General features: G+C 66.2%; 75 protein-coding genes, 2 tRNA genes and 1 pseudogene (1 of these 78 running past the window's edge). 69 read left to right on the top strand and 9 right to left on the bottom strand.

Annotated elements, in window-relative coordinates; genetic code table 11:
* Window positions 1–135: 135 nt before the first annotated feature.
* The 4 genes from dnaA (at window position 136) to SROT_RS00020 (ending at window position 5,002) form a co-directional block, all read left to right on the top strand.
* Window positions 136–1,593, top strand: coding sequence for a chromosomal replication initiator protein DnaA (gene dnaA, locus SROT_RS00005; RefSeq protein WP_041406758.1), 1,458 nt, complete (start codon window positions 136–138; stop codon window positions 1,591–1,593).
* Window positions 1,594–2,094: 501 nt separating this feature from the next.
* Window positions 2,095–3,288 (top strand): DNA polymerase III subunit beta, encoded by a 1,194-nt coding sequence (dnaN, locus tag SROT_RS00010; RefSeq protein WP_013136951.1) that lies wholly within the window; start codon window positions 2,095–2,097, stop codon window positions 3,286–3,288.
* Between the two features lie 3 nt (window positions 3,289–3,291).
* Window positions 3,292–4,497, top strand: a complete 1,206-nt coding sequence (recF, locus tag SROT_RS00015) for a DNA replication/repair protein RecF (RefSeq protein WP_013136952.1) — start codon at window positions 3,292–3,294, stop codon at window positions 4,495–4,497.
* Complete coding sequence (locus SROT_RS00020) at window positions 4,490–5,002, top strand: DciA family protein (protein ID WP_013136953.1); 513 nt, start codon at window positions 4,490–4,492, stop codon at window positions 5,000–5,002. The genes recF and SROT_RS00020 overlap by 8 nt, the downstream gene beginning before the upstream one ends.
* A 227-nt stretch (window positions 5,003–5,229) precedes the next feature.
* Here SROT_RS00020 and SROT_RS00025 read toward each other — a convergent pair whose 3' ends face one another.
* From SROT_RS00025 to SROT_RS00045, 5 genes are all read right to left on the bottom strand, one after another.
* Window positions 5,230–5,589 (bottom strand): glyoxalase superfamily protein, encoded by a 360-nt coding sequence (locus SROT_RS00025; RefSeq protein WP_148223281.1) that lies wholly within the window; start codon window positions 5,587–5,589, stop codon window positions 5,230–5,232.
* Window positions 5,590–5,877: 288 nt separating this feature from the next.
* Window positions 5,878–5,951: transfer RNA gene (locus SROT_RS00030), tRNA-Asp, on the bottom strand.
* Window positions 5,952–5,992: 41 nt separating this feature from the next.
* A tRNA-Glu gene (locus SROT_RS00035) sits at window positions 5,993–6,065 on the bottom strand.
* Window positions 6,066–6,164: 99 nt separating this feature from the next.
* Window positions 6,165–6,767, bottom strand: coding sequence for a YqgE/AlgH family protein (locus SROT_RS00040; RefSeq protein WP_013136955.1), 603 nt, complete (start codon window positions 6,765–6,767; stop codon window positions 6,165–6,167).
* 81 nt (window positions 6,768–6,848) lie between these two features.
* On the bottom strand, window positions 6,849–8,390 hold the full coding sequence (locus tag SROT_RS00045; protein WP_013136956.1) for a CCA tRNA nucleotidyltransferase: 1,542 nt from the start codon (window positions 8,388–8,390) through the stop codon (window positions 6,849–6,851).
* Between the two features lie 8 nt (window positions 8,391–8,398).
* Here SROT_RS00045 and SROT_RS00050 point away from each other — a divergent pair, with 8 nt between their 5' ends.
* The 15 genes from SROT_RS00050 (at window position 8,399) to SROT_RS00120 (ending at window position 24,880) form a co-directional block, all read left to right on the top strand.
* Window positions 8,399–9,016 carry an NUDIX hydrolase gene (locus SROT_RS00050; protein ID WP_013136957.1) on the top strand — a complete coding sequence of 206 codons (618 nt, stop codon included), beginning with the start codon at window positions 8,399–8,401 and terminating at the stop codon, window positions 9,014–9,016.
* On the top strand, window positions 9,013–11,331 hold the full coding sequence (locus tag SROT_RS00055; RefSeq protein WP_013136958.1) for a DUF6049 family protein: 2,319 nt from the start codon (window positions 9,013–9,015) through the stop codon (window positions 11,329–11,331). The genes SROT_RS00050 and SROT_RS00055 overlap by 4 nt, the downstream gene beginning before the upstream one ends.
* The gene (murJ, locus tag SROT_RS00060; protein WP_041406762.1) at window positions 11,321–12,988 is read left to right on the top strand and encodes a murein biosynthesis integral membrane protein MurJ; all 1,668 of its coding nucleotides are present in this window, start codon (window positions 11,321–11,323) and stop codon (window positions 12,986–12,988) included. The genes SROT_RS00055 and murJ overlap by 11 nt, the downstream gene beginning before the upstream one ends.
* A gap of 138 nt (window positions 12,989–13,126) precedes the next feature.
* The gene (locus SROT_RS00065) at window positions 13,127–14,701 is read left to right on the top strand and encodes a protein kinase family protein (protein ID WP_013136960.1); all 1,575 of its coding nucleotides are present in this window, start codon (window positions 13,127–13,129) and stop codon (window positions 14,699–14,701) included.
* Window positions 14,702–14,725: 24 nt separating this feature from the next.
* Complete coding sequence (gene sigM / locus SROT_RS00070; protein WP_013136961.1) at window positions 14,726–15,334, top strand: RNA polymerase sigma factor SigM; 609 nt, start codon at window positions 14,726–14,728, stop codon at window positions 15,332–15,334.
* A gap of 202 nt (window positions 15,335–15,536) precedes the next feature.
* Window positions 15,537–16,361 (top strand): hypothetical protein, encoded by an 825-nt coding sequence (locus SROT_RS00075; protein WP_013136962.1) that lies wholly within the window; start codon window positions 15,537–15,539, stop codon window positions 16,359–16,361.
* Window positions 16,362–16,557: 196 nt separating this feature from the next.
* Window positions 16,558–17,529 (top strand): thioredoxin-disulfide reductase, encoded by a 972-nt coding sequence (gene trxB / locus SROT_RS00080; RefSeq protein ID WP_013136963.1) that lies wholly within the window; start codon window positions 16,558–16,560, stop codon window positions 17,527–17,529.
* Window positions 17,530–17,583: 54 nt separating this feature from the next.
* Window positions 17,584–17,913, top strand: coding sequence for a thioredoxin (gene trxA, locus SROT_RS00085; RefSeq protein WP_013136964.1), 330 nt, complete (start codon window positions 17,584–17,586; stop codon window positions 17,911–17,913).
* 218 nt (window positions 17,914–18,131) lie between these two features.
* Window positions 18,132–19,340 (top strand): N-acetylmuramoyl-L-alanine amidase, encoded by a 1,209-nt coding sequence (locus SROT_RS00090; RefSeq protein WP_013136965.1) that lies wholly within the window; start codon window positions 18,132–18,134, stop codon window positions 19,338–19,340.
* Between the two features lie 115 nt (window positions 19,341–19,455).
* A complete protein-coding gene (locus SROT_RS00095; RefSeq protein WP_013136966.1) occupies window positions 19,456–20,775 on the top strand; it encodes an NAD(P)/FAD-dependent oxidoreductase in 1,320 nt (439 codons plus the stop codon).
* Window positions 20,769–21,470 carry a DUF1365 domain-containing protein gene (locus tag SROT_RS00100; protein WP_013136967.1) on the top strand — a complete coding sequence of 234 codons (702 nt, stop codon included), beginning with the start codon at window positions 20,769–20,771 and terminating at the stop codon, window positions 21,468–21,470. The genes SROT_RS00095 and SROT_RS00100 overlap by 7 nt, the downstream gene beginning before the upstream one ends.
* Window positions 21,467–22,753, top strand: a complete 1,287-nt coding sequence (locus tag SROT_RS00105) for a class I SAM-dependent methyltransferase (protein ID WP_013136968.1) — start codon at window positions 21,467–21,469, stop codon at window positions 22,751–22,753. Before SROT_RS00100 ends, SROT_RS00105 begins: the two co-directional genes overlap by 4 nt.
* The gene (locus SROT_RS00110; protein WP_013136969.1) at window positions 22,750–23,544 is read left to right on the top strand and encodes a DUF1295 domain-containing protein; all 795 of its coding nucleotides are present in this window, start codon (window positions 22,750–22,752) and stop codon (window positions 23,542–23,544) included. The genes SROT_RS00105 and SROT_RS00110 overlap by 4 nt, the downstream gene beginning before the upstream one ends.
* The gene (sigK, locus tag SROT_RS00115; protein WP_013136970.1) at window positions 23,526–24,173 is read left to right on the top strand and encodes an ECF RNA polymerase sigma factor SigK; all 648 of its coding nucleotides are present in this window, start codon (window positions 23,526–23,528) and stop codon (window positions 24,171–24,173) included. Before SROT_RS00110 ends, sigK begins: the two co-directional genes overlap by 19 nt.
* Window positions 24,170–24,880 carry an anti-sigma factor gene (locus tag SROT_RS00120; RefSeq protein WP_013136971.1) on the top strand — a complete coding sequence of 237 codons (711 nt, stop codon included), beginning with the start codon at window positions 24,170–24,172 and terminating at the stop codon, window positions 24,878–24,880. The genes sigK and SROT_RS00120 overlap by 4 nt, the downstream gene beginning before the upstream one ends.
* A gap of 24 nt (window positions 24,881–24,904) precedes the next feature.
* Here SROT_RS00120 and SROT_RS00125 read toward each other — a convergent pair whose 3' ends face one another.
* Entirely contained in the window at window positions 24,905–25,657 is a 753-nt protein-coding gene (locus SROT_RS00125; protein ID WP_013136972.1) for a DUF2334 domain-containing protein, read from the bottom strand.
* A gap of 218 nt (window positions 25,658–25,875) precedes the next feature.
* Window positions 25,876–26,169 (bottom strand): helix-turn-helix domain-containing protein, encoded by a 294-nt coding sequence (locus tag SROT_RS15870; RefSeq protein ID WP_013136973.1) that lies wholly within the window; start codon window positions 26,167–26,169, stop codon window positions 25,876–25,878.
* Window positions 26,170–26,292: 123 nt separating this feature from the next.
* Between SROT_RS15870 and SROT_RS00135 the strand changes: the two genes are divergently transcribed.
* Complete coding sequence (locus SROT_RS00135) at window positions 26,293–26,502, top strand: helix-turn-helix domain-containing protein (RefSeq protein WP_013136974.1); 210 nt, start codon at window positions 26,293–26,295, stop codon at window positions 26,500–26,502.
* A gap of 19 nt (window positions 26,503–26,521) precedes the next feature.
* Here SROT_RS00135 and SROT_RS00140 read toward each other — a convergent pair whose 3' ends face one another.
* A complete protein-coding gene (locus SROT_RS00140) occupies window positions 26,522–26,812 on the bottom strand; it encodes a hypothetical protein (protein WP_013136975.1) in 291 nt (96 codons plus the stop codon).
* 146 nt (window positions 26,813–26,958) lie between these two features.
* On the opposite strand from SROT_RS00140, the gene SROT_RS00145 reads away from it, so the two are divergent.
* The 32 genes and pseudogenes from SROT_RS00145 (at window position 26,959) to SROT_RS16640 (ending at window position 42,371) form a co-directional block, all read left to right on the top strand.
* The gene (locus SROT_RS00145; RefSeq protein WP_013136976.1) at window positions 26,959–27,198 is read left to right on the top strand and encodes a hypothetical protein; all 240 of its coding nucleotides are present in this window, start codon (window positions 26,959–26,961) and stop codon (window positions 27,196–27,198) included.
* An 8-nt stretch (window positions 27,199–27,206) separates the two neighbouring features.
* Complete coding sequence (locus tag SROT_RS00150) at window positions 27,207–27,479, top strand: hypothetical protein (protein ID WP_041406763.1); 273 nt, start codon at window positions 27,207–27,209, stop codon at window positions 27,477–27,479.
* Window positions 27,479–28,375: a ParB N-terminal domain-containing protein gene (locus tag SROT_RS15400; protein ID WP_013136978.1), complete on the top strand. Its 897-nt coding sequence runs from the start codon at window positions 27,479–27,481 to the stop codon at window positions 28,373–28,375. Before SROT_RS00150 ends, SROT_RS15400 begins: the two co-directional genes overlap by 1 nt.
* A complete protein-coding gene (locus SROT_RS00160; RefSeq protein ID WP_013136979.1) occupies window positions 28,372–28,920 on the top strand; it encodes a hypothetical protein in 549 nt (182 codons plus the stop codon). The genes SROT_RS15400 and SROT_RS00160 overlap by 4 nt, the downstream gene beginning before the upstream one ends.
* Window positions 28,917–29,114 carry a hypothetical protein gene (locus SROT_RS00165; protein ID WP_013136980.1) on the top strand — a complete coding sequence of 66 codons (198 nt, stop codon included), beginning with the start codon at window positions 28,917–28,919 and terminating at the stop codon, window positions 29,112–29,114. Before SROT_RS00160 ends, SROT_RS00165 begins: the two co-directional genes overlap by 4 nt.
* The gene (locus SROT_RS00170) at window positions 29,111–29,863 is read left to right on the top strand and encodes a PD-(D/E)XK nuclease family protein (protein WP_013136981.1); all 753 of its coding nucleotides are present in this window, start codon (window positions 29,111–29,113) and stop codon (window positions 29,861–29,863) included. Before SROT_RS00165 ends, SROT_RS00170 begins: the two co-directional genes overlap by 4 nt.
* Window positions 29,860–30,516, top strand: a complete 657-nt coding sequence (locus SROT_RS00175) for a hypothetical protein (protein ID WP_013136982.1) — start codon at window positions 29,860–29,862, stop codon at window positions 30,514–30,516. Before SROT_RS00170 ends, SROT_RS00175 begins: the two co-directional genes overlap by 4 nt.
* Window positions 30,516–30,884 (top strand): annotated as a pseudogene (locus SROT_RS00180) (single-stranded DNA-binding protein); the annotation flags it as partial. The gene SROT_RS00175 and the pseudogene SROT_RS00180, both read left to right, overlap by 1 nt.
* Before the next feature lie 38 nt (window positions 30,885–30,922).
* The gene (locus SROT_RS00185) at window positions 30,923–31,276 is read left to right on the top strand and encodes a hypothetical protein (RefSeq protein ID WP_013136984.1); all 354 of its coding nucleotides are present in this window, start codon (window positions 30,923–30,925) and stop codon (window positions 31,274–31,276) included.
* 3 nt (window positions 31,277–31,279) lie between these two features.
* Complete coding sequence (locus SROT_RS16635) at window positions 31,280–31,432, top strand: hypothetical protein (protein ID WP_013136985.1); 153 nt, start codon at window positions 31,280–31,282, stop codon at window positions 31,430–31,432.
* Between the two features lie 113 nt (window positions 31,433–31,545).
* Entirely contained in the window at window positions 31,546–31,845 is a 300-nt protein-coding gene (locus SROT_RS00190) for a hypothetical protein (RefSeq protein ID WP_148223282.1), read from the top strand.
* Window positions 31,842–32,357 (top strand): hypothetical protein, encoded by a 516-nt coding sequence (locus tag SROT_RS15405; RefSeq protein ID WP_013136987.1) that lies wholly within the window; start codon window positions 31,842–31,844, stop codon window positions 32,355–32,357. The genes SROT_RS00190 and SROT_RS15405 overlap by 4 nt, the downstream gene beginning before the upstream one ends.
* Window positions 32,357–33,292, top strand: a complete 936-nt coding sequence (locus SROT_RS15410) for a hypothetical protein (RefSeq protein ID WP_013136988.1) — start codon at window positions 32,357–32,359, stop codon at window positions 33,290–33,292. Before SROT_RS15405 ends, SROT_RS15410 begins: the two co-directional genes overlap by 1 nt.
* Window positions 33,289–33,654: a hypothetical protein gene (locus SROT_RS00210; RefSeq protein WP_013136989.1), complete on the top strand. Its 366-nt coding sequence runs from the start codon at window positions 33,289–33,291 to the stop codon at window positions 33,652–33,654. Before SROT_RS15410 ends, SROT_RS00210 begins: the two co-directional genes overlap by 4 nt.
* A gap of 5 nt (window positions 33,655–33,659) precedes the next feature.
* Window positions 33,660–34,037 carry a hypothetical protein gene (locus tag SROT_RS00215; RefSeq protein WP_148223477.1) on the top strand — a complete coding sequence of 126 codons (378 nt, stop codon included), beginning with the start codon at window positions 33,660–33,662 and terminating at the stop codon, window positions 34,035–34,037.
* Window positions 34,034–34,234, top strand: coding sequence for a hypothetical protein (locus SROT_RS00220; protein ID WP_013136991.1), 201 nt, complete (start codon window positions 34,034–34,036; stop codon window positions 34,232–34,234). The genes SROT_RS00215 and SROT_RS00220 overlap by 4 nt, the downstream gene beginning before the upstream one ends.
* The gene (locus SROT_RS00225; protein ID WP_013136992.1) at window positions 34,231–34,542 is read left to right on the top strand and encodes a hypothetical protein; all 312 of its coding nucleotides are present in this window, start codon (window positions 34,231–34,233) and stop codon (window positions 34,540–34,542) included. The genes SROT_RS00220 and SROT_RS00225 overlap by 4 nt, the downstream gene beginning before the upstream one ends.
* A complete protein-coding gene (locus SROT_RS16270; RefSeq protein ID WP_013136993.1) occupies window positions 34,539–34,751 on the top strand; it encodes a hypothetical protein in 213 nt (70 codons plus the stop codon). Before SROT_RS00225 ends, SROT_RS16270 begins: the two co-directional genes overlap by 4 nt.
* The gene (locus SROT_RS00235; RefSeq protein ID WP_013136994.1) at window positions 34,748–34,984 is read left to right on the top strand and encodes a hypothetical protein; all 237 of its coding nucleotides are present in this window, start codon (window positions 34,748–34,750) and stop codon (window positions 34,982–34,984) included. Before SROT_RS16270 ends, SROT_RS00235 begins: the two co-directional genes overlap by 4 nt.
* Before the next feature lie 26 nt (window positions 34,985–35,010).
* A complete protein-coding gene (locus SROT_RS00240; RefSeq protein WP_013136995.1) occupies window positions 35,011–35,331 on the top strand; it encodes a hypothetical protein in 321 nt (106 codons plus the stop codon).
* Window positions 35,328–35,798, top strand: a complete 471-nt coding sequence (locus tag SROT_RS00245; protein ID WP_013136996.1) for a hypothetical protein — start codon at window positions 35,328–35,330, stop codon at window positions 35,796–35,798. Before SROT_RS00240 ends, SROT_RS00245 begins: the two co-directional genes overlap by 4 nt.
* A complete protein-coding gene (locus SROT_RS00250; protein ID WP_013136997.1) occupies window positions 35,795–36,223 on the top strand; it encodes a hypothetical protein in 429 nt (142 codons plus the stop codon). Before SROT_RS00245 ends, SROT_RS00250 begins: the two co-directional genes overlap by 4 nt.
* Window positions 36,220–36,798, top strand: coding sequence for a hypothetical protein (locus tag SROT_RS00255; protein ID WP_013136998.1), 579 nt, complete (start codon window positions 36,220–36,222; stop codon window positions 36,796–36,798). Before SROT_RS00250 ends, SROT_RS00255 begins: the two co-directional genes overlap by 4 nt.
* A complete protein-coding gene (locus SROT_RS00260) occupies window positions 36,795–37,106 on the top strand; it encodes a hypothetical protein (RefSeq protein ID WP_013136999.1) in 312 nt (103 codons plus the stop codon). The genes SROT_RS00255 and SROT_RS00260 overlap by 4 nt, the downstream gene beginning before the upstream one ends.
* A complete protein-coding gene (locus SROT_RS00265; RefSeq protein ID WP_013137000.1) occupies window positions 37,103–37,882 on the top strand; it encodes a hypothetical protein in 780 nt (259 codons plus the stop codon). Before SROT_RS00260 ends, SROT_RS00265 begins: the two co-directional genes overlap by 4 nt.
* Window positions 37,879–38,100 carry a hypothetical protein gene (locus SROT_RS00270; protein ID WP_013137001.1) on the top strand — a complete coding sequence of 74 codons (222 nt, stop codon included), beginning with the start codon at window positions 37,879–37,881 and terminating at the stop codon, window positions 38,098–38,100. Before SROT_RS00265 ends, SROT_RS00270 begins: the two co-directional genes overlap by 4 nt.
* Before the next feature lie 133 nt (window positions 38,101–38,233).
* Window positions 38,234–40,009 (top strand): alpha/beta hydrolase, encoded by a 1,776-nt coding sequence (locus SROT_RS00275; protein WP_245535323.1) that lies wholly within the window; start codon window positions 38,234–38,236, stop codon window positions 40,007–40,009.
* Window positions 40,010–40,016: 7 nt separating this feature from the next.
* Window positions 40,017–40,673 carry an LppA family lipoprotein gene (locus SROT_RS00280; RefSeq protein ID WP_013137003.1) on the top strand — a complete coding sequence of 219 codons (657 nt, stop codon included), beginning with the start codon at window positions 40,017–40,019 and terminating at the stop codon, window positions 40,671–40,673.
* Window positions 40,670–40,990 carry a hypothetical protein gene (locus SROT_RS00285; RefSeq protein WP_013137004.1) on the top strand — a complete coding sequence of 107 codons (321 nt, stop codon included), beginning with the start codon at window positions 40,670–40,672 and terminating at the stop codon, window positions 40,988–40,990. Before SROT_RS00280 ends, SROT_RS00285 begins: the two co-directional genes overlap by 4 nt.
* Before the next feature lie 214 nt (window positions 40,991–41,204).
* On the top strand, window positions 41,205–41,459 hold the full coding sequence (locus tag SROT_RS00290) for a DUF7213 family protein (RefSeq protein WP_013137005.1): 255 nt from the start codon (window positions 41,205–41,207) through the stop codon (window positions 41,457–41,459).
* A gap of 52 nt (window positions 41,460–41,511) precedes the next feature.
* Window positions 41,512–41,895, top strand: a complete 384-nt coding sequence (locus SROT_RS00295; RefSeq protein ID WP_013137006.1) for a hypothetical protein — start codon at window positions 41,512–41,514, stop codon at window positions 41,893–41,895.
* Window positions 41,892–42,371 carry a hypothetical protein gene (locus SROT_RS16640; RefSeq protein WP_013137007.1) on the top strand — a complete coding sequence of 160 codons (480 nt, stop codon included), beginning with the start codon at window positions 41,892–41,894 and terminating at the stop codon, window positions 42,369–42,371. The genes SROT_RS00295 and SROT_RS16640 overlap by 4 nt, the downstream gene beginning before the upstream one ends.
* On the opposite strand, the gene SROT_RS17375 is transcribed toward SROT_RS16640, so the two are convergent.
* Window positions 42,274–42,642, bottom strand: coding sequence for a DUF4189 domain-containing protein (locus tag SROT_RS17375; RefSeq protein ID WP_013137008.1), 369 nt, complete (start codon window positions 42,640–42,642; stop codon window positions 42,274–42,276). The genes SROT_RS16640 and SROT_RS17375 overlap by 98 nt on opposite strands.
* A gap of 164 nt (window positions 42,643–42,806) precedes the next feature.
* On the opposite strand from SROT_RS17375, the gene SROT_RS00310 reads away from it, so the two are divergent.
* The 17 genes from SROT_RS00310 to SROT_RS00380 all read left to right on the top strand — a co-directional run.
* Window positions 42,807–43,085, top strand: a complete 279-nt coding sequence (locus tag SROT_RS00310) for an HNH endonuclease (protein ID WP_013137009.1) — start codon at window positions 42,807–42,809, stop codon at window positions 43,083–43,085.
* Window positions 43,082–43,267, top strand: a complete 186-nt coding sequence (locus tag SROT_RS16275; protein WP_013137010.1) for a hypothetical protein — start codon at window positions 43,082–43,084, stop codon at window positions 43,265–43,267. Before SROT_RS00310 ends, SROT_RS16275 begins: the two co-directional genes overlap by 4 nt.
* Window positions 43,268–43,503: 236 nt before the next feature.
* A complete protein-coding gene (locus tag SROT_RS00315) occupies window positions 43,504–43,767 on the top strand; it encodes a hypothetical protein (RefSeq protein WP_013137011.1) in 264 nt (87 codons plus the stop codon).
* Window positions 43,751–45,166, top strand: a complete 1,416-nt coding sequence (locus SROT_RS00320; RefSeq protein ID WP_013137012.1) for a terminase — start codon at window positions 43,751–43,753, stop codon at window positions 45,164–45,166. Before SROT_RS00315 ends, SROT_RS00320 begins: the two co-directional genes overlap by 17 nt.
* Window positions 45,163–46,566, top strand: coding sequence for a phage portal protein (locus SROT_RS00325; RefSeq protein ID WP_013137013.1), 1,404 nt, complete (start codon window positions 45,163–45,165; stop codon window positions 46,564–46,566). Before SROT_RS00320 ends, SROT_RS00325 begins: the two co-directional genes overlap by 4 nt.
* A complete protein-coding gene (locus SROT_RS00330; RefSeq protein WP_013137014.1) occupies window positions 46,550–47,233 on the top strand; it encodes a VG15 protein in 684 nt (227 codons plus the stop codon). Before SROT_RS00325 ends, SROT_RS00330 begins: the two co-directional genes overlap by 17 nt.
* A 51-nt stretch (window positions 47,234–47,284) precedes the next feature.
* A complete protein-coding gene (locus SROT_RS00335; RefSeq protein WP_013137015.1) occupies window positions 47,285–47,761 on the top strand; it encodes a hypothetical protein in 477 nt (158 codons plus the stop codon).
* A 26-nt stretch (window positions 47,762–47,787) separates the two neighbouring features.
* Window positions 47,788–48,696: a phage major capsid protein gene (locus SROT_RS00340; protein WP_013137016.1), complete on the top strand. Its 909-nt coding sequence runs from the start codon at window positions 47,788–47,790 to the stop codon at window positions 48,694–48,696.
* The gene (locus SROT_RS17380) at window positions 48,696–48,869 is read left to right on the top strand and encodes a DUF7302 family protein (protein WP_425358191.1); all 174 of its coding nucleotides are present in this window, start codon (window positions 48,696–48,698) and stop codon (window positions 48,867–48,869) included. The genes SROT_RS00340 and SROT_RS17380 overlap by 1 nt, the downstream gene beginning before the upstream one ends.
* Entirely contained in the window at window positions 48,841–49,308 is a 468-nt protein-coding gene (locus SROT_RS00345; protein WP_013137017.1) for a hypothetical protein, read from the top strand. Before SROT_RS17380 ends, SROT_RS00345 begins: the two co-directional genes overlap by 29 nt.
* Entirely contained in the window at window positions 49,305–49,646 is a 342-nt protein-coding gene (locus tag SROT_RS00350) for a hypothetical protein (protein ID WP_013137018.1), read from the top strand. The genes SROT_RS00345 and SROT_RS00350 overlap by 4 nt, the downstream gene beginning before the upstream one ends.
* Window positions 49,647–49,955, top strand: a complete 309-nt coding sequence (locus tag SROT_RS00355; protein ID WP_013137019.1) for a hypothetical protein — start codon at window positions 49,647–49,649, stop codon at window positions 49,953–49,955.
* 3 nt (window positions 49,956–49,958) lie between these two features.
* Complete coding sequence (locus SROT_RS00360; RefSeq protein ID WP_013137020.1) at window positions 49,959–50,357, top strand: hypothetical protein; 399 nt, start codon at window positions 49,959–49,961, stop codon at window positions 50,355–50,357.
* A 37-nt stretch (window positions 50,358–50,394) separates the two neighbouring features.
* Window positions 50,395–51,042, top strand: coding sequence for a hypothetical protein (locus tag SROT_RS00365; RefSeq protein ID WP_013137021.1), 648 nt, complete (start codon window positions 50,395–50,397; stop codon window positions 51,040–51,042).
* Complete coding sequence (locus SROT_RS00370; RefSeq protein WP_013137022.1) at window positions 51,039–51,371, top strand: hypothetical protein; 333 nt, start codon at window positions 51,039–51,041, stop codon at window positions 51,369–51,371. The genes SROT_RS00365 and SROT_RS00370 overlap by 4 nt, the downstream gene beginning before the upstream one ends.
* An 8-nt stretch (window positions 51,372–51,379) precedes the next feature.
* Window positions 51,380–51,763, top strand: coding sequence for a hypothetical protein (locus SROT_RS15420; protein WP_013137023.1), 384 nt, complete (start codon window positions 51,380–51,382; stop codon window positions 51,761–51,763).
* On the top strand, window positions 51,744–52,370 hold the start of the coding sequence (locus tag SROT_RS00380) for a phage tail protein (RefSeq protein ID WP_013137024.1). Its footprint extends 3,096 nt past the window's final position; the window shows 627 of its 3,723 coding nt (coding positions 1–627); the start codon lies at window positions 51,744–51,746; its stop codon lies off the right edge, out of view. The genes SROT_RS15420 and SROT_RS00380 overlap by 20 nt, the downstream gene beginning before the upstream one ends.

Raw genomic sequence — 52,370 nt, forward strand, 5'->3', positions numbered from 1 at the left:
TTTCTGTCTTCACAGCTGGGGATAAGTCTGTGGGTAAGTCAGCCGCCGAACAAACCAGGGAAAGCGTCGCCAGTTGTCTGATCTGGCTTATTCCGTCCGACACCCAGCACAGGCCAAAGCTTTAAGGGGATCCCGTTGCCGACAGAAACATCTCCTTTCGACGCAGTCTGGGCAGAAGTGCTGGCCCAGCTGTCGGACGAAAGCGCGACGGAAGCCTTCGGATACCCGCCCCTCACCAAACAACAACGCGCGTGGCTCCCGCTCGCGAAACCAGTCAGTCTCGGCGAGGGGTTCGCCTTGATCTCTGTGCCCTCCAGTTTCGCGGCGGACGCCTTCGACCGAGGGTTGCGCGCCCCCATCGCCGCGGCGCTGCGCCGGATACTGGGCCGAGAGATCGAACTCAATCTGCGCATCACGAGCCAGAACCAAGAAACACCCGAGCCGAAAGAATCCGCCGCGGCGGCCGGGGACGGTGCACAAGCGGAGGAAACCGGGCCCGCGGAAGAACCGCCGTCCGAGAACTCGGGGAAGACCGCGCTGGCCCCCACCACGGACACCACGACGAGCCTGAACGCGCGGTACACCTTCGAGACATTCGTGATCGGGGCTTCCAACCGGTTCGCGCACGCCGCGACGTTCGCGGTCTCCGAAGCCCCCGCCCGCGCGTACAACCCCCTGTTCATCTGGGGCGACTCCGGGCTGGGCAAAACGCACCTGCTGCACGCGGCGGGGCATTACACCCAACGGCTGTTCTCCGGTTTCCGGGTGAAATACGTGTCGACGGAAGAGTTCACGAACGACTTCATCAACAGCCTGCGCGATGACCGCCGGGTCGCCTTCAAGCAGCGCTACCGCGATGTGGACCTGCTCCTCGTCGACGACATCCAGTTCATCGCGGGCAAGGAGGGCATCCAAGAGGAGTTCTTCCACACCTTCAACACCCTGCACAACTCCAACAAACAGATCATCATCACTTCGGACCGGCCCCCGAAGAAGCTCGCCGCGCTGGAAGACCGGCTCCGGACGCGCTTCGAGTGGGGGCTCATCACCGATGTGCAGCCCCCGGAACTGGAAACGCGGATCGCGATCCTGCGGAAAAAAGCGAATATCGACGGGCTCGAAGTGCCCGACGACGTCGCGGAGCTCATCGCCTCGCGCATCGAGCGCAATATCCGAGAACTGGAGGGGGCCCTCATCCGGGTGACCGCCTTCGCGTCGCTCAACCACCAAAAACTGACCTCGGCGCTTGCCGAGATGGTCTTGCGAGACCTCGTGCCGGACAGTCCGACGCTCGAGATCAGCGTCTCGGTGATCCTGGGAGCGACTGCCGAGTACTTCAGCACAACGATCGAAGAGCTCTGCGGCCCCGTGAAAACGCGGCCGCTGGCCCAAGCGAGACAGATCGCCATGTATCTGTGCCGGGAGCTCACGGACCTCTCACTGCCGAAAATCGGCCAAGCCTTCGGGCGAGACCACACCACCGTGATGTACGCGGACAAAAAAGTCCGCAAAGAGCTCGCCGAACGCCGTCAGGTGTACGACCAGGTGCACGAGCTCACCGCCAGAGTGCGCCAGCGCGCCAAGACCTCCTGAGCCCTTGCGGGCAGCAGTCGCGCCGCGCAGACAGTGATTTGCCGCACATATTTGTCTTTCCACACGGTCTCGAAGCCGCCCCATGAGTCACAAAAGACACATGCAGCCTCATAGAGCATCAGTTATCGGCGTCTTCCACATCTGTGGATTACCCTGTGTATAACAGTATTATATTGTGGACAACAGTGGGACAAACATCCACAGGGGTCGAGGCGATCCACAGCGCGGGCGCCAGCCCCGCGTTGACGCCCACTTCTGTCCCCAAACACAAACACCAACTGAACAGCAGGCGTCTGGTTTATCCACAGTTTCCACAAAGCCTACTGCTACTACTAAAAATTTCTCGAAAAATAATGCACAGCATTAGGAGTGCGAGCCGTCGGCCGCGCGACCACACCCTGCTGGGCGCTTGACGAGTGCCGTAGGCTGCAATCACTGAGAGCCATGGCCGGCTTCGGCCAGGTTCCTCCTCGACCTGCACCACGACTGAAGGACGACAGATTGTCTGAAGAAGATTTCACTTTCGAAGTGCCCCGAGATCTCTTCGCTGATTCTGTCTCCTGGGTCACCCGTCGTCTCCCTGCCCGGCCCGCCATGCCGTTGCTCGCCGGGCTTTTGTTGTCCGCGGACGAGACCGGAGAGCTCTCGCTCGGTGGCACAGATTATGACCTCACCGCCCAAGCGCATCTTTCGGCCCAGGTCAGCGGCCCAGGGAAGGTTCTTGTCTCTGGGCGGTTGCTCGCCGACATCGCCAAAGCCCTGCCTTCCCCCTCCGTGCGGATCGCAACGGAAGGCACCAAAGTGCATGTGCGCAGCGGTTCGGCGAAATTCACCCTGCCGAGCATGCCGGTCGACGAATTCCCCAGCCTCGCGGAACATCCGACGCCCATCGGCTCCGCCCAAGCCAAAGAGTTGTTCGCAGCGATCAGCCAGGTGGGCGTGGCCGCCAGCCGGGACGACACTTTGCCAGCGCTCACTGGTCTGCGGTTGGTGTTCACACAGGAAGGGATCGAACTCGCGGCCACGGACCGGTTCCGGCTCAGCGTCCGCAAGCTCGTCTGGGACGGCAAAGGAGTCGGCGAAGAGCCCCTCACGGCATTGGTGCCAGCAGCTGTTCTCAGCGAATTCGCCCGCACACAGCTCGAAACCGACGACGCCCCTGTCGAATTCGCGCTGGACCAGGGAGCCGGTTCGCCGAGCCTTCTCGGCGTGCAGGCCGGCCCCTTCCGCATCACCACCCGGTTGCTCGACGCCCAGTTGCCAGACGTCTCCCAGTTGATCCCCAAGCGGTACAGCTCCTTGGCGAGAGTGGAGCTCGCCCCGCTCGTGGAGGCAGTGCGACGGGTCTCGCTGGTCTCCGCCCGGCGCTCACAGATCCGTTTGGATTTCCAAGGCTCTGGTTCGGACGCGCTGCTCAAACTGTCCGCAGGCGCAGAAGAAGCAGGTTTCGCAGAAGAAGAGCTCGCTGTGCAGCACTGGGGCGAGCCTATTTCTGTCGTTTTCAACCCCGGCTACTTGCTCGACGGCTTGTCCACCTTCCGAGGCGAGTGCGGACAATTCGGCTTCACCGGCCCGAACCGAGCAGTGGCATTGGTGACCGGGGACGGCCCCGAGCCAGAAGAAACTGCGGAGGGTTACACCGCGGACGCCCCGGACCAGGTTTACGTCTTGATGCCGGTGCGGTTGCAAGGGTAGACCGTGCGCGTCTCCTCTTTCGAGATCCGAGACTTCCGCTCCTGGGAGCACGCCGCCATGCGACTCGACGAGGGCTGCACGTTGTTCCTCGGCCGCAACGGCTACGGCAAGACGAATTTGGTCGAAGCTTTGGGGGTGTTGTCCAGTTTGTCCAGTCACCGCGGCGCGCAGAACGCCGCGATGGTGCGCAGAGGGGCGGCGGAGGCGTTCCTTTCCGCGGAGGTGCTCAACGAGGGGCGAAAACTCACCGTCGGTTTGCGAATCGCGCCAGGCAAAGCCACAAAAGCGCAGCTGAACGGGGTGAACCGGCCCACGCGCGAGGTGGCGGGTATTTTGCGGACGGTGTTTTTCTCGCCGGAAGACCTCGCGCTGGTGCGTGGAGAACCAGGTGAGCGGCGGCGTTTTCTCGATGAGACTTTGATTGTGCGCCAACCGAGAATGGCCGGCGTCAAAGCCGATTTCGAGCGGGTGCTCCGTCAGCGCGCGACCTTGCTCAAATCTCTCAGCGGCGCTCGCGGCGCGGCGCGCAACGACGAGGCCAGGGCCACATTGGAAGCCTGGGACGAGCAATTCGCCAGCCGGGCAGCCGCGCTGACGGTGGCACGGCTCGATCTTGTGCGGGCGCTCAGCCCCAGGGTCGGGCGCTGCTACGCGGCAATCGACCCGTTGTCAGACGACGCGGAGCTGCGTTATCGCATGTCCGCCGAAGACGCCGATCAAGAAGAGACGGGCGGAGAAGCCCCTGTGGGGGAAACTTCTGAGCCACAGGTCGCCAACGCGGTGATGGAACGGCTCTCGCAGCTGCGGGAGGAAGAACTCCGGCGAGGGCAATGCCTGGTCGGCCCGCACCGGGACGATCTGGAATTGCGTCTTGCCGGGGGCGCAGCACGGGCGTTCGTGAGCCACGGCGAAGCGTGGTCGTACGCGCTCGCTTTGCGCGTGGCCGCTTTCGAACTGCTCCGGGAGGAAGGGCACGATCCCGTCCTCGTCCTCGACGACGTGTTCGCCGAATTGGACGGGCCGCGCCGGGAAGTCGTTGCCGGCCTGGCCAAAAAAGCGGAGCAAACCCTCATCACCGCGGCAGACCCCGCGACAGTCCCCGACGGACTTGTGGCGAATGTTGTGCCGGTGAGCCTTGGCGAGTCACGGGGGACGAAATCCTCTCGTATCCTTGTGGAGCAGACACCTATGGGAGAAGACGATGCATGAGGACGATCCGAGCGGTTCCGCGGAAGAACTCGCGCGCAGGCTCATCGGGGAGTTCCACGGCCAAAGCGCTTTGGGAAAGCGTGTTCCGAGGCGGTTGAAGCCCGATCAGCGCCCGGACCGGTTCCGGTGGAGCGGCCCTGGACCGGATGTTCGCGACCCGAAGCCTTTTTCCGAGCTGTGCGACCAGTTGCAGAAGAAAGACACCTGGTCGGCCAAGCTCGCCGAAGGCAAAATTTTCTCGCTGTGGCCCATGATCGTCGGAGACCAAATCGCCTCGCACGCCAAACCTCTGCACTTGACCGACGGCCTGCTGCATGTGCAAGCCGAGTCAACGGCTTGGGCGACGCAGCTGCGGCTCATGCAAAACCAGTTGCTGGAAAAATTCTCCCACCACATGGGAACAAGAGTCGTCCGTGCTTTGAAAATAACGGGCCCGAAAGCACCGAGCTGGAAGAAAGGCGAACGGCACGTTCGGGGAAGAGGCCCCCGAGACACGTACGGGTGACCTGGCCCGTGCTTCGGCGTTCGAGAGAGGGTGCGAAACGAGCACGACGGCGCTCAGAGCATGTGCATATTTTTCTTGCGTTCTCTGCGGACAAGCTGGGCATGCGCGGGTGTGAGAACGGCCGATCAGAGAATATAGAGTCAGAAACGGAACATGCTCGCTGTGGAAAACCCGGACAGCTCGATGGGAAAACCCTCTGGACGGAGCGCCCCGAGCCGACTTTTCCGTCATGGTTGGTGGAAAATCAGCCGATTGCCGAACGGGTCCAGGACGAGGAGCTCGTCGCCCCAATCGCACCTCTCGATCTTTGGAACTGCGGGAACCCGTGGTTTCGCCCGCAATTCGCTGTGCAGCGCGGCGATATCGTCGGTGATGAATCGCACGGCGGAGCCCGGAGTCGCGTCCCCGATATGCTCGCTCAGGTGCAGCACCCACGGCCCACGCGAGACTTGTTGATAGAGCGGCAGTTCTGGCTCGAAGTGATGCTCCCAGTCCGTCTGGAATCCGAGATAGTCCACATAGAACGCCCTCGCCCCGCCATCAGGGAAGACTCGCAGCATTGGGATGACGGGCGGGTACGTGCTCATCGGCCTCATACTATTGGCCTCCACCTCGGAACTCGCCATGCGCGTGATTGACGCAGTGACAAGCAGTTGTCTTTCGGGGGGAAACACCGCTTCGGCGAGCATTGCCCCAAAGAACACCGTATTGGAAGAGCAACACAATGGGCGAAGAGATCGGCGCAAGCTCCGCTGGCGCCGCCAGGGGTTTCGGCGCTGGAGCGGTGGGCTCGGGGAAAAGGAATGGTCAGCCGCAGATGCCGATTGGGGTTCCGGGCAAGAATAGAAATTGGCATGGAACAGCAATGATGTGTGCGACCTTGACGGGACTCGAACCCGCGACCTCCGCCGTGACAGGGCGGCGCGCTAACCAACTGCGCCACAAGGCCTTATATTCCCGCGAACGGGATTGTCGATCCACCTCGGATCGTACCCCCTACGGGATTCGAACCCGCGTTGCCGCCGTGAAAGGGCGGAGTCCTAGGCCACTGAACGAAAGGGGCATGCCGTGGGGAGCCGGTCTATCGTAGGACATCTTGGCCCCAGACGCCAACTCAATACGCTGAACTGGGCTTCGTCCCGAACGAATGGACTGCGGCGCTTTAATTGACCCCCGTGTCGATCGGGTGGGTCGCCAGCACACCGGCTCGGGCGCCGTGGCGGCGGATGACCTGCCCCCACAGATCGACCCCGGCTCCGACGAAGACATCCTGGGGCAGCCCGCTCACGACATACCAAGCGCCTCGGGAAAGTTCGGCCGCGAGCTGCCCGGAAGCCCAGCCGGAGTAACCGGCGAAAATCCGCACATATTGGAGCGAGGAGGCGATGAGCTGGGCGTCGCCTTCCAAATCGACCACGGCGATGTCCGGGGCCACGACCGAAAACCCCAGGCTTTCCGTGCTCCCGGACTCGGCTGCGGCAACGCCTTCGCGGGGCAATCCCAGGCAGAGCAAACCATCTTTGCGCACGGGGCCGCCGTTGTGGACCACGCAAGGCTCGGCGGCGAAGTCTTCCCATGCGGGAGCGACAGACGCCACGGAGATTTTTGTCGGACGGTTCACCACCAGCCCGAAGGTGCCTCGTTCGTCGTGCTCGAGAATGTAGACGACGGTGCGCTGGAATGTGTCGCCCCGCAAATCCGTGGAGGCGAGCAGCAAGGAGCCCGCACGGACCGATTCGATCTGTGCGGAGAACGGAAGGCCCATCCCATCATCATGGCATTTCCCGGGCCGCGCATGACACCCCCATGGCACAGGGCTGCGGCGACCCTGCTGGCGCAAGGGGCGTTAGCGCTTCGCCCACCAGTCGAGCAAATGGCGTTTGGCCTCCTGCGGGTCGAGCGGGCCGTGCTCCAATCGGAGCTCTTTGAGGTGATGCCATGCTTCGCCCACCGCACGGCCAGGTCCGATCCCGAGTATTTCCATGATCGCGTTGCCGTCCAAATCCGGGCGCACTTTCGCGAGGTCCTCCGCTTCGGCGAGTTTCGCAATGCGCTCTTCGAAGCGGTCGTAGGCGGCGGCCAGCTGCCGGGAGCGGCGCGCGTTGCGGGTCGTGCAGTCCGCCCGGACCAGCAGATTGAGTTTGGGCAGCAGCTCCCCGGCGTCCACGACGTAGCGCCGCACGGCGGAATCGGTCCAAGATTGCTCGCCGTACCCGTAAAAACGCATATGCAGAAAGACGAGTTTGCCGACGTCTTCCACCATGTGCTTGGGGAAGGCGAGTGCGCGCAAGCGTTTGCGGGCGAGTTTCGCGCCCACCACTTCGTGATGGTGGAAACTCACCGCGCCGCCCGCTTCGAACCGCCGCGTCGCGGGTTTGCCGATGTCGTGCAGCAAAGCCGCCCACCGCAGCACCGGATCTGGGTCGCCGGGCTCCAGCGCCATCGCGTTGCCGAGCACCGCCAACGAGTGCCGGTACACGTCTTTATGGTGGTGCGCGGCGTCAGTCGCGAGTTGCAGCTGGGGGACTTCCGGCAAGACGAACTCGGCCAACCCGCTGTCCACCAGGAGTTCGACGCCCTCCACGGCGTGTTCGCCGACGATGAGTTTCTGCAGCTCCGCGCCGACGCGTTCGGCGGTGATCCGTGTGATCTCCCCGGCCATGTCCACTGTCGCCCGCGCGACGCGGGGGGACCAGGTGAAACCGAGCTGCGCGGCAAAACGCGCCGCCCGCAACATGCGCAGCGGGTCGTCGCCGAAGGAGATCTCCGGGGTGTCCGGGGTGTCGATCCTTCCGGCGAGCACATCTTCCAAGCCCCCGAGCGGATCGACGAACTCGCCGCAGCCTTGCGCGGTCAACGACACCGCCATCGCGTTCATGCGGAAGTCGCGGCGGGTGAGATCGGTTCGCAAGTCCGTGCCGAAATCCACGGCCGGATTGCGCGAGCTCTGGTCGTAGTCGTCTTTGCGGAAGGTGGTGATTTCCAGCTTGTTGCCGTTTTTGAGCGCCCCGACCGTTCCGAACGCGATGCCGGTGTCCCACATCTCCTCGGCCCAGCCCCGAAGCAATTTCTGCGTGTGTTCGGGCCTCGCGTCGGTGGTGAAGTCCAGGTCGTCGCCCAATCGGCCAAGGAGGGCGTCGCGCACGCTGCCGCCGACAAGGTACAGCTGGTGCCCCTGGTCGGCGAACCGCTCGGCCAAGGACCCGAAAAGCCCGTCATGGGCGTGCAGCGCGGTGTGCGCCTGGGCTAAGAGGCGGACCCGGCGCTCTGCTCCGGGAGCTCTGTCTTCTTGGCCCCCGCTCTCGGGGTTCGTCGAACTCGGTTTCGCCACCACTTGAGCATAAAGGCGGGCGCAGAGGCTGTGAGAAGTGGCTTTGGCAGCTACCATCGACCACTATGACAAGCACGGACAACACCGGGCCTGAGGAATCGCCCAGGGGCGATCGGCCCGACGGGCGCCCCAGGCGCCGCCGCAAGCACAAGCCCCGCAGCCAGCGGCCGCGCCGCCATGACCGGGAAACGTCGGCCGGAGGCCTCGTCGTCGCGGGACTGGACGGGCCGCCGGAGGAATTCCGCGCGGCGCTCATCGGGAGGTTGGACAAAGCAGGACGGATGCGATGGTCCATGCCGAAAGGCCACATCGAGCCAGGGGAGACCGCGGAACAAGCCGCGGTGCGCGAAGTCAAAGAGGAGACGGGCATCGACGGAACCGTGCTGGCGTCCCTCGGCAGCATTGACTATTGGCTGCACGGGCAAGGGAAAAGGGTGCTCAAAACGGTGCACCATTATCTCATGCGGTTTCAATCCGGCGAGCTTTCCGACGAAGACGTCGAAGTCACCGAAGTCGCGTGGGTTCCGCTCACCGAACTGTCCACTCGGCTCTCGTACGCCGACGAGCGCAAACTCGCGGCGATCGCGAACAACCTGATCGAAGGGATGCGCGCGGGCGGGGCCAGGGCGCCGCTGCGCGGCGGCGGGAGCGCAGGCTCGGCCGACGAGAGCGCCGCCCCGTGATTGCGCGGGGACTCCTGCGCGCCCTCGGGGCTTGGTTGGGCGCGCTCTGCCTCGTCGCGGCGCTCAGCTCAGCGTCCGCGGAACCGCAAACCCGCGACCGGGCTCCCAGTTTTCTGCGCATCTCCCTCGACCCGGCCAGCCTGAACATGGTGACCACGGGCGGGGAGGACGCAGTGGACGTGGACGGGGAGATCGAGAATTTCAGCGACAAGCCTGTCACCGACGTGGAGGCCCGTTTGCAGCGGGCGCCCGCCGTCCTCGACGCGGCCGGCCTCGCCGCGAGCCTGACCGACCCGGAGGAAACGTATGACACGTTGGGGCCTTTTCAGCTGATCGCCGAGCACATCGCCGCGCACGCGAAGGCGCGGTTCCATCTTTCCCTGCCGCTGCGCGGGTCCGCCGACTCATTGCAGATCCCCAACCCAGGGGTCTACCCGATGCTGGTCAACGTCAACGGCACCCCGGACTCCGGCGTCCACGCGCGGCTCGACGACCTGCGGTTCTTGCTCCCCGTGTTGGGTTTGCCCGCCGCGCCCGGCCTGCCCGCCCAGCCCGCGAAAATCGACCGTCCCGCGCGATTGGGCCTGGTGCTCCCGTTCGCCGACGAACCAAGGTGGGCTCCGGGCTCCATCGAGGGCGACGGGCTTGTGCGCCTGACCGATGACGAGCTGGCGGGCGAGCTGGCGCCGGACGGGCGCCTCGGCGTGCTGCTCGCGGGCTTCGAGCGGTTGCGCCATGCGGCCGAGCCCACCGCCAATGCCTTGCGCCAAGGGGTCTGCGTCGCGGTCGACCCGGACCTGTTGCGAACAGTGAACGCCATGACCGGCGACTACCTCGTGCAATCCCCACGAGACGGGCTCGTCGCGGGCAAAGGTTCCGCGGCGGCGCGGGACTGGCTCGCCAGACTGCGCGCCGCGACGGCGGGGCAATGCGTCGTCGCCATGCCGTTCGCGCACGCCGATCTGGCCGCCCTGGCCCAAAGCGCAGATCCGCAACTGCAAAAGATCGCCCTCGACCAAGCCGGGGATTTTGTGGACAACTTCCTTTCCGTCACCTCGGTCCGAGGCCTGATCGTCTCGGCGAACACGAGGATCGGCAAACCGGTCGCCGACATGTTGTCCGCCAAGGGGTTTCACACGGTGCTGACCCCCAGGGCGACAGAGCTCCCCGACGCGAGCGAGGCGCTGGGACCAGGACTTGCCGCCGTCCATTTCGACAGCACGACCAGCACATTGCTCGGCTCTTTGGGGAGCCGGAACTCGCCGGGGCTGCCTCCGCAGGACCGCACCGCCCAGCGCCAGAGCGCGGTCGCCGCCCTGCTCTGGCCAGCTCTGCAATCCTCCAACCCTGGTCAGCTCCCCACGACGGGCGGGCTGGAGCTGCTCGTCCCCCCTTCGGTGTGGAGCCCCAGCCAGGCGGACTTCGACGCGCTGATCTTCGCGGCTTCGATCGCCTTGCAAGCGGGCATCGCGAAACCGATCTCCTGGAATCCGGTTTCCGGGCCGCGCGCCTTCGGCGCAGGGGCGAACGCCACTGCCGAGCAGGAGGTCGCCGTCGCCGCGCCGAAAACATTGCTCAAACCACTGCCGGGCAGTGTCATCGACGCCGCGAACCAGGTCCGCGGGGTCGTCGACCAGCTCGCAGCGGGGATCGTCGACCAACCCGACGATCCGATGACCGCGGAGCGGTACGCGAGAAGCTGGAACGAGCAGTTGTTGCGAACACTCGCGTCCGGCCCCAGCGCGGACGGCGCCCCGGAGCGCATGGACCGGCTCGGGTCCGCGTTGGACGCCGCGACAGCTTCGGTCTGCCCTGTCGATCCGGGCAAGCCGTACACGCTTTTCACCGAAGACGGCTCCTTGCCGGTCGTGGTCCGCAATGGTTTGCCGGTTTCGATGCGCGTCCAACTCGCGGTGCGCGCTCCTTCCGGGGTGGAGGTTTCCGCCCTCGGGCCGGAGACGGTGCCCGCGCACGGCAGCCGAGTGCTGTCCCTGCCCGCGCGGGTGAAGGCGCCCAAGCTTTCCCCGGTGGAAATCGAGCTGCGAACAGTCAGCGGGCTGAACTTGGGCAATCTCGTGACGGTTTCCGTCCAATCCAGCCAGTACCGGGGGTTGGTCGCCGTTGTCACCGCGGTGGTCGGCGCGTTGTTGCTCGCGCTCATGGCGCGGCGGCTCTGGCGACGGATCACCGGCAAGGGCGGCCCGGGCGGGCGGTTGAAACCCGACGAGCACGACCGCAAGATGGCAGGCCTGGGATTCCGGGAGCGGACCCTGGTCGAGAGCAGGCATGGGGCGTTGCCGCCGGATGACGACTGAGCCCCGCGGCCTGAAGCCCGACAGCCCCGAGCCCCAGACTGTGAAGACCGGGCCGCGGCTCGCCGCCCGGCGCGTTGTCGCGACGGGCGGCCTGGTCGCATTCGCGACCTTGCTTTCGCGGATCACCGGTTTCGCGAAGGCCGTGCTCGTGGTGGTGCTGCTCCTGCCCGAGGTTTCCAGCGCCTTCACCATCGCCAATCAGATCCCCAACATGGTCGAGCAGCTTGTGTTGGGCGCAGTGATCACCCAGGCTTTCGTCCCCGTGCTGGTGCGCGCGTCGGTGGCCGACGAGGACGGCGGCTCGGCGTTCACGCAGCGCATGATCGGGTTGACTTTGGCCGTGCTCGCGGCGGCGACGCTGCTCGGCTACCTCCTCGCGCCTTGGCTGTTGCCGCAGTTCCTCGACCATGGCGGCGGGAAAGTGCCCGCCCGCCTCGTCGCGCAGCTGTTGTTGCTGCTGTTGCCGCAGATTTTCTTTTACGGCCTGTTCTCGCTCGGCAACGCTGTGCTCAACCAGCGAGGCCGCTTCCAGCCCGGAGCCTGGGCCCCGGTCGTCAACAATCTCGTGGTGATCGCCGCTTTGCTGCTTTTCGCCGTCCTGCCCGGTTCGCCCCGACCGGGCTTGTTGACCGCGCCGCAACTCTGGACTTTGGGCTGCGGCGCCACGGCCGGGGTACTGGCGCAGGCCCTGGTGCTGTGGCCTGCGTTGCGCCGGGCGGGGGTGCGGTTGCGCCCGAGATGGGGGATCGACTCGCGGCTCAAACGGTTCGGCGGCACCGTTGCCGCGATGGTGTGTTACGTGGTCATCAGCCAGGCGGGCTTTTTGGTGGCGGTGCAGATCGCGGGACGGGTCGACGGCGGCGGGCCGACGATTTACCAAAACGTGTGGCTGCTGCTGCAATTGCCCTACGGCGTGCTGGGAGTGACGATCATCACGATGATGACCCCGCAGCTCGCCAAGGCCGCCGCGGACGGGGACGACGAGCAGGTGGTCGCCGATCTCGCGCGCGCGAACCGTTTCACCTCGGCCGCTCTGACCCCAGTCGTCGCCCTGATGACAGCGGCAGGGCCGCTCATCGGGGTCGGCCTTTTCGGCCATGGCAAATTCGACCAAGCCCACGCCCAGACGCTCGGTTTGGTGCTGAGCTGGTCGGCGTTCACCATCCTCCCCTACGCTGTTGTGCTCGTGCAGTTGCGCGTGTTCTACGCACGGCAAGAGTCGTGGACGCCGACCTGGATCGTCGTCGGGGTCACGGCAGTCAAAATCGCGGGCTCGTACCTGGCTCTCGTGGCGAGCAGCGATCCGACGCGCGTGCAAGAGCTGCTCGGCGTCGCGAACGGGCTGGGCTATCTTTTCGGCGCGGTGATCGGGTTCGTGTTGCTGCGCCGCTCCCTCGGTCCGCTCGGCCTCGCCTCGTTGGGCCGCGGCTTCGCCTTGGTGGCCGCGGCCAGCGCTTTCGGCGCGGCGCTCTTCGCGCTCGTCGCAGCTTCTGGGCCGGTCGGGCGCTGTGTGTCAGACCATGGTTCCGCGGGCGGCCTCCTCGTGCTCGCCGTGCTGGGCTCTGTCTGCCTCGTGGTGGTGTACGCCTTGCTGTGGGCGCTCGGCGCCCCGGAGATTCGGGCCTTGGCCTCGCTCGCGCGACGCACAACAGGCTGAGCGCGCCGGCTTTTCGCACCAGGCAGGCCAATGGACGAGGGCCGGGAGCCCTCTGTGGCTCTGCTAATCTTCCTAAACAACGGAAACGGAAGAGGTATTCACCGACCTCGAAGACAACGCACGCCACGAGGAGTCCTGTTGACCCAAGAGCAAGCCTTGTCCCCAGAGCAAGCTCCGCCGCCGCGCATCCCGGGAGCTATGGTCCTCGGGGGGCGCTACCGGTTGCTGGTCCGGTGCGGATCAGTCGGGTCGCACACCTTCTGGCAAGCCATGGACGCCCACCTCAACCGCCATGTGGCGCTCACGTTCACGACGAACGCGGCCCCGGAGGCGCTGCGGGCCGCCATGGTGCTCGCCAAGCTCTCTTCGCCGGGCCTGGCCAGGATTTTCGACGTCACCAACGACCAGGGCGACCTGGTCGTCATCACCGAGTGGGTCGCGGGGGCCCCGCTGCGCGAAGTCGCGCTGAGCCGCCCTTCCGCCCTGGGTTCGGCGAACGCGCTCACGGCGCTGGCGGACGCGGCGGCTGCCGCGCACGAGAACGGGGCCTTGCTCGGCCTCGACCATCCGATTCGGGTGCGCATCAGCAACGACGGCGAGGCTGTGCTGGCCTACCCTTCTGTTTCGGCCACCCAGACTCGCGCCGACGACGTCCGCGCCCTCGGCGGAACGTTGTACGCCCTGCTCACCGGGCAATGGCCCGAGAAGGCGGGCAACGCCGAAGACTCCGGCCTGCCGTTGGCGAAAGAAGAGCCCGACGCGGGGTTGGCCTCCGCGCGCGAGCGCGACCCGTCCGTGCCCCGTTTGGTTTCGGACGCGGCGGATTCGGCTCTCGGGGCCACAGTGAGCGCGGAGCAGTTCCGGGAACTGCTGGAGCAGGCGTTGTCCGAGGAGGACCCCGAAGCGGCCGGGCCCGAGACGCAGGCCCAAGCCTCGGACGGCGGATTGCAGCTCGATCTCGGCCTTCGCTCTTCGGCTCCAGCGCAATCGGCTGTTCACCGGGCCAGGACCGGCGAGCCCGGGACCGGGGACGCGCCCTCCCTGCGCGAGCGCCTGCTCGGCTCGGACAGCCGTTCGCGCAAGACGCTTCTGATCGGCAGCTCCCTGCTCGTCGTCATCATGCTCCTGGTCGGTTACAGCGTGTACGCCCTGGTGGACAGCATCGGCGCAGGCGGCTCGAACGGGCGCCCGCTGGTCCCCGGCCAGACCGGCTCCGCGTCGTCCAGCGGCCCGGCCGCTCCGGTGAAAGCCACGGACGCGCAAGTGGTGGATTTCCGGGGCGACCCGTCCGGGCTGGACGACCCGCGCGAAGCGAAGAACGCCATAGACGGCAGCAATGCGAGCTACTGGCAGACCGACTTGTACAACGAAGGCCCCAAGATGGTGTTCAAGCCGGGCATCGGCTTGCTGGTGACTTTGGAGAAAGCGGTCAAGCTGCAGCAAGTGACGGTCTCCTCGCCGTCCAACGGCACGGTGGTGGACATCTATGTCGCCAAGTCGCCGAGCACGAAGGCCAGCGACGTGAAAAAACTCGACGACCTGGTGAAAGTCGCCTCGGGGCAGATCAACGGGCAAACGACCACGTTGTCGTGCAACACGGCGCAGGCGCAGCCCTCCTCGTTGGTGCTCGTGTGGCTCACCACGCTCTCCCCGGCGGGCGGGCAGTATCGGAGCCGGATCAATGAGTTGGCCTTCACCGGATCTGCGTCGTAACGCCGGAAGGAACCGAGGCCTGGGATGACGTCGAACCTGTTCGAGCCGCAGGACGATGAGGGGCCGGGCGACAAGGAACTCCTGCAGGCGCACGTCGCGGGCGACAAGCGGGCGTTCGCCACGCTCTTCCGGCGGCACTACAACCGCATGTGGGCGGTGGCGTTGAGGACCTGCTTCAATCCGGAGGAGGCCGCCGAAGCGATCCAAGAGGCCATGCTGTCCGCGCATCAGGCCGCGTCCTCGTTCCGAGGCGACGCGGCGGTGAGCACTTGGTTGCACAGGATCGTTGTGAACGCCTGCCTGGACCGGGCGCGCAGACAGCGCAGCAGGCCGCCTGCCGTTCCGCTTCCGGAGGAGGAAGAGCTGGAGAAAACCTCGTTGCGCCAGCGCCCGGACAACGACACGGCGCTCTCGCTCGCGGTGAGGGACGCGTTGAACGCGCTGCCCTACGAGCACCGCGTCGTGCTGGTCGCGGTGGATGTGGAAGGCTACTCCGTCGAGGAAGCGGCCCGTTTGCTCGACATCCCGCAGGGCACTGTGAAGAGCAGATGCGCGCGCGGCAGAGCCAAACTCGCCAAGCAACTTGGATTTCTTCGAAAAGAAGGGAACCAATCGGGCTCCGCGAACGTCTAACCCTTCAAGGGCGTGAAAAGGCTCTTGGCCGCGAGCGGACGAGAAGCCCGTCCCGGGCCCCTGTGCCAGGCAGAGAAGCCAGGCGTAAAAACGAGCATAGAGACAAAAACGAGCACATCGCTGTGCTCCGCCAACGGGCAGATAAGTTTGGCAGACACATGCCAGGGACCGCAGGGTTCTTGAGAAAAGAAAGAGGTGAGCTATGGCGACGAGCGATCAGCCGGGAAACACCCCCGGCGATGACCGCGCGGGGAAGGCCGGGTTCTCCGAGGACCATGGTCCTGAGCTGTCTGTGGAGACATTGGCTCTGCTGCACGCCGACGCCTTGGAAGGCGCCGAGCGCGACCGGGCGAAGGCACAAGCGGCCGCCGACCCCGCCGCCCAGGCGGTGCTCGCCGGGCTCGACATGGTCTGCGCCCAGTTGCGCCGATTGGACCACGCCGCACCCCCCGCTGAGCAGATGCCGGAGTTCCTCGCGCGCCGCATGGACCGCGAGCTCGCGAAATTGAGCGAGACGCCGGAGGCTCGCCGCCGCCGGTGGACGGCCGCGGCGAGTGTCGGCTCTGTCGCGGCGGCGGCCGCGGTGCTCTCGTTGGTCACCTATGCCGCGTGGCCCAGGCAGGAGCAGGACTCCCCGCAGCCCCAGGCGCAGCCGGAGCCGTCCGCCGCGCAGGAGACGAGCGCTGAGGCGACCGAGCCGCTCTTGGCGTCCGTCGACAACCGGTTCACGATCGAACGCAAGGACTTCAGCACGCTGCTGCGCTCGGGCGGCTCCTTCAAGGACCTCGGCCCGCTTTCGGACGAAGCGATCCGGGGCGACTGCCTCGCCGCGAACGGCTTCCCGGCGGACCAGCAGCTCGTGGCGGCGGGCCGGATCAAGCGAGGCGACAAAGAAGGCATCTTCATGATGATCCCGACGCCCGCCATGCGCGGCGGGGCTCCGGGGATGACCGTCCTCGTCGTCGGCTCCGAGTGCCGAGCCGGGATTCCGGCGACCTTGTCGAAGCAAGTCCTCAGCCGGAACTAATCCGGCCGCCTGTCGGGCGGTCTGCCAGGTTTTCGGCGCGCGCAGACGTTCGTGTCCTGCTCTTTCGTCCGCGCCGCCGCCCTCGGCCTGGTGCGCCGTCCCGAGGGGCGAGCGCGGCGGCGCAGGCAGATGTGACGGACGGCTCTGCATTAGACTGGGCGGGAATAACCCCCGTCCGCGCAATGTTGGAGGCTGCATGCCAGAAACGCTCGAGAACCTCATCATCATCGGGTCCGGCCCAGCCGGGTACACCGCTGCTGTGTATGCGGCTCGGGCGCAGCTGAATCCGCTGGTCTTCGAAGGGACGCAATTCGGCGGCTCGCTGATGACCACGACGGAGGTCGAGAACTTCCCCGGCTTCCAAGAAGGCGTCCAAGGCCCCGATTTGATGGTCGAGATGCGTTCGCAGGCGGAACGGTTCGGCGCTCGGCTGCAGACCAAGGACGTCGAGTGGGTCGAGCTGGGCGGCGACCGCAAGCTGGTGCATGTCGACGGCGAGGTCCACGCAGCCCGCGCCGTGATCCTCGCGATGGGCGCCGCTCCTCGCTATCTCGGCGTGCCGGGCGAGCAAGAGCTGCTCGGCCGGGGCGTGAGCTCCTGCGCGACCTGCGACGGATTCTTCTTCAAGGACCAAGACATCGCCGTGATCGGCGGCGGCGACTCGGCGATGGAGGAGGCGACCTTCCTGACGCGGTTCGCGAAATCGGTGACCCTCATCCACCGGCGGGACGAGTTCCGGGCCTCCAGAATCATGCTGGAGCGGGCCAAGTCGAACCCGAAGATCAAGTTCGTCCTGGGAGCCTCGGTCTCGCGAGTCCTCGGTTCGACCTCGGTGACCGGCGTCGAATTGTCGCACGTCGCAACTGGGCAGACTTCCGAACTCCCGGTGACCGGGCTTTTCGTCGCCATCGGGCACGACCCGAGGGCCGAGTTGGTCGTCGGACAGGTCGATCAAGACGAGGACGGCTACGTGAAGGTCCAAGCGCCCTCGTCGGCGACCTCGACGCCAGGCGTGTTCGCGGCGGGCGACCTCGTCGACCGGCATTACCGCCAAGCCATCACCGCGGCAGGCTCGGGCTGCGTCGCCGCCATTGACGCGGAGCGCTGGCTCGCCGCCGCGGAAACCGCGCAGGCCGCGCCGCGGCACGCGCTCTCCGCACAGCACTGAACCGCACAACACGGAATTTGACAAGCGCACCGCACACAAGAAAGGCATCGCACCGTGGCTGATTCTGAATCGAAAACACTGACCGTCACCGACAATTCCTTCGCCCAAGACGTTTTGGCGAGCGAGCAGCCGGTCCTGGTGGACTTTTGGGCCGCGTGGTGCGGGCCGTGCCGCATGGTCGCCCCAGTCCTTGAGGAGATCGCGAAAGAGCAGGCGGGCAAGCTTGTCGTCGCCAAGCTCGATGTGGACGCGAACCCCAAGACGAGCACCAAGTACGACGTGAACTCCATCCCGAACCTCATCCTGTTCCAGAACGGCGAGCCGGTCAAACAGATCATCGGCGCGAAACCGAAAGCGGCCATCCTGCGCGAACTGGGCTTGTAAGACGCTGCGAGGGGCCTGCCCCTCGCAGCGTCCTCGTCTGCGCAAGGGATTGGGCTTTGGCGGCGCATGCGGTCGCGTTCAGGTCACGGCAGGGGAGCTTCTTCGCCCTGGCCACGCCAAGCAGATCAGCCGATTCGTTGAGCAGCGCCGATTGGCTTATGCTTACTGTTATTGACAGTTGTGCAGCGACTGCTCGAACCGGAAGGCTCTTGACGAGTATGGTGTTTCTCCGCCGCGGCGATATCGGCCCCGAGGTGGTCGCTGTGCGCGCCATTCTCGAAGAGCTGGGCTTTCTGCGAAGTTCGAACGGCTCGCCGGACCAGGGCGCCGCGCACGACGGGCTGACGCCCGACGCTTCGGGGCAGGAGGCCAGAGTCGAAGCCCTCTTCGACGCGGAGCTCGACCTCGCGGTGCGCGCCTTCCAACAACACCGGGGCATGCTGGTGGACGGGATCATCGGTCCCGCGACCTCGCAGTGCTTGCGCGAAGCCTCCTTCCGGCTCGGAGCCCGCGTCACCAGCTATCAGCCCAGCGCCCCGATGGTCGGCGACGATGTGGCGGATTTGCAGGCCCGACTGCACGACCTCGGTTTTTATATGGGGCTGGTGGACGGGTATTTCGGCCCTAAGACGCATAACGGCCTGATGAGCTATCAACGCGAGTTCGGCCTCACCCCGGACGGGATCTGCGGGCCCGCGACGTTGCGCTCGCTGAACTTCCTCGGCTCCAGGGTGACTGGCGGCTCCGCCCATGAATTGCACGAACGCGAGCTGATGCGGCTGTCCGGGCCCAGGCTCGAGGGCAAACGCATCGTCATCGACCCAGGGTGCGGCGCGGACAAGCCAGGGCTGGTGGTGATGGGCGCGCATGGGCCGACCAGCGAGGCGGACGTGCTCTGGGACCTCGCCACCCGGTTGGAGGGTCGCATGGTGGCGACGGGGATGGAGGCGGGTTTTTCCCGCTCCCACGCGCACAGCCCCACCGACGAGGAGCGCGCCCAGACCGCGAACTCGTACGGGGCGGACATCGTGCTCGCCCTCCGGTGCGCCACCCACGAGAGCCCGATGGCGAACGGGGTCGCGTGCTTTTATTTCGGCAATTCGCTCGGATACGACTCAGCGGTGGGCAAGCAGCTCGCCGAACTGATCCAACGCGAACTTGTGGCCCGCACGCCGCTGCGGGACTGCCGCACCCACGGCCGGACGTGGCCGATCTTGCGGACGACCAGGATGCCGAGCGTGCAGATCAACATCGGCTACCTCAGCAACCCCGCCGACCGCGCTTTCTTGTCCGAGCCGAGCGGGCGCGACATCATCGCCGAAGGGATCTTGGTCGCCGTCAAACGGCTCTATTTGTTGGGCCGGGGCGATTCTCCCACCGGCTCGCTCACCTTTGAAGACCTGCTCCTGCACGAGCAACGAGCGTGATCGAGGCACGCCGCCGGGCGGGGCGCCCCCAGCCTGACGTGGCGGCGGCGCGCGGGCCGCGCAATGTCTGCCAGAGCGCGCCCGTCCAAACCTGCCGCGGCTCCGAATACTCGGTATGAACGTCCCCCGCGTCCCTCCTCGCGCCGTCGCGGTCATCGGCAGCGGCGTCGCCGGCCTCACGGCGGCGTACGTGCTCTCCCGCAGTTGCAAGGTCGTCCTGTACGAGGCCGACAACCGGATTGGCGGGCATGCGCACACCCATCTCGTCGAACAGGGCGACGGGTCCTCCGTGGCGGTGGACTCCGCCTTCCTCGTCCACAACGACCGCACCTACCCCACGCTCTGCCGCTTGTTCCAAGAACTCGGGGTCGCCACCCAAGAGACCGACATGTCGATGTCGGTGCGGGCCGAGCGCAGCGGATTCGAGTACGCGGGCTCGCGAGGCGTGCGCGGCCTGTTCCCCTCCCTGGGCGCGGTCCAGCCGCGTCACATCATGATGCTGGCCGAAGTCGCCAAGTTCCACCGCGCCGCCGCGCAGCTGCTGCGCAGCGGCCCCGACGAGGAGGAGCCGCTCGGGGAATTCCTCGCCCGGCACTCGTTCTCCCGGCGGTTCACCGACTATTTCATGACGCCGCTCGTGGCCGCGGTGTGGTCCTGCGACCCGCGCGACGCGTTGCGCTACCCGGCGCGTTTCTTATTCGTCTTCCTCGAACACCACGGGATGCTCTCCGTGTTCGGGTCCCCGACATGGCGCACCGTGACCGGCGGCTCGGCCCGGTATGTCGAGCGGATCGCCGCCCGATTGTCCGAGGTGCGCACGAACGCCCCCGTGCGCTCGGTGCGGCGCGTCGCGGGCGGCGTGAGCGTCCAAGCCGCAGCGGAACCGCCCCGGCATTTCGACGCCGCGGTGATCGCCGCCCATTCGGACCAGGCCTTGGCGATGCTGGCCGAGCCCACCGCCGACGAACGCCGAATACTGGGGAAGATGGCCTACTCCACGAACCACGCCCAACTGCACACCGACGCGTCGCTGCTGCCGAAGCACAGATTCGCGAGGGCCTCGTGGAACTACCTCATCCCCGCCGCCGCGCACGGCAGCGAAGGCGTGTTGGTCACCTACGACATTTCGAGGCTGATGCGTGTTCGAGGGGCGGACGGGCGGCGCTTTTTGGTCTCATTGGGCGCCGAGCGCCGCGTCGCGCCCGAATCCGTCATCGCGGAAATGACCTACCACCACCCGCTGTACACGCCGGAATTCGTCGCCGCCCAACGGTCCCTGCCGACGCTCGGCGACGACCGCGTGGTCTTCGCGGGCGCCTACCACGGTTGGGGCTTCCACGAGGACGGCGCCGCTTCCGGGCTTCGGGCGGCGCAACGGTTGGGAGCCGACTGGAAGACCGCGGAGGCGGGCCGGGAGGAGCTGGCGCAATGCTGACCCCGAAGCTCTACCGGACGGAGATCGCGCACACCCGGTTGTCGCCGATCCGCCATGAATTCCGCTACCGCGGCTACAGCTGGCACGTCGACGTGGACAACCTGCCGAGGCTGCCGCTGTGGTTGCGCCCGTTCGCCGGCTTCCAAGCCAAAGACCATTTCACCGGCCAGCCGCAGGCTTCCCTGCGCGAGCGGGTGGACGCTTGTTTGGCGGCCAACGGGCTCGAACCGCCCGGCGGCCCCGTGACCGCCCTTGTGCAGGCGAGAGTGCTCGGCTATGTGTTCAATCCGCTCAGCCTGTATTGGTGCCACGACACAGAGGGCCGGTTGCGCCACATCATCGCGGAAGTCCACAACACCTACGGCGGTCGCCACGCCTACCCGTTCCAGCCCGACGACAAAGGCGGGGCGACGCTGGCGAAGGAGTTCTACGTGTCGCCGTTCAACCCCGTGGACGGGCACTACTGCATACGAGCCCCCGAGCCAGAAACCGACTTGGACGTCTCCGTGGTCCTGCGCCGCGCCGGAGCCGCCGTGTTCGTGGCGACCATGCGCGGGAAGGCGCTGCCCGCGACGGCAGGGCGACTGGCCCGGTTGCAGTTGGCCGCGCCGCTGGCCCCCCTGGTCGGATCGCTGCGAATCCGCAAGCAGGGGATCATGCTGTGGTTGCGAGGACTGAAGGTGGTGCCCCGATGAGCCCGAACCCCGTTCTGACGCAGCCCCCGGGGCTTCTCGTCGACGCGCAGCGCTGGCCCGACGTGGCAAGCGTGCCCAAAGGCCCTGTGGCCGCCATCGGCTCCAAGGTTGCTTTGAGGCTGTTGTGCCAGGCCGCCGAGCGGTTCTCGGTACGGTTGGCGCGCCCGGACGGCACGGCGCTGGGGACCGGGCGGGTCGCGGCGGGGGCCCCGGTGATCGTCGTCCGCCAGCCCGACCGCCTGGGCCGTCGTCTCGCCCGGCACGGCCTCATCGGATTCGGCGAGTCGTACATGGCGGGGGAGTGGGACTCCCCCGACCTTGTGGCCGCGCTCACCGCGCTCGCGGCCGGCATGGCGCACCTGGTGCCGCGCCGACTGCAACGGCTGCGCCCGTTGGTTTTGGCCCGCCAGCCAAAGGCGCAGCGCAACAGCCTGTCCCAGGCCCAGCGCAATATCGCCCAGCACTACGATCTGTCCAACGAGCTGTTCGCCGCGTTCCTCGACGAGACCATGGTGTACTCCAGCGCGCTCTTCGAACAGCTCCCCGCGACCCAGGACGAGCTGCCCGAAGCCCAACGGCGCAAAGTGGACCGCCTGTTGGACTTGGCGGGCGTCCGCGCGGGGTCGCGGGTGCTGGAAATCGGCACCGGATGGGGCGAGCTGTGCCTGCGCGCCGCGCAGCGCGGCGCGACCGTCCGTTCGGTGACGCTCTCCTGCGAGCAGCGCGAGCTCGCCCTCGACCGGGTCCGGCGGGCCGGGTTCGCCGACCAGGTCGCCGTGGACCTGTGCGATTACCGCAGCGTCGACGGCCAATACGACTGCGTCGTGTCCGTCGAAATGGTGGAAGCGGTGGGGCGCGAGTACTGGCCGACGTATTTCCGCGCGCTGGACCGGCTCGTCGTCCCTGGGGGGCGGGTCGCCATCCAGGCCATCACCATGCCGCACGACCGGATGCTCGCATCGCGCCGCACGCACACCTGGGTGCAGAAATATATTTTCCCCGGCGGCCTGCTGCCGTCCACCGAGGCGATCTCCGACGTCACCGCCCGGCACACCGCGCTGCGCACCGTCGAGCGGACTTCCTTGAGACCGCACTACGCCCAAACCCTCCAGCTGTGGCGCGAACGTTTCCTCGCCAGCGGCGACCGCGTCGCCGCGCTCGGTTTCGACCACGTCTTCCAACGGATGTGGGAACTGTATCTCGCCTACTCCGAAGCGGGCTTCCGATCCGGTTACCTCGACGTCCAACAATGGGTTTTCATCCGAGAAGGAGCACGCCGATGACCGTCTTGCACAACTTCGCCGCGGTCGCCGCGGCCACCGCTGCCGTCCTCGCCGCAGTGCAAGCAGCAGCCTTCGCGGTCGGCCGCAAAATCGGGCGCTACAACGTCGTCGACGTCGCGTGGGGGCTCGGCTTCGCCCTGGCGGCCGCCGTCGCGGCGGCCGTCGGGCAGGGCGACTTGCCCCGGCGAGTCCTGTTCGCCGCTTTGATCGCCCTGTGGGGGCTGCGTTTGAGCTGGCACATGCACCGCAAATCCGCCGGTCGAGGCGAGGACCCCCGCTACGAGGCGCTTTTAGAGCGCAAGGGCGGGGCTTCGACATGGAACATCATCGTCCAGGTTTTCGTGATCCAGGGTCTCGCGCAATGGTTCGTCTCGCTCCCGGTCCAGCTCTCCGCAGTCCTCGGGCCCACCCCTCGGGCATTCTTCCCCGCCCTGGTCGCCGGTGTCGGCCTGTACACGGCAGGCGTGCTGTTCGAGGCAGTCGGCGACTGGCAGTTGCGGGCGTTCAAAAGCAACCCGGACAACCGGGGCCGGATCATGGACGTCGGACTGTGGCGATGGACCCGCCACCCCAACTATTTCGGCGACTCTTGCGTCTGGTGGGGGCTGTGGCTCTGCTCCCTGGCATGCCCCGCAAGCCTCGCCACCGTGCTTTCCCCGGCGCTCATGACCTATTTCCTCGTCCACGCCACCGGCGCGCGGCTTTTGGAGCGGCACATGGCTGATCGACCCGGGTACCGCGAATACCAACAACGGACCTCGTTCTTCGTGCCATGGCCGCCACGATCCTGAAACCCACGACGGCGGCGGCCGCAGGCATTAGGCTGGCAGCCGATGATCGGAATGTCACGGTGAGCGCCGAGCTGGACCGTCTCTTGGCGCGGGTCGCGGATGGCGACGCGGACGCTTTCGCCTCGTTCTACGACCAAACCAAGGCGAGGGTGTTCGGTTTGGTCCTGCGGGTGCTGCGGGACCAGGGGTACAGCGAGGAGACCGTCCAAGAGGTCTACCTCCAGGTGTGGCGTTCCGCGAGCGCGTTCCACCCCGAAGCGGGCTCCGCGCTTTCCTGGGTGCTCACCTTGGCGCATCGGCGGGCGGTGGACCGCGTCCGCGCCGAACACAGCGCCGCGCGACGCGACCTGCAATACGGATCGGCCATGTCGTCGCCCGCGTTCGACGAGGTCGTGGACACCGCGTTGCGCCGCGACGAGCAGCGCCAGGTCGTTCGCTGCCTCAGCGTCTTGAGCGAAGCGCAGCGACGTTGCCTCGAGCTCGCCTATTACGACGGGCTGACTTACCAACAAGTCGCGGAGGGCCTCGCGACCAGCCTTTCCACCGTGAAATCCCGGATGCGGGACGGGTTGGCGCGACTGCGGGGTTGTTTGCGCGCCAACGCGGACGAAGCAGGTGAGCCCGCATGAGCAGACCAGGCGAACCCCCCGCAGGCCTGCTCGGCCTCGCCGCGCCGTACGCGCTGCACGCCGTCAGCGACACAGAACGCGCCGCCATCGAGCGGGCGCTGCGCGAAGCCGACCCGGCCGAGGCCCAGGCGTTCCGAAACGAAGTGCGCCGCATCCACGAGACCATGGCCGACGTCGCCGCGCTCACGGCAGTCGAACCGCCGGAGCGCCTGAAAGCGCGCATCGTCGCCGCCACTGCCCAAACCCGGCCGAAATGGTTCCAGCGAACCTCCTTGCGCGTGGCGGCGGTCGCCGCCACGCTCCTCGTCGGGCTGGCTGCCGGCGCGGGATGGATGCTCTTGGGCCGCAGCCCAGCGCCCCCGTCTGCTGCCGCCCGCATCCTCGCAGCCCCCGACGTCCGGGCAGTGAGCGGCGCGATTCCCGGCGGCGGCACGGCCACCGTGGTGTTCTCCCCCGAATTGCACAAAGCGGTTCTGGTGATGAACGACGTCGCGCCCCCACGGCCAGGGACCGTCTACGAACTCTGGCTCGTCGGCCCGAACGGGCCAGAACCAGCTGGCACCATGGACGCGCACGCCATATCGCCGTCCACCACCGCCGTGATCGACAACCTGGGCGACTCCACCGTGGTCGGCCTCTCCGTGGAACCGCCCGGCGGCTCCCGCAAGCCCACCGGAGCGATGTTCGCCGAACTGCGGCTCGCCTGAACAGCGGGCCGGTGTGCCCGTCTGTTATGCGACGTCCGTCACCAGCGCGGCGAACCGCGGACCGCCCCCCGTGGTCGAGACTCCCAGAAGGTCCGTGTAGCGCACCGGCCGCACGCCGCGTTCCAACGCCAGCCCGAGAGCTTCGAAGAACAGCCCGCGCACGCTTTCCGTTTCCAAGTGTTTCCCCGAAATCGCAAGCTGCGCCAGCTCGCCCCGGCGCCCGCTGCGCCACGCCCAGAAACTCACCACGCGCCGCTGCCACGACTCATATTTGGGCCGGGGCGCGAAAAGCCGCGCAGGCCGTGCCGCCCCCGCTCGGACTTCGAGCACCGAATCGGCGCGGACAAGCTGATGAAAGCCCAATGCGGGCAGCACAGCCTGCGCGCCAGGGGAAGCCGCCCACTCAGGCGGGGCGAACAGCCTCGTGCGCAGACCAAGATGATCCATCATCCGGTCCGCGGCCGTCAGCCGCAGCCGCGCCTCATACTCGGGCAACGCCGCGAACTCCGCTTTCCGCCGTTTCGTCGCCGCCTGGTCGTAGCCGTGCAACACGATCGCGTCGCCGTGCGCCCGGCGCTCCCGCAGCCAATCCGCCGTGCCCGGATCTTTGGCCAGCTTGTACTTCCCAGGTAGTTTCGGCGCCACCAGCAGCGACAACGGAACGCCCCGCGCATCGAGCAGTTCGGCGAAAGCACGCGCCTGGCCGAGCGTCGTGTCCCGGATGCCCGACAGCGACACCACAATCTCCGCGGCAGTGTCCTTTGGCTCCGTGTCCATGTCCTTGACCTTGCCATTCGTGCGTGTCGTCACCGCTGCCGCAACATGGACGCAGGGTCATCATGAGATGAACATGGGACGAAACCGCAGTTGAAGGCGTCCACCCGAGGTTCGCGCCCGCAGATCCGGTTGGCGTTCACGCCGCCCGGTGCGCTACCATGGTCCCTCGCGTCACGCGCACCTGGCCCCTTTAGCTCAGTCGGTAGAGCTACGGACTTTTAATCCGAAGATCCGTAAGTTCCCGCGCTGGGGCCGTCCGGGCCACCGTTTTTGTTCGGGTCTTGCCCAGTCAGAAGCCAGGTGGCGGGAACCCCGGTAGCAAGCGCCCATTGATAGATGACGTGCTGCTTTGGGGAAGTGTGCCCACGTTCCGCGTTGCGGATAGTCCTAACGCTGATGCCTGTTCTTTCCGCGAGCTGGCTTTGTTCCAGTCCAGCTTCCATGCGTGCGATGAGAAGCCGGTACTTCAAGGAGATCTCGGGGGATGTTCCTGAGTCGTAAATGGCTAACATGCCGACCACTCTATGCCATAGTTGGCAAAGCGTCAACCAGAGGCAGCATTTATGTATGAAGCAGCAACACGCCGCTAAATTACAGTGTTGCCGCTATCGGCAACACTGTGGTAGGATAAATCCATGCCGCACAGCGAAGACCTCCTTTCGATCACGGATGTGGTCGAGCAGACGGGCATCTCGCGGCGAACCATCCTCTACCACATCCACAAAGGGCGACTGACGGCAGAACCGCGCCCCTCTGGTGGACGCGGGGCATGGCTCATCGCACCACTTGAACTGCGTAAATACCTGGAATCACAGGATCAATGCGCCGTGAAGCAGAGCGCGTGAGGGGGTTGGGATGAGGCGTTTATGTGCCCTGTTGGGGCGTTTCAAGGGCCGCGAGGCGGGTTTCAAGGTCAATGACCCTGCCTTCCAGCTTGACAACCGCGCCGAGCACGACGCTAAGGCTGGCCCCGACCAGAGCGAGCTTCTTGGCTTCCTCCCTAGGGTCTTCGGTTTTGACCTTGACGTTTTCAAGGGCGATGTTCGCGGTGGCGTTCGACAGCAGATGCTTGATCTCGGCGCTAATCGTGTAGTCAGCGGGGATTTCGGCGTTGGTGATCGTGGCCCAACCATTGAAAAAGTTCTCGATCGACATACAGATGCTCCTCTCGGGGAAAAACAGTCAACGAGCCCTGAGAGTACAGAAGCCCGTCGCCAATAGGCGGCAGGCTGAACAAAAAGAAAGGACCGGGCCGACGTGGAAATTGTCCCGATCCTTACCGATTATCAAAGGAGATAACCGTGAACTACGGTAGCACGCCCTACGGCTCAGGGCAAGGGAAGTCCCTTGAGGAGGTGCTGGACATCGCCGGAATCGTCCACAAGGCACTACGCCTCCCGTTCGCGCACCACCCGGTGGTTGCCGCGCACATCCGCGACGTGACGGCGCGTTTGGAGGAGTGGGAGTCGATGTTCCTGCCCGATGAGGAGATCCCGTTCGTTGGTGTGGACCGTGGCGAGATCACGGGGGCGTCGGCATGAGCGGGGGTTTGGTGTTGCGTTTGCCGCGCCGCGACTTTCCCAAGCTGATCGAGGAGCGGGCGCGGGTTCTGAATGAGGCGATGCGCTTGTTCTTGTCGGCTTATGACGACGAGTGCTCGGAAGCTGTGACCGACGAGGAGCGCGAATGGTGCCGTAACACCCGCCGCTACATGGACGACTGGTTCGGTGACGTGCTCTCGGAGGTCGAGCAGTACGCCTTCCCCGACGCCGAAGATATCGAGGCCGACAGGGCGTGCGATCTGGCGCGGGAGGTCGCGTGATGACGCGCGCGGTTCCGGTTGCGGATGTTCGTGTGGAGGGCAGGCACCGCAGGGATTTGGGCGATGTGTCGGCGCTCGCTGCGAGCATTCGCGAGGTGGGGTTGATCCATCCGGTGGCGGTGACGGCGGATTTGCGGCTGGTGGCCGGTCAGCGGCGTTTGGAGGCAGCGCGGCTGTTGGGCTGGCAGACGGTGCCGGTCACGGTGGTGGCCTCCCTGGTGGAGGCTGCGGACTTGTTGCGCGCGGAGGCGGATGAGAACACGCAGCGCAAGCCGTTCACCCCGACCGAGGCAGAGGCGATAGCCAGCGCGATAGAGGCGGCGCTGCGGCCCGTGGCTGCGGCGAGGCGTGCTGCTGCGATCAAGGACCGAGACGAGAAGGGCAGGGCTCTGTCCACTTCCGCCGAATCGGCGGAAGTGGAGCGCCAACCCGAGACCAGGGACATAGCCGCGCAAGCGGTGGGCTACGGGCGCGACACGATATCGAAGGTCCGCAAGGTCAAAGATCTGGCTGAGGACGAGGAAACCCCCGAGCCTGTTCGCGAGGCGGCGCGCTGGGCGTTGGGGGAGATGGACGCGACCGGCTCTGTGGCGGGTCCGCACCACAGGGTCATGTGCGCGGTGGAGGCCGAGGCGGCGCCCAAGCCGCATCCGGGGGTCACGAAGTGGCTTGAGTCGAGCCAGGAGCTGAAGGACAAGGGCTACATGGTCGCGTTCTACAAGGTGCTCAAGAAGTCGGGCGAGATGTTCCAGTTCGACCCCGAGCGCGTCGGGCGACTCGGGGACGAGCGCGACGTGGAGGTGGTCGAGCACCAGTTGAAGTCCACGCAGAAGTTCTTGGACAAGATGCGCGCCGCCCGGTCGGGGCTGCGCCTTATCAAAGGAGACCAGGGATGAGCAGACGGCGCGCGAAGAAGAGCGTGTGGAGCACCGCGCATTGGAGCCAGCGGGACCGCGACGAGCACGACGCTCTGGTGTACGAGGCGTGGGAGTCGTCCAAGCGCCAGGACGAGCGCACGGACTTCTACCTCAACGGCCTGATCGACGCGGAACAGGCGCAACGGGGATGGGCCGTGGAGGTCTTGGCGCACTACCGGCGCAACGGCTGCGCGAACGGGTTGAAGAACCACATGAAGCGCTGCCGTGTGCCCATGTCGCACGATGGCCGGATTTTGAGCAAGCCCGCCGTGGTGGGAGCCCGCCGCACCGACGAGGACGGCACGCGGTACTACGAACAGGCGCTCATCTACTACGTGACCCTGCCCGAGCTGCGGGAGAAGCAGAAGGAGAGCATCGCGCTTTCGAAGACCTACGACGAGACGACGGCGATGTTCGGCAAGCTCATCGCCCTGTGCGAGGCGGGCGGCGCGAACACGCCCGCCGAGGCTGCGGAGAACCTTGGCGTCACTGTCGAGGGCTGGCTGCTGGGAGCGGCGGCATGACCGGCCAGAAGAAGGACGAGCGGTGCGCTTGGTGCGAGCGGGCGTTCCGCGCGCATGTGGCCGCTGGGGGTTCGTGGGCGAGCGCGCCGAGGGTGCGGGCGGCGCAGACGCGCACGCATCCCGGCAAGGGCGGCGAGCCGGTGTGCATGGAGCACCGGGCCGAGTTCACAGGCGTGTTCGGAGTGCTCATATGAGCGGGCTTGTGCGGATCGAGAAGGGCCGCAACCACTTTTACGAGCTGGACGGCGAGCGTGTGGACGGTGTGACGACGATCCTCAGCGGCGGGATACCCAAGGCTGCGTTGATGCCGTGGGCGTTGAAGACGGCGGCGCAGTTTGCGGTGGAGAACTGGGACGAGCTGTGCGGGCTCGGGCAGTTCGAGCGCGTGGACCAGATCAAGAAGGCCCCTTGGCGCGAGCGGGACGAGGCGGCGAACCGGGGCTCTGAGGTGCATAGGCTCGCGGAGCGGCTGATGCGCGGCGAGGAGGTGACCGTTCCGGCCACGTTGTCGGGGCATGTGCGCTCGTGCGTGGACTTCCTGGACGAGTGGCAGCCGGTGCCGGTGTTGCTGGAATGCCCGGTTGCGTCCCGAGCGGAGCGGTACGCGGGCACGTTGGACGCAGTGGTGGACATTCCCGGCGAGGGGCGTTGCCTGATCGACTTCAAAACCTCCCGTTCGGGCGTCCACCCGGAGACGGGGTTGCAGCTCGCGGCCTATAGGCACGCGGACTTCGCCCTGGCGGGCGGGGAAGAGGTCGCTATGGGCGGTCTTGGCGTCGAGAGGGCGTTCGGGGTGTGGCTGCGCCCGGACGGCTACAGCGTCCACGAGCTGAGGGCGGGAGCCGAGGAGTTCGCGGTGTTCCTCAGCGCCGCGCGCATCGCCCGCTGGGCGAAGACATCGAAACAAGTTGTCGGTGAAGCTTTGGAAAGGCAGAAGCATTGAGCGAGTTAGAGAGAACCGAGACCGAACCGGAGCAGCGGGCGCTCTCGAAAGTCGGGCAGTGGGCGCTCGACGCGCGCGAGGCGCACCAAGTGGCGCAGTCGTTGGCGAAGACGTCGTTCGTCCCGAAGTGCTATCAAGGAAAGCCGTCGGAGGCCACGGCGGCGATCCTCATGGGCTCGGAGATCGGGCTTTCCCCGATGACTGCGCTGCGCTCCATCGTCGTCATCCACGGCACCCCGGCGATGACTGCTGTCGCGTTGCGGGGCCTGGTGCAGTCGCAGGGCCATCGGGTGTGGATCGAGAAGGCGAGCGACCAGTCCGTCACCGCGAAAGGCGTTCGGCAGGGCGACGACATCGTGCATGAGTCCGTGTGGGACATCAAGCGCGCGGAATCGCTCGGGTTGATGGACCGGGATCAGTGGCGCAAGCAGCCCAAGGCCATGCTGACCGCCCGCGCCACGAGCGAGGTGTGCCGCCTGGTTTCCGCTGACGTGCTGCTCGGTCTGCCGTACTCGGTCGAAGAGCTGGACGAGCCCGAACCAACGACGACCGTCAAACGCAAACGTCTTGAGCCGGTCGAGTCGCAAAGCTCAGAGAGAGCCGAAGCCGAGCCCGCCGCCGCTGAGGAGCCACAGGAAGAAGAGGCGGTCTGATGGCAGGCGACACTGTTATCAATGTGGTTGGGAATCTCACGGCGGACCCGGAGTTGCGGTTCACGCCGACCGGGGCTGCGGTCGCGAACTTCACCGTCGCGTCGACCCCGCGTGTGTTCGACCGGCAGACGAATCAGTGGCAGGACGGGGAGGCGTTGTTCTTGCGCTGCAACATTTGGCGCGAGGCCGCGGAGAACGTCGCGGAGTCCCTTGTCAGAGGTCAGCGAGTGATCGTTGTGGGCAGGTTGAAGCAACGCAGCTTCGAGAAGGACGGGCAGAAGCGCACGGTGGTGGAGCTCGAGGTGGACGAGATCGGGCCTTCGCTGCGCTACAGCACGGCGAAGGTGAGCCGCGCGAACCGTGGCGGCGTCTCGCAGTCCGACGAGCCGGATTGGCGGTGACGGCTATGGAGTCTTCCCCGGTGTCGTTGGAGCTTGAGCTTCGCGAGTTGATGAAGCAGCGGCGGCTGGCGTCGCTTGAGAAGCGGGATTTGCGGATCAAGGCGGACGACGAGCGCCGGGAGTGGAAGAGGGCGCACGCGGTGTGTCACGCCTTCTACAGGAGCAAGGGCTACGCGGTGGAGGACGCGAAGCAGGCCGCGACAGCGGATAAGGGGGTGATGGCGGCTCAGCAGCGCGCGGAGCATGCCGAGGCTCTTGCCGGGTACGCGGCGGACCAGTTGCAGGACTTGCGGCAAGAGGTCATTGCCGTGCAGTCCCTCATCAGTTTGTGGAAAACCCTTGTCGAGAACGGAGGGTGAGCGGTGAGCGACCAGATAAAGAAGGCCGATGAGGCGTTGCGGGCGCATGAGGAGGCGTGGGTGCGCCGTTACGTGCAGCTCGGGCATTCCCTGGAAGAGGCGAGGGCGGCGTACCGGGCGAAGTTCTGGGCGGGGGAGGTCGATCTGCGATGGTGAGGCCGATATGCCGGTTCGAGGGCTGCCAGCGGGAAACCACAAGGAGCAGCTTGTGCCCCGCTCACGAGAGGCAGCTTCACAGGCGTGGCGAGGGCGGGTTGACCCCGCTGGGCGTGCCCTTGTGGAAAGGCTGCGTGGTGCCGGGGTGCGAGCGCAGGCGTTTCGGGAAGAACATGTGCGGGCTGCATCTCAACCGTTCCCGCAAGGGCTTGCCCCTGGACCCTTGGACCCGGCATGACGAGAAGGTGTACCAGTCGGCGCTACGGGGTGTGGCGGGTGTTTTCGAACGCCGTGTTGCGGTGGAGATTGAGGCCGGGGAGTGCCGCGCGGAGGCTGAGCGGAAGTTCCGCGTCGAGTTCCAGTTGCTCGCGTCCTTCCTGGATGACTTCGCGGGAGAGGGGGCGCTGCGATGACCGCCGAGTTCAGCAAGCGCGCCCGCGCTCTTGTGGAGTTGCGCTCCGAGGGGAGGTGCGAGGGCGAGTTCGACCCGCGCGAGCGCTCGAAGAGGCCCCGGTGCCTTCGGGTGGCCGAGGAGATGCACCACCGCCGCACCAGGGGCTCGGGCGGCACGAGCGATCCCGCGTCCTCGCAGGTGAGCAATGCTTTGGCGTTATGCCGCAACTGTCATCACTGGGCGGGGCAGTGCTTCCGTCTCGCGGAGGCGCTGGGGATCTGCGTGTACCAGGCGCACCGCCCGGACGCGCGGCCCGTGTTGATTCGGGGCGAGTGGCGCCTGCTCTTGGACGATGGCGGATTGACCCCGCTTATCCGCGTGGGCGAGGACGAGTGGCGTTTCGACGCGCTCGGCGGCCACCGCTACCCGGCGTGGCTGGTGGACGGCGCTACACCGCTCGATGAGCGGTACGTGGACGTGAGCGGGCCGTTGGATGCGAACCGTTACGCGACGAGATGGGCGGTGGCCTGATGTCGTGGTTCAAGGTGGATGACGGGTTCTACGCGCACCCGAAGGTTATGGGGCTCTCGGACGGCGCTCTGAGCTTGTGGACGCTCGCGGGCACCTGGTGCGCTCACCAGCTCACGGACGGCGTTGTCCCGCACGCGGCGCTGTCGATGCACAGGGGCACGCCTGAGCGGGCTCAAGAGCTCGTGGAGGCCGGTCTTTGGGAGCTGCACCCGAAGGGCCACAAGTTCCACGACTGGGAGCAGTACCAGCCCACCAAAGAGCAGGTCGAAGCGGAGCGTGAGGCCGCGAAGGAGCGGATGAAGGCCGCTCGGGCCAAGCGCAAAGCCGCGAAGCCTGTTCGGGAGAACACTGAGGATGGTTCGCGCGATGTTCCGGAGAACACCGAAGACGGTTCGGAGGATGTTCGGGCGAACACCGACCGAACTTCGGGCGAAGTTCGCCTAACCCCGACCCGACCCGACCCGTCCTTATCTACTGACGTAGATAACTCAAGTACTTCGCCTTCGGCTCAGTGTTCACCCGCCGAGCTTCGCGCCGAGTTCGCGGCGTTCTGGACCGTCTACCCCCGCAAGTCGGGGAAGGCCAAAGCCGAGAAGGCGTTCGAGCGGGCCAGGCGCAAGACCACCGTCGAGGCGATGACCGAGGCCGCTGGGCGCTACCGGGACGACCCGAACCGTGAGGCGGGTTTCACGAAAGAGGCAGCGACCTGGCTCAACCAGGAGTGCTGGAACGACCCGCCGCTGCCGCCGAGGTTCGAGCGCACCAGCGCCAAGCCTCCTCCCGGCCCGTTGGACGGCTACGGGGCCGGTGTGAAAAGCCAGATCGGATGGGAGATGCTGAGCCCCACGCCTGACCCGCAGGCGGTCGCGATGGCCGAGGCTGCGGGCTACAAGCCGCCATCGAACGGGCACAGATTGCGGGAGGTGGGCGCGTGATAACCGAACAGGAAGTCGTGTTGGTGCTGCGGAAGATCAGCGCGAACGACAAGCGCAAACCGGATCAGTTCGAATTGGATGAGTTCGTTTCCGCCGCGCGCCGCCACAACTGGACGTACCGGGAGGCGTGCGCCCAGGTGGACGCGTTCTTCGACATCCCGCGCGGCGGGGAGAGGATCACCCACGGGCACATCACAGCCGGGATCAAAGCGGACCGCAGGCACCCGAAGCCGGTGGCGGACGTCCTGCAACTGGAAGGCCCGAAACCCGCGAGCGAGGACAACCCCGACCGGCAGCGCGTGCTGGCGATGGTGCGCGAGCTGAGCCGCAAGTTCTCGATGCCCGAGGAGACCGCCCGGTGAACCGCATGAAGCAGAAGGGGGACCGCGCCGAGCGGGAGGCGGGGCGGATCGCGGGGGCGTCTGGTTTCCCGTGGTGGGAGCGCATGAAAGCCGGGGCCGAGCGGGACCGGGGCGACTTGACGCTGTGCCCGTACGTGATCGCCCAGGTGAAGGACTGCAAGCGCATCTCGATCCCCGAATGGCTCAGGCAGCTCGCGCAGCAGAAGCGCAACGCCCGCGCCGACGTCGCCGTGCTGGTGGTGAAGCACTCCATCCCCGGCAAGGCCCCGGTCTGGTCGATGATCCTGCCCTACCAAGAGGGATTGCGCCTGCTCAGGCAAGCCGGATGGGGCGAACCCGTCACCGACGAACCACGCATCACCGAGGAAAGGACAGAGCTATGAGCGGAAACCCGATAGCGACCACACGCTACACCGTTCTCTCCGGGCCGGGGAGCGGCCCGACGCTGGGCGAGCTTCGCGAGCTGGTCGCGAAAACGCACGACTGGGCCGCAGACTCGCGCGTGCTCATCGCCCGCTCGCGGATCGACCAGGACGACGAAAGCTGGCACATGGCGCTGCTAAGGGAGGCCGGGAAATGAGCGAGGACATGTGGCGGGACGCCGCCCAGGTCGCGGCGCGGAACAATGCGGGCAGCGGTGGGCGTGTGCCGCTTTTGGCGTTCGTGGACCGCAGTGACATGGCGCAGGTCGGTGTGCTCATCGCGGCCCTGGTGGCCATGGCGTGGATGAGCGCGGACGGGTTGGCGTGGGACATGGCGGGCGTGTTGAGCTTCGCGGGGGGATTTTTGACCGCGACGTTGGTCAACGCGCTCGTGTTCACGCTGATGGTCGTGAACGGGCGGGCGGTCTTGCGTCGCCTTGCCGTTGAGAAAGGAGCCGGGGAATGAGCGCCCGCAAACTAATGGCAGGAGCCGTGGCCGTCGTCGTGGTCATAGCCGCCGCTGGCTGCGGCGCTTCTAACGAGCAAATCAACCCGCCTGAACCGCAGGTGTGGCGGCTGCCCATAGCTGATGGCCGGAAAGTCGTGTGTGTCTCGATCAGCAATTCGAGCAACACGGCGATGTCCCTTTCCTGTGATTGGGGGAATGCGAAATGAGCGATGAGCTACCGATCGGTGTTGTGGGACGGCGCATCGTCTCGATTGCAGAAGGGGCTCGCAGAATTGTCGAGCCTTCCGCTTACGACTCGTCGCCGTTCGTCCACGACGGCTTGGTGATCGGTCTGGACGACGGATCTGAACTGTTCATTCAGGACAACGGCGAGTACTACCCAGGGTTCTTCACACACTGGCTCGGGCAGAGCATCACCGAGGAAAGGACACAGCAGTGAGCAGGGCGAGCATCAGGAGGATCACCATGTGGAGTGACGTCGCGTTCACTGCCCTCCCTCCGGGGTGGGTGAACGTCTACAGGATGGACGACGGCACCTATGAGACCGAGCCCTGCCCCGGTGTGCTGCTGCAAGAGGCGACCCAATATAAAGAATGCTGGGACGAGGAAGTGGGCGGCAGTAACGTGCTTCGGACCCGTCGGTGCGAGATGGACCGTGAGACAAGGACCGTGCCCGCCGAAATCTGTGTTGGAAACTTGTCGCCAGCCTGCGATGTCTCCAACTATGTGACAACCGCCACGGCTGAGGAATGGGAGGGCCAAGAGGCCGGGGAGGCCGGGGAATGAACGCTCAAGAGTTGAAAGAGTTCATCGATGAGCACATGGCGCAAGACTGGCTGATCTTGGTGAACGAGATGACCGGGGCCGCGCTCGTGGCGGACTTGGCCATCACGAGCGCCGAGGGCTTTATCAGGCTCTCGGGCAGGATCACGCCTGACTTTTACAGGTTCGACCCTGAGACTGGTCGGCTCGCGCATGAGCGGTACTCGCTTGAACTCATGAGAGGTTGGCGCGCGGTGAAGCCTGGCAGCCCGGAGTACGAGGCGGCGATGCGCTTGAACACTGCACGGATCAAAGCGCGGGCGGTGTTCGACCAGTTGGGCGCGGGCGACATGACCATGATCGAGACACGTTGGCCGGTGATCAGGGCCGCGATGTCCAACGTTTCGGAGGCTGCGGCGCATATTGCGGCGGCGGATGAGTACGGGGAGCTTCTACGGCGGCAGGAGACCATCAAGGAGGCCGGGGCATGACGGACGGTGGTTTGGATTTCGGGGATGGCGTGACCACAGCCCCTACACAGAGGTGGGCCGAGGCAACGACGAACGTCTCCGAGCTGCGGGACGTGTGGGGCGAGCTGGCGAACCATAACGGGCGCGTCACCGACCTTGAGGCGGAAGTGGAGAGCGTCAAAGCCGAGGTGCGGGCGCGCATGCTGGAAGCGGCGTATCCGTCCCGTAAATCGCTCCTCGCCTACATGCGGCCCGCGCGTTGGGCGCAGCTCGCGGCGCTGTTCGCGAACCTCGCGCTTGTCTTGTGGTGGGCTGTTGTCAGCTGCGGCATGGGGATGTCCCCTTATCCCGGTGCGATTGTCTGCGGGATCGCGATCTGCGCTGCCTGGATCTTTTCGGTGGAGGCGTTATTCGAGGCGCTGGACCGCAAGGGGGCCGGGGAATGAGCGATGAGACCAAGCCGTTCAGGTTGCAGGATCAAATTTTAGTCCTGATGCTGATGCACCTGGACCGGATCGATGAAGCCTACTGCGCCACGCTCGACGGCTATAAGGTGACCGAGGCGCGGGCCGAAGATGTCGATCTTCTCCGCATGTCGGCGTACTTGGCCGAGCACGCCGACGCGTTCCGCGACGACTCGGAGGCTGAGTCCGGTGAGATCCGTGTGGTGGAGGTCGCGAAGGGTTTGCGGATGCTCAAAGCCGGTGACATGTGGGTCACCGAGAGCATGGTCGAACAGCTTGGCAGGGTCGCGTTCGATGACATCAAGCCCTTGGGCAAGGTCAGAATCCCCGTCGCGAAGCACTTCGGACTGGCGAACACCTACGCCATCGGCCTTTCCAAGAGCACCGGATGCCTCTCTTTGGCCTCATCGGCTGGAACCGAAAAACTGTCACGCAACTTGTGTTTCTTCGGAGATGAAAAGTTGGACGAGACGCAATCCGAAGAGGCCCACATCTATGCCGCGCAGGAACGAGCTATAGCCGCCCTTCCCTTGATGGTGTTGGCGGACCAGGCATGAGCCGCGATGAGTTCTGGACCGGCCCAGTGTCGTTCTGGACGATGACCGGGGCGGGGTTCGTGTGCGCCGCGCTCGCTGGGTTTTTCGCCGCGCAAGGGAAATGGCCGCTGGCCCTGTATTTCGCGTTCGCGGCCATCGTCTACCTGTGCTGGGTCAAATACCGGCGTGTGGACGACTCGCGCCGCGCGTTCGAGGACGGCAGGCGTTACACGGTCGATGAGGTCGCCCGGATGCGGCGAGTGCTTTGGGAGTCCCGACCACAGGTGTCTTACACATACGCGCCGGGTGAAAGCGAGGAGTCCGCATGAGCGTCACAACCTTCTGTTCTGTCCCGCATTCGCGTGAGGCGACCGAGGACGACCCTGCCGACGCGCTCAGGGAGCACGGCGGGCGCCTGGTGGTGTACGACTTGAACCGTCCCGCCGCGTTCGACGGGGCGTATTTGTGCGCGGGTCACCTCGCGCGCCTGGCGGACTTGATCGCCCAAACCCCGCATATTGTGGCGTTGCTGTTGTCGGATCGGGAGAAGTCTTGCGCTTGGGGCGATCAGGAGGGCACTCGCCGCAAGACCGACCCCCCGGCTCCGTTGAGCCTCGCAGCCCTCGATGAGGCCGACAAGGAGTTCGCCGTGTTGCAGTCGTGGGCTGAGAACCATCGTGACTCCACGGGGCTTGTGCCGCCCCGTATACAGCATTTGTGGAAGCGCGGCGGCGCGGGGGAGGTGATCGGCGCGAAGTCCGGGCATGTGCGTCTCTGCCACGCCCTTGTCGGGTACCTGTTGACCGACCCCAATGTGCTCGCAAGCCAGGAATGGGCCGGCGAGATGCTGCAAGAGCTGGCGGACATGCGCGCCCGCCGCCGTCCGCGTTGGCGGCTCGTGGACGAGCCGACGCCGACCGGGTACCCGTGCTTGAAATGCGGGGGCCGCACGATGCTGTTCCGCCCTCCGATAGACCAGTTCGACCCGTGCCTGGTGCAATGCCCCGGTTGCGGTTTCACTTTGGAGCGCGAGCAGTTCGACCGGATCACCACGGTCATCGAGGACGGGAAAACACCGCGCGGGAGGGTAGGATCGGATGCGTGAACGCGCTGCTGGACGTGGATGTTCCCGAGTTCGTGACGGTGGAGCGGGCGGTGCGCGCCACGGGCCGATCCCGCCGCACTATCTACCGTTGGAAAGAGTCCGGGGCGGTGCGGTGGCGGATGTTCGAGGGGAAGTTGATGGTCGAGGTCAACGACGCCGACGAGGCCAAACTGCGGTGCTCGGACGCGCGACGGGCGAACCTGCGCCGCAAACGGTAGATGATCCCCGTAAGTATTGCCAAACATGGCGAGGCGTCGTAGGCTGCCCAAGCGATGCGGGTGTTAAACCTGTTCGGTGTTGGGGTGCTTGGCGGCGCTGGGTGAAAGAGAATGCTCGTTGAATCTTGGTGATGTGCGGAGTGTGGATGTGGCCGCGCTCGGGGACTTGGCGACGAGTCTCGCGTCCCGAGCGTCGTCGTTGGAGGAGGCGCGGGCGCAGTTCGCGAAGATCACGCAGTTCCCCGGCTGGTCGGGGACGGCGAAGGACGCGGCGGCGGGGAGCTTCCAGCGCGCGGACGCGAGCTTGTTGGACGATGTGGCGCGGGTGTCGGCGGTGCATCAGGCGGTGTTGGAGCTGTCGGCGGACTTCGCCCAGTTGCAGGCCCGTGTGCGGGAGTTGGAGCGGGAGGCGGCGAGCATCGGGGCGGTGTTGGGCGACGACGGCAAAGTCACGTTCCCGGAGGGGGCTCCGTGGCCGGATGCGACCCAGCAGCACCGCGCCCTCGTCATCGGCGGCGAGGCGTACGAGTTGATGACAGACGCGGACCGGCTCGATGAGAAGGCGGGCGAGGTTCTGCGCAAAGCTGTGGGCGGGGAGATCAACGCCGCTGGCACGGGGAACGAGACACAGGCGGCGCTGGCCGGGGCGGCGCAAGGCACGTTGGGCATGCCGGAGCCTCCGAAGGCCCCTGGGGGGCATGCGGACCCTTCGTACAACGCGGGATGGTGGAAAGACTTGACCCCGGAGCAGCGGCGTCGGGTGCTGGACTTGCACCCGGAGTGGGTCGGCAACCTGGACGGGGTGCCCGCGTCCGTGCACGACGAGGCGAACCGCAAAATGCTGCCGGGGGACATCGCCCGGTTGCAGGCGGAGGTGGACCGTTTGCAGAAGCAACTGGACAGCGAGTTCGGGCACGGCGCCTTCAGCAACACAGACTCGGACCTGTGGTACGCGCAGCGCCGGTTGGAGGGTTTGCAAGCGACCGAGAAGGCGCTGCGGGACAATCCCGGCACGAAGCTCCTGGTCCTCGACCCCGACTACGGGACCAGGGGCCGTGTCGCCATCGGCACGGGCGACCCGGACACCGCCAACCACATCTCCATCTCGACCCCCGGGGTGAACTCCTCCCCCGGGCAGAGCATTGGGGAGATGACCAAAGAAGCAGTAGCTCTAAAGACTGAGACCGAGAACGTGCTTAAGGCCAATGGGCATGGGAACGAGACGGTCTCGACCATCTCGTGGATCGGGTACGAGCCGCCGCAGGCGCAGCTCGACCCGCAGCACCTCGACAAGACGGGCGACGTCGGACCTGGCGGGTTGCGGGACGAGCCGGGGGGCTTGTCCGACGTGGCCAGCGATGCGAAGGCGAAGGCCGGCGCGGCGAGCCTTTCGCAGTTCTACGAGGGCATCAGCGCCGCCTGGCATCCTGCGGACGGAGACTCCGCCACGAGCCCGCACATCACCGCCCTCGGGCACTCCTACGGCTCGCTCACCACCAGCCTCGCGTTGCAGCAGACACAGACGGGAGTCGTGGACAACGCCGTGTTCTACGGCTCCCCCGGTCTGGAGCTTCCTTCCCTTGACCGATTGCCGGTCGCTACGGGGCACGCCTACTCCATGCAAGCGCCGAGCGACCCGATCAACTACGTCCCCAACCTCACCGAGCACTACGGCCCCAACCCCGTCGAAATCCCCGGCATCACGAGGCTGTCCACCGAAGCCGGGGACACCACCGGCGACGCTGCACCCGGCACGACGGTGCACCACGACGGCGCGCACGGTCACTCGGAATACCCGCGCAAAGGCGACAACGGGCAGTTGCGGATGCCTGGATACAATATGTCTGTGATCGTCGCGGGGATGACCGGGCAGGACGGTCGCCCCGACCTCACCAAGAGGGGAGAATAACCCTTAAATGACGTACCCGGTGGAGAAGAGGAGTTGGTTGCGACGGCGTGCGGCGTGGTTGTGGGCTGCTGGTGTGGTGGTGCTTGTCGGGGTGGTGTTGGTGTGCGGGGTGGGGGTGTTTCGGTTTGTGGAGGTGTTGAAGGGCATGGATGACGCGCCGCGGCACATGGCACAAGAAAAGGTTCCGGCGTTCGAGGAGCGGTATCGGGACAAGGGCAGTGTGCAGCAGGCTGCGGAAGACTTGGAGGCGGTGATCGCTCGGGCCGCCGACAAGATCGCCGCGCTCGTCCCCGGCCTGACCTGGAAATGGCAGTACGATCCTGGAAACATCGGCTGTCCGGCCGATGCTGCCAGCGACACGAGGGTCACACGATTCGCGACTCGCCTAGCGGGTTTCGACGGCGCCATTCCGGAGGACGTGTGGCCCCGTGCGGTGGCCATCGTGCGCAGCGAGGCGGAATTCCTCGGGATGACGGCCCAGTTCAAGTACCAGGACGCGGCCAAGCAGCACGACCTGGTGTTCTCCTCTCAAGACGGCGGGGAGATAAGAATCGCCACAGCCGTAGAAGCGTTCATCAGGGGCAAGACCCCGTGCCGGTTGATGGAGGACTGGTACACCGACCGCAATATTCCTATTCCGGGCACGGGCAAGGAGCCGCGATGACAGCCGATGGGGCTCCCGCAGGAGCAGGCCAGAGGATCGAGGTTGCGCTCGAAGAGCTTCACGCAGGCGCGAGCCAGCTTCACGACCTCGCGCAGGAGGCGACGAGCAAGCTCGCCTCAAGCGATCTGATGTTGGAAACCTCCTCGCGAGCGTTGAAAGGCTTGAAATCCGCAATCGAGTTCGCCGCCTACGCCGAATTCGAGACCGCGCGGGGCAAATCCGCTATCGAGACGATCACCGCTGCGGCAGAAAACGTCGGGTATGCCGCCGAGCACTACCACGGCACGGACGAGTCGAACGCCGCCAGCCTCGGTTGACCAACCCTCCTCGTTTTTCGAACACGTCAGCGTGTCGTGTTGACGTGGGTAATCTTCGAATGGCACACTAATGCCAGTAGCACCCCTATGCCTACTGTCGCCAGATCCTTTCGTTACATGAGCGTTGATCCTGGTAGGGCCGCTTCCCGCCTGGTGTTGGCGCACCAGGGCGACGGGGAGCGGTTCTTTGTTTCCGGGGTTCTTTGGAGGCCGCATGCCCAGTCTTGACGCTCTGCGCGACGAGATCGACCGGGCCGTGACCGCGTATGTGGCGCAGTCCCGCGCGGAGGACGGCGACAGCCCCGGTTTGCCCGGTCCTTGGGTGGTGGCGGTGGGCTCCCAGTCGATAGACGACGACGGCGAGACCATCCACACTATCGAGCCTGTGGGACAGCCCGGATGGGTCACGAAAGGGCTTCTGCTGTCCACGCAGGAACTCTTGCGGGCCGAGTACCAGGAGCGCGAATGAGCGCCAGCCCGAACGGCATGGACGGGGATAGTGACGGCGGTAGGATCGGGGCATGAGCGACACCACGGCCTTGCCGGTCAAGGGACGCACGCTGATCGTGGCAAATCTTCAAACCAAGAAGGCCCTGCAAATCGGGCTTGGACCGGAAGTGACTATCACCTCCACATTGAGAGTTCCCGATGGTTTCGGGCCAAATGCTCCTGAACCGCGACAACTGCACATCGCCGTTGGGGGCGACTCTGAGGCGGTCAACTCCGCTCGGGCTGCTCTCTCGCCCGAAGAGGGCGACATGATCGCGGTGCAAGACAACACCGACGATTCCGTGCCAGCGTGGTTCGCGCTCTCTCGCGAGACGATCACGCGGGCGGCGGACGGCCAAGCGCTTTGGAGCATTGAGGGCGTGAGCATGTACGACCTGCGGCGGGCAAGGGCATGAGCAAGCGGATAGCGCCGTCGAGGCCGGGGGTTGACTTCCTGATCGACGGGGAGCTGCACAAGGTTCCCCGTTCTGCGATGCTTGAGCCTTATGGCGCAGCTCGGCTGCAAGACGGCTCGATGGTCTACAGGTTCATGGCCGAACGGCTCCCGCCAGGGCTCACCGAAGCGGTGAAGAACTCGGCGCACGCGGTCAACATCCGAGAGCACGACGCCATCCGAGGGCACGGGACGCTCAGATACACCGAACCGCTGTGGGTGACAACTGTTGTCGAAGAACGCGGGGTCACCACGTTCAAGGCGGTGTTCACGCAGATTGAACGTCACATCCTCGGGTGGCCGACCCGTGATTTGTGGGTTAGCGCCCAGGCGGCGCCTGTCAGTTGCAGACCGAGAGGCGGATGTAGCAGTCGGCGCGGCTTGTGGCCTCGCAGCCTTGTCGGGCCATTTCGCGCGCTCGGGACGCGGAGCTGCTAGCCGCAAGCTCGTAGCCGCGCCTCCCGTTGACGCTGTCCCTGGTGAACGCGATTGCGGCGCAACCCCTGAACGGGTATGTCCCGCACCGTGGCCCGCACTTGTCCTTGGCTGCGAGCATGGCGTAGTTTCCGCTGGAAGCGCCGGTGGCCGCAGTTGCGTTCCCCTGCCTGTCGTAGGCGATGGCGCCCCAACGCGCATGGTACGCGAAGGCCGGACTGGCGAAGCTGAATGAAGCGGCGAGGGCCACGAGGGCGGCGGTAAAGCGCATCATTGGGTTCTCCTAGGGTAAAGCCGAAGCTGAGATTTGTGTCCTCAATCACTTAGACGCACGGGATGCCCCCCAGGTTCCATTCGTCGGAAAATTTCAAGAACGGCGGCATGATCTCAACCTTATCGACGCGCTATCTCCCTGAGGGCTTAGCCGAGGAGTGACCGATGGGCGTCCCGCGCAGCACGACCAAGCGGGATGCCGACCGCAAGACCATCGCCAGGGGCAAACCGCCGTGCGGTATCTGCGGCGGGGAGATCGACTATGCCCTGCCGCACACCGACCCCGCCTCGTTCGTCGCCGACCACATCGTGCCCTTGAACAAGGGCGGCGCTGATGTGCTCGCGAACAAGCAGCCCGCGCACCGGGACTGCAACAGGGCCAAGAGCGACACCGCTGTCACCGACCTCAGACGGCGGTACGTCACAGAGAGAGCGTGGGCATGAACGAAACAGAGCCAAGGGCGACACTCACCGGACCCCCGACGACAAGCACCATCTTCTACCCCGCGAACAGCGAGCACCCCGCGTTCAAGATCGTCCTCGTAGAGCAAGCAGGGGCTTGGGAAGCCGAGAGCGTCGAAATCCTCGACAGGCATCCAGTCCAGGAGCCAGACTCAGGTACGTGACCGAGAGGGCATGGGCGTAGAGCGTCCGAGTGCCCACACGCCCACGACGACAATAACAACCCGTCATCCCGGCGCAACGCCCTGACCTGGGGAAACAGAAAAATCCCTGGTGGAAACACCCACGGGGGATACCCCCCACGGTAGCCCTTCCGCACCTCGGCGGCATAGGCGGGTGCCCCCCCTTGGATTTTTCCCTTTGAAGGGAATAGAGCTTTGGCCCTTGGAAGGAGTCCGTCATGTCTCGTGGGAGCAGCCGGCATCAGGTGCTCGGGCCGGTCGCTCGGGCGGTGGAGACTGGCAGCGAGATCGACCGTTTGAACGCTTTGCAGGCGCGCTTGGCGGGGGCTATTGATGACGAGGGGACGCCGCCTCGGGATTTGGCGGCGTTGACGCGCCGTTTGCAGGACGTGTCGGAGCGGTTGGACTCGTTGATGAGCGAGAAGGCCGAGCAGGTCGCGGCGATTGTGGAGGATGAGCGGTGGGATGGCTCGGCTATCTGAGGTCGCGCGTCATCTGGTGGTCCCGGAGGGGATCGTTTCGACGGAGTGGCCTCGGGTGCGGGCGAAGTGCTCGGAGCTGGGGTTGGGTTTCGATGAGTGGCAGGACGGGCTTGGCCGGTTGATGTTCTCGAAGCGCGAGGACGGTTTGTACGCGTGCGACACGGTGGTGGTGTCGATTCCCCGGCAGGTCGGCAAGACGCATGTGATGATGTCGGCTTTGTTCGCGCTGTGTTTGCTGCGGGCGGGGTTGACGGTGTTGTGGACGGCGCACCGGGTGAAGACGGCGAAGGAGACGTTCGGGTCGATGGCGGCTCTGGCGGCGCGGGATTCGGTGCGTCCGCTGGTGGCCCAGGTTGTTCGTGGCCGTGGCGACGAGGCCGTGTTGTTTGTGAACGGCTCAAGGATTTTGTTCGGTGCTCGTGAGGCGGGGTTCGGGCGCGGGTTCGCGGATGTGGGCGTGTTGGCGTTCGATGAGGCGCAAATCCTCGGTGAGTCGGCGTTGGACGACATGTTGGCGTCGCAGAACGTGGCTGAGAACCCGTTGACGTTGTTCATGGGCACGCCGCCGCGTCCGAAAGATCCCGGCGAGGCGTTCACGATGTTCCGGCAGGAGGCGTTGGACGGGGAGTCCGAGGGCACGTTGTACGTGGAGCTGTCGGCGGATCGTGGTTGCGACGTGGAGGACCGGGAGCAGTGGCGCAAGGCGAATCCGAGCTATCCGCACCGCACATCGGAGCGGGCGATGCTCCGGTTGCGCAAAAACCTCTTGGAGGATTCGTTCCGGCGCGAGGCGCTTGGGGTGTGGGACGAGGTTTCCACGCATCAGGCGGTGGTGAAGGATTCTGTGTGGCGGGCTCTTCGGGCTGATGGCCCGGAGTCGTCGGTCAGGCCGCACGCCTTGGTGGTGGACATGTCCCATTCGCGGGAGGTCTCTGTGGGGGCGTGCTGGTTGGACGGGGATTGCGCGCATGTCGAGGAGGTGTGGGCGGGGGTGTCGGGCTCTGAGTGCGTGGAGTGGGTCGCGGCGAACGTGGGCCGGCGTGTGCCTGTGGGGGTGGATTCGGCTTCGCCGGCGTCGTCGCTCGTGCCCGAGCTTCGCCGTCGCGGCGTTCGGGTGGTGGTCACGAACGCGTCGGACATGGCCAAGGCGTTCGGGATGCTCATGGACCGGGTTGCGGCGGGTTCGCTCTCGCACGCGAACCAGGAGTCGGTGAATCAGGCGGTGGCGGGGGCGAGGCGTAGGCCGATCCGCGACGCGGGTGGCTACGGGCTGGACCGCAGGGACGAGACGGCGAACATCGCGCCGCTTGTCGCGGTGATGTTGTCGGTGCTGGTCGCGGTGACGCATGGCAGACGGAAGAGTGTTGTTTCGAGCGGTCGAGGGGGGTTCGTGCTGTGACTGTGTTCGCGGAGGCTCCTCGGGTGCGGGGTTTGACGGACGACGAGCAGCGGCTGTTGGGCCGCTTGTTCGATGAGTTGACGCGGCGCGCTGGGCGCAACCAGTCCCGCTCGCGGCTGTACGAGGGCAAGTACGCGGTGAAGCGGACGAGCACGATCCCACCGGAGTATTTCCGCATGGGGATTGTGCTGGGTTGGGCCGCGAAGGCCGTGGACATCCTGGCGCGGCGTTGCAACCTGGACGGGTTCACATGGGCGGACGGGGATCTTGAGTCGTTGGGGTCGCGCGAGGTGTGGTCGGAGAACCTGTTGGGCACCGAGTCGGACTCGGGCGTGGTGTCCTCGCTGATCCACGGCCCAGCGTTCCTTGTGAACACCGCAGGGGAGGCGTGGGAGCCGAAGGCGTTGATCCATGTCAAGGACGCGCTCAACGCGGTGGGCGACTGGAACCCCCGCGCGAGGCGTTTGGAGAACCTGTTGTCGATCACGGATCGCGACGAAGAGGACCGGGTGACCGGGTTCGCGCTGTACATGGACGGGTTGACGGTTTCCGCCGCGCGGGACTCCTCGGGCTGGGCTGTGGAGCGCTCCGACCACAAGTTCGGGGTGCCCGCAGAGCCGCTGGTGTACAAGCCGCGCGCGGGTCGCCCGTTCGGCTCGTCGCGGATCAACCGGGCGGTGATCGCGCTTTTGGAGCAGGCCACGCGCGTGGCGATCCGCATGGAGGCGCACGCGGACACGTTCTCCTTCCCGGAGTTCTGGATGTTCGGGGCGACCCTCGCGGATCTGGCGGGGGGCGAGAAGAACCCGAACCCGTGGCGGGTTCGCATGGGCCGCATCAAAGGCTTGCCCGACGACGAGGAGACCGGGGTGCGCGCGGAGGTGCATCAGTTCCCCGCCGCTTCGCCGCAGCCGCATGTGGACATGTTCGAGCACATCGCGGGGCAGTTCGCGGGGGAGACGTCGATCCCGGTGGAGTCGCTGGGGTTGGTGAACCGCGCGAACCCGACGTCCGCCGAGTCGTATATCGCCTCTCGTGAGGATTTGATCGCGGAGGCCGAGGGCGCCACCGACGATTGGTCCCCGGCGTTCCAACGCTCCTTCACCCGGGCGTTGGCGATCAGGAACGGCTTGGACTCGGTGCCCGCCGAGTGGGTCACGATAGCCCCGAAGTGGCGTTCGCCCATTCACTTGTCGCGGGCCGCGCAGGCGGACGCGGGCTCCAAGCAGCTCGCGGCGGCGCCGTGGCTCGCTGACACCGAGGTCGGCCTCGGGCTGTTGGGGCTCGATGAGCAGCAGATCCGGTTGGCGCTCTCGCAGCGCCGCCGCGCGCAGGGCTCGCAGGCCCTCGCTGCGCTCACCGCTCGGGCCAGAGGGACCGCTGATGCCGCTGGCGAGTGACGCCGAGCAGATGCGCGCCTCCCTGGTGGGGTTGTCGGGCATGTTGGAGGACGAGGCGCGCTCGCTCGCGGCGGATGACTCGGGATCTCTGGCGGGGTCGGCGGCGAAGGCGTGGATCGGCTCGCGTCTGGCTGTGGGGATCGGCGGCTTGATCGAGGAGTACGCGGGCGCGGCGCAGGCGGTCGCGGCTGACTTCTACGACCTCGCTCGGGGGGCGCTCGCTTTGCCGGGTCGGTTCACGGCGTTTGTGCCCGATCCGGGGACGTTCGGCCCGGACGCGCTGACAGGTTGGGCCGCGTCGGAGGCGACGAGCTTCACGGCGTTCGAGTCTCTGGTCGTCGGCGGGGCGAGCAGGCGCGTGATGAATGCCGCGCGGGACACGACGATGGCGAACGCTTTGGCGGACCCGCAGTGCCGGGGCTGGATGCGCATCGGGGCGGGGGAGTGCGATTTCTGCCGGATGCTCATCGCCCGTGGGGACGTGTACACGAGCGAGTCCGTGCGGTTCAAGTCGCACGACCACTGCAAATGCCAAGCGGCCCCTGTGTGGGACGAGAGCAATGTCGTGGAGCTGCGCGAGAAGTACGTGCCCAGCGCCCGGTTCAAGACCGAGGCAGCGCGGCGGCGCAACAACGAGGCCGTGAGGGCGTACCTCTCGGCCCAGTAGAGACCATCCCTGCCGCAACGGCGGGGACCGACCCGGAACGGGGAATGAATCATGTCCGAACCCATTGTCGAAGCGGCAGAGGCGCCCGAAACGGAAGCCGATGAGCCCAAGCCCAAGCAGACGGAGACGGTCGATTTCTGGAAGTCCAAGGCGCGTGATTGGGAGTCGAAAGCCAAGTCGAACAAGTCGGCGGCAGACGAACTCGCAGCGCTCAAGGACTCGCAGAAGACCGAGGCGGAACGAGCGGCAGAGAAGTTGGCGAACGCCGAGGCCGAGGCCGCGACGGTCCCGGTCAAGGTCGCCGGGGCGCTCAAGGCGCACCTGGTGGCGTTGCACGGGATCAGCGACGAGGACGCGGAGCTGTTTTTGACCGCGCAAGACCCGGAACTTTTGCTCAAGCAGGCCGCTCGTCTCGTCGGGAACCAGTCGGGCGTGAAAGGCAACAAGGTGCCCCATGAGGGCGCGAACCCCCGGCCCAAGCCGAACTCCACGAGCGAGTTCCTTGGCGCTTTGACCGGGGCCGGTTAACCACACAGATTAGGGAGAACAAAATCATGGCAGCATTGCAGAGCACGGACCTGTTCCTGCCCACGCAGATCGCGGACGGCATCGTGGAGCGGGCGAAGACAGGTTCGACGGTCGCGGCTTTGTCCGCTCAGGAGCCGATGCGTTTCGGCAAGGTCGAGATCATCACTTTCGATGACGATTTGACCGCCGAGTTCGTTGAGGAGTCCGCCCCGAAGGGCGCGGATTCCGCGAAGCCGTCGCATGTGACGGCTGTTCCGCACAAAGCGGTCGTGCAGATGCGGACCTCCGACGAGTTCAAGTGGGCGGACGAGGACTACCAGCTGGGCGTCCTCGGCAAGTACCAGGAGAAATGCGCGCGGGCTCTGGCCCGAGGCTTGGACCTCGGTTTGTACTACCGGACCAACCCGCGCACCGGCAACGCGCTCACGGCGTGGACGAACTATTTGAACGCGACGACCAAGCGCGTGGAGATCACCGCTTCCTCGCAGCCGGACATCGACTTCGAGACCGCCGCTGGTCTGGTGATCGGGGACGGTCACAGCGTCAACGGCGTGGCGTTCGACCCCAAGCACGCTTGGAAGCTCTCCACGGCGCGTTACGCGGACGGGCGCAAGAAGTACCCGGAGCTGGGGCTTGGCGCGAACCTCTCCTCGTTCGAGGGCGTGACCGCCGCTGTGTCTTCGACGGTCTCGGGCAAGGCGAAGGACGGGGACGCGACGGACAACAAGGTTCGGGCGATCCTCGGGAACTTCCAGTCGGGCATTCGTTGGGGCGTGCAGCGCAATTTCCCGTTCAAGATGCTTGAGTACGGCGACCCGGACAACACCGGGAAGGATTTGGCGGGCAACAACGAGATCTTGTTCCGAACGGAGATCGTGTACGGCTGGTACGTCTTCACCGACCAGTTCGCCGTGATCGAGGACGCGGCTGCCTGATGCCGCGTCTTAGGAATCGGGCGAGCGGGGCGGTCGTCAACGTCGATGACCGTCTCGCCTCCCGGCTCGGCCCGGACTGGGAGCCAGCCGGCGACGGCGGGGCCGACACCACGTCGCGCCCTCGGCGCAGAACGCGAGGGGCGCATGCCAGCGGTGACGATAACCCCAGCTGATCTCGCGCCGTTCGCGGTGATCGAGGAGCCGAAGGCTTTGGCGATGATCGCGGACGCGCTGGCGATGGCGCGGTTGGTCGCTCCCTGTGTTGACAAGGACGATTTCCCGTTCGCGGACGCCGCCAAGGCGGTGATCCGTGGCGCGATCCTGCGGTGGGAGGAGTCCGGCTCCGGTGCGATCTCGCAGCAGACGGCGGGGCCGTTCGGGCAGACGCTCGACACCCGATCCCCGCGCCGGGGCATGTTCTTGCCCAGCGAGATCGAGCAGTTGCAGAAGATGTGCCGCAACGCTTCAAGCTCGGGGGCTTTCTCCATCGACACGGCCCCGAACGGGGGCGGGGTGTGGCACGACGACGCGTGCAACCTCGCGTTCGGCGCTTCGTGGTGCTCGTGCGGGGCGAACCTCACCGGCGACGGCCCGCTGTGGGGCACGGCGTGAGCCTCCCGCAGCCGCACACGGTCCAGCACCGCCGCAAGACCAAGGGCGGGTACGACGATCAGGGGTACCAGATCGAGCCGGGTTTCTCGGAGCCGGTGGAGCGCCGCGTGATCGCGGTGTATTGGGAGCGGCCCGCCGAGGCGGTGGTGGGGGACTCCCCGGAGCGGGACCGCGACGAGCTGGTGGTTCTCACCGGCGAACCGGAGGCGTATGGGGACGGGGATCTCATCGAGGCCGCTGGTTTGCAGTACAGGGTGATCGGGCCGCGCGATTGGCGTATGGGGCCGTTCGGGTTCAAACCGGGCGGGGAGGTGCGGTGCGTGCGGAGGGACGGGTGAATGGGGCGCATCGACTGGAACCGGGAAGGGTTTCGGGAGCTGCGCAAAGACCCCGCTCTCGTCGCCCATTTGAAGACGATTGCCGAGGACGCGAAGCGCGACCTTGACGCGGAGCTGCATGGGGCGCAAACCAATCGCGGGCAGCGGGAAGCGTCCGGTTACCGCGCCGACGTGGCCGTGGGCCGCACGCGCGCACGGGGGTATGTCGGCACGGAGACGGCTCGGGCGATGGCCCACGAGCAGGCCCACGACTCGCTTTTGAAGTGGGCGTTCCGCAACGGCGGTCAGTCTCCGAAGAGGAAGGGTTGAGCTGTGGCGGTCTATCGGCCTCCGGTGGCGGGCGAGGTCCGCGCCCATCTCGCGCGGGGGCTCTCGGCTCGCGGCGCCTCGTTCGGGTGGTTCTCATCGAACCCGAATCCGAGGCCGACCGATGGGCGGTGGGGCGTGTGCTCGCAGATCGAGTTGCGGGACGTGCAGCGCGTGGAGTCCGAGTCGCTGTTGCGGCTGGTGGTGATCGACCCGGACGAGCGGCGCGGGGAGCGCTCGGCGTCGTTGGCGCTGGCGCTCATCGAGGCGGCGCACCGCACGGCGGCGTTCAGCTTCCACGAGCTTTACAGCGGGCCGGCCCGCTACCAAGACCCTGACGACCCGAGGGTGTTCGGGCACGTCATGAGGCTTTCCGTCACCAGGGCGGGCGAGCCGTTCGCGTGAGACGCGCGGGCGGGTGCAACACAGGAAGGAAATCGAGATGACCAACCCAACGACCCCGGCGACGGGGAAGGATTATTTCGGGTACGGGGACGTGCGGAACATTTTCAAGCCGCAACCGGACTCGGAGAAGACCGTGGGCGGCCTGTTCGTCGGCCCCAAGTTCATCGACGTCGCGGAGGCGCTGGACTTGGACGCCCCGGTGCTCGAATCGCTCAAGCAGGCCGGGTATTTGACCGTGGAGGGCATCCGCGTCAAGCAGGACCGGCCCGGCAAGGCCATCAACGCGTTCGGCGGCGACGAGCTGGACTACGGGCAGACCTCGTTCTCCCTGACGGTGGCGTTCGACGTGTTGGAGTACTTCAACGACGACGCGCAGCGCCTCGCGTACGGCAAGAACAACGTGACGGTGACCCCGGCGACCACGAGCCACGGCAAGCGCACCCTCACGAAGATCACCGCGAAGCAGTTGGACGAGGTGTCTTTGTTCATCCTCTTGGTGCAGGGCGACAAGCAGGCCCGCTACCTCGCCCCGTTCGCGCGGGTGACGGAGGTGGGCGAGGAGAAGCACGTCCACGACGAGCTGGTGTCCACGCCGCTCACCGCGCGCTGCTTCCCGTACCAGGGGGCGGTGTTGCACCGCAACGTGGACGACGGCATGAAGCTGCCCGCAGGGTTGGCCGCGTGAGCGCCGCGAAGGGCAGGGGCGCCAAGGCCGAGAAGCCCGCCCCTGTCCCCGGCGACCTGGATTTCGACTGGTCGAAGGTGTACCCGGAGGGCGAGCTGTTCGAGTACGAGTCGGGCGGGGTCAAGGTGGTGATCCCGGTCTTCGAGAAGTTCAGCGCCGACTGGTACCGCCGCAACCGGCGCCTGTCGAACGAGGAGAGGTTCTACCTGCATTTGGAGCGCTCCGCGAAACCGGAGACGTTCGAGGCGGCGGACCGGCTCAGCCACGACGGGTACGCCGCGTGGTTGACCGCCTGGGGCGAAGAAATGATGTCCCAACTGGGAAAATAGCGTGGGCGGTGGAAACGCTGCACCGGCATCCCTTCGCGGCCCGACGCGACCTGCTCGCGCTCGGGCTGCGATGGGAGAACCTGTGGGACGGCACTCTCGACGTCCTCGACGTCGCCGCGCTCGCCGTCGCCGCCCCGCCTCATTCCGCTTTGTTCCACGCGCTCACGGAGGGCTGGGACGTGAACGCGCATTTGACGGCGGATCTCGTCTACCTCTCCGAGCTGGGGCTGTGGGCGCGCACCAAGGACGCGCAATCCGATTTCCCGCGCCACAAGCCCCAACCCGTCCCGCGCCCCGGCGCGGCGCGCGAGCACGGCCCGACGCAGGCCGATTTCGAGAATTTCCACGACGCTGTAGACAGGAGGGCTCGCGGTGGCGACCAATCTCTCTGACGTCTATGTGACCATCATCCCGGAGACCCGCCGCGTCGGGGAAGCGATCCGGGCGGCGTTTCGGGACGCGGAGCGCGAGGCCAAGCTCTCCTCCGAGCGCATGGGCCGCGACTTGGACCGCGAACTCGGGGACGTGCATGTCACGGTGAAGGTCGGCGCGGACACAAAGCGCGCCAGGCGCGAGGTGGACGAGCTCAAGACGCACGGGCAGCGCGCCGGGGAGGCGATGGGCACCGCCACCGGGCTCGCGTTCGGGAAAATGTTCTCGGCGCAACTGGGCTTGGTGAAGTTCGCGTCCCTCGGCGCGGCAGGGGGCCTCGCTTTGTCGGGCCTCGGCGGCTCCCTCGCCTCTATCGTCGGGGTCGCCTCCCGCGCATCGGGGGCGTTGGCGCTGGTGCCCGCCGCCGCGATGGGCGCCGCGGCCTCGGTGTCGGCGCTCAAGCTGGGGGTGTCGGGGCTGTCGGACGCGTTCAAGGCGATGGAAGACCCGCAGAAGTTCGCGAACGCCTTGCAGAAGCTCTCCCCGGCCGCGCAAGAGTCCGCCAAGGCCGTGTACGCCCTCAAACCGGCGTTCGACAGCATGAAGAACACGGTGCAGGACTCGCTG

The sequence above is a fragment of the Segniliparus rotundus DSM 44985 genome (assembly GCF_000092825.1).
In the GTDB taxonomy this organism is placed as follows: Bacteria; Actinomycetota; Actinomycetes; order Mycobacteriales; family Mycobacteriaceae; genus Segniliparus; species Segniliparus rotundus.

Coding starts and splice junctions, on each gene's coding strand:
- SROT_RS00020 (WP_013136953.1), top strand. CDS start 4,490: ATGCATGAGGACGATCCGAGCGGTTCCGCGGAAGAACTCGCGCGCAGG.
- SROT_RS00025 (WP_148223281.1), bottom strand. CDS start 5,589: ATGAGCACGTACCCGCCCGTCATCCCAATGCTGCGAGTCTTCCCTGAT.
- SROT_RS00040 (WP_013136955.1), bottom strand. CDS start 6,767: ATGGGCCTTCCGTTCTCCGCACAGATCGAATCGGTCCGTGCGGGCTCC.
- SROT_RS00045 (WP_013136956.1), bottom strand. CDS start 8,390: ATGGTAGCTGCCAAAGCCACTTCTCACAGCCTCTGCGCCCGCCTTTAT.
- SROT_RS00050 (WP_013136957.1), top strand. CDS start 8,399: ATGACAAGCACGGACAACACCGGGCCTGAGGAATCGCCCAGGGGCGAT.
- murJ (WP_041406762.1), top strand. CDS start 11,321: ATGACGACTGAGCCCCGCGGCCTGAAGCCCGACAGCCCCGAGCCCCAG.
- sigM (WP_013136961.1), top strand. CDS start 14,726: ATGACGTCGAACCTGTTCGAGCCGCAGGACGATGAGGGGCCGGGCGAC.
- SROT_RS00075 (WP_013136962.1), top strand. CDS start 15,537: ATGGCGACGAGCGATCAGCCGGGAAACACCCCCGGCGATGACCGCGCG.
- trxB (WP_013136963.1), top strand. CDS start 16,558: ATGCCAGAAACGCTCGAGAACCTCATCATCATCGGGTCCGGCCCAGCC.
- SROT_RS00090 (WP_013136965.1), top strand. CDS start 18,132: ATGGTGTTTCTCCGCCGCGGCGATATCGGCCCCGAGGTGGTCGCTGTG.
- SROT_RS00095 (WP_013136966.1), top strand. CDS start 19,456: ATGAACGTCCCCCGCGTCCCTCCTCGCGCCGTCGCGGTCATCGGCAGC.
- SROT_RS00100 (WP_013136967.1), top strand. CDS start 20,769: ATGCTGACCCCGAAGCTCTACCGGACGGAGATCGCGCACACCCGGTTG.
- SROT_RS00105 (WP_013136968.1), top strand. CDS start 21,467: ATGAGCCCGAACCCCGTTCTGACGCAGCCCCCGGGGCTTCTCGTCGAC.
- SROT_RS00110 (WP_013136969.1), top strand. CDS start 22,750: ATGACCGTCTTGCACAACTTCGCCGCGGTCGCCGCGGCCACCGCTGCC.
- sigK (WP_013136970.1), top strand. CDS start 23,526: ATGGCCGCCACGATCCTGAAACCCACGACGGCGGCGGCCGCAGGCATT.
- SROT_RS00120 (WP_013136971.1), top strand. CDS start 24,170: ATGAGCAGACCAGGCGAACCCCCCGCAGGCCTGCTCGGCCTCGCCGCG.
- SROT_RS00125 (WP_013136972.1), bottom strand. CDS start 25,657: ATGGACACGGAGCCAAAGGACACTGCCGCGGAGATTGTGGTGTCGCTG.
- SROT_RS15870 (WP_013136973.1), bottom strand. CDS start 26,169: ATGTTAGCCATTTACGACTCAGGAACATCCCCCGAGATCTCCTTGAAG.
- SROT_RS00135 (WP_013136974.1), top strand. CDS start 26,293: ATGCCGCACAGCGAAGACCTCCTTTCGATCACGGATGTGGTCGAGCAG.
- SROT_RS00140 (WP_013136975.1), bottom strand. CDS start 26,812: ATGTCGATCGAGAACTTTTTCAATGGTTGGGCCACGATCACCAACGCC.
- SROT_RS15400 (WP_013136978.1), top strand. CDS start 27,479: ATGACGCGCGCGGTTCCGGTTGCGGATGTTCGTGTGGAGGGCAGGCAC.
- SROT_RS00160 (WP_013136979.1), top strand. CDS start 28,372: ATGAGCAGACGGCGCGCGAAGAAGAGCGTGTGGAGCACCGCGCATTGG.
- SROT_RS00165 (WP_013136980.1), top strand. CDS start 28,917: ATGACCGGCCAGAAGAAGGACGAGCGGTGCGCTTGGTGCGAGCGGGCG.
- SROT_RS00170 (WP_013136981.1), top strand. CDS start 29,111: ATGAGCGGGCTTGTGCGGATCGAGAAGGGCCGCAACCACTTTTACGAG.
- SROT_RS00185 (WP_013136984.1), top strand. CDS start 30,923: ATGGAGTCTTCCCCGGTGTCGTTGGAGCTTGAGCTTCGCGAGTTGATG.
- SROT_RS15405 (WP_013136987.1), top strand. CDS start 31,842: ATGACCGCCGAGTTCAGCAAGCGCGCCCGCGCTCTTGTGGAGTTGCGC.
- SROT_RS15410 (WP_013136988.1), top strand. CDS start 32,357: ATGTCGTGGTTCAAGGTGGATGACGGGTTCTACGCGCACCCGAAGGTT.
- SROT_RS00215 (WP_148223477.1), top strand. CDS start 33,660: ATGAAGCAGAAGGGGGACCGCGCCGAGCGGGAGGCGGGGCGGATCGCG.
- SROT_RS00220 (WP_013136991.1), top strand. CDS start 34,034: ATGAGCGGAAACCCGATAGCGACCACACGCTACACCGTTCTCTCCGGG.
- SROT_RS00225 (WP_013136992.1), top strand. CDS start 34,231: ATGAGCGAGGACATGTGGCGGGACGCCGCCCAGGTCGCGGCGCGGAAC.
- SROT_RS16270 (WP_013136993.1), top strand. CDS start 34,539: ATGAGCGCCCGCAAACTAATGGCAGGAGCCGTGGCCGTCGTCGTGGTC.
- SROT_RS00235 (WP_013136994.1), top strand. CDS start 34,748: ATGAGCGATGAGCTACCGATCGGTGTTGTGGGACGGCGCATCGTCTCG.
- SROT_RS00240 (WP_013136995.1), top strand. CDS start 35,011: ATGTGGAGTGACGTCGCGTTCACTGCCCTCCCTCCGGGGTGGGTGAAC.
- SROT_RS00245 (WP_013136996.1), top strand. CDS start 35,328: ATGAACGCTCAAGAGTTGAAAGAGTTCATCGATGAGCACATGGCGCAA.
- SROT_RS00250 (WP_013136997.1), top strand. CDS start 35,795: ATGACGGACGGTGGTTTGGATTTCGGGGATGGCGTGACCACAGCCCCT.
- SROT_RS00255 (WP_013136998.1), top strand. CDS start 36,220: ATGAGCGATGAGACCAAGCCGTTCAGGTTGCAGGATCAAATTTTAGTC.
- SROT_RS00260 (WP_013136999.1), top strand. CDS start 36,795: ATGAGCCGCGATGAGTTCTGGACCGGCCCAGTGTCGTTCTGGACGATG.
- SROT_RS00265 (WP_013137000.1), top strand. CDS start 37,103: ATGAGCGTCACAACCTTCTGTTCTGTCCCGCATTCGCGTGAGGCGACC.
- SROT_RS00280 (WP_013137003.1), top strand. CDS start 40,017: ATGACGTACCCGGTGGAGAAGAGGAGTTGGTTGCGACGGCGTGCGGCG.
- SROT_RS00285 (WP_013137004.1), top strand. CDS start 40,670: ATGACAGCCGATGGGGCTCCCGCAGGAGCAGGCCAGAGGATCGAGGTT.
- SROT_RS00290 (WP_013137005.1), top strand. CDS start 41,205: ATGCCCAGTCTTGACGCTCTGCGCGACGAGATCGACCGGGCCGTGACC.
- SROT_RS00295 (WP_013137006.1), top strand. CDS start 41,512: ATGAGCGACACCACGGCCTTGCCGGTCAAGGGACGCACGCTGATCGTG.
- SROT_RS16640 (WP_013137007.1), top strand. CDS start 41,892: ATGAGCAAGCGGATAGCGCCGTCGAGGCCGGGGGTTGACTTCCTGATC.
- SROT_RS17375 (WP_013137008.1), bottom strand. CDS start 42,642: ATGATGCGCTTTACCGCCGCCCTCGTGGCCCTCGCCGCTTCATTCAGC.
- SROT_RS00310 (WP_013137009.1), top strand. CDS start 42,807: ATGGGCGTCCCGCGCAGCACGACCAAGCGGGATGCCGACCGCAAGACC.
- SROT_RS16275 (WP_013137010.1), top strand. CDS start 43,082: ATGAACGAAACAGAGCCAAGGGCGACACTCACCGGACCCCCGACGACA.
- SROT_RS00315 (WP_013137011.1), top strand. CDS start 43,504: ATGTCTCGTGGGAGCAGCCGGCATCAGGTGCTCGGGCCGGTCGCTCGG.
- SROT_RS00320 (WP_013137012.1), top strand. CDS start 43,751: ATGGCTCGGCTATCTGAGGTCGCGCGTCATCTGGTGGTCCCGGAGGGG.
- SROT_RS00330 (WP_013137014.1), top strand. CDS start 46,550: ATGCCGCTGGCGAGTGACGCCGAGCAGATGCGCGCCTCCCTGGTGGGG.
- SROT_RS00335 (WP_013137015.1), top strand. CDS start 47,285: ATGTCCGAACCCATTGTCGAAGCGGCAGAGGCGCCCGAAACGGAAGCC.
- SROT_RS00340 (WP_013137016.1), top strand. CDS start 47,788: ATGGCAGCATTGCAGAGCACGGACCTGTTCCTGCCCACGCAGATCGCG.
- SROT_RS17380 (WP_425358191.1), top strand. CDS start 48,696: ATGCCGCGTCTTAGGAATCGGGCGAGCGGGGCGGTCGTCAACGTCGAT.
- SROT_RS00345 (WP_013137017.1), top strand. CDS start 48,841: ATGCCAGCGGTGACGATAACCCCAGCTGATCTCGCGCCGTTCGCGGTG.
- SROT_RS00355 (WP_013137019.1), top strand. CDS start 49,647: ATGGGGCGCATCGACTGGAACCGGGAAGGGTTTCGGGAGCTGCGCAAA.
- SROT_RS00365 (WP_013137021.1), top strand. CDS start 50,395: ATGACCAACCCAACGACCCCGGCGACGGGGAAGGATTATTTCGGGTAC.